The organism is Providencia heimbachae ATCC 35613 (assembly GCF_001655055.1).
In the GTDB taxonomy this organism is placed as follows: Bacteria; Pseudomonadota; Gammaproteobacteria; order Enterobacterales; family Enterobacteriaceae; genus Providencia; species Providencia heimbachae.
Map to the genome: position 1 here is coordinate 1 of NZ_LXEW01000003.1, position 57,671 is coordinate 57,671.

At 41.5% G+C, this 57,671-nt stretch carries 52 protein-coding genes (1 of these 52 running past the window's edge); 18 read left to right on the plus strand and 34 right to left on the minus strand.

Going from position 1 to position 57,671, the window contains the following annotated elements; translation table 11 throughout:
• On the plus strand, positions 1 to 480 hold a 480-nt coding region (locus M998_RS00105), incomplete at its 5' end, for an EamA family transporter (protein ID WP_156510932.1).
• Positions 481 to 541: 61 nt separating this feature from the next.
• Here M998_RS00105 and yidA read toward each other — a convergent pair.
• Both yidA and M998_RS00115 read right to left on the minus strand, forming a co-directional pair.
• A complete protein-coding gene (gene yidA / locus M998_RS00110) occupies positions 542 to 1,378 on the minus strand; it encodes a sugar-phosphatase (RefSeq protein WP_068444526.1) in 837 nt (278 codons plus the stop codon).
• 222 nt (positions 1,379 to 1,600) lie between these two features.
• The gene (locus tag M998_RS00115) at positions 1,601 to 1,984 is read right to left on the minus strand and encodes a helix-turn-helix domain-containing protein (protein ID WP_068444523.1); all 384 of its coding nucleotides are present in this window, start codon (positions 1,982 to 1,984) and stop codon (positions 1,601 to 1,603) included.
• 334 nt (positions 1,985 to 2,318) lie between these two features.
• Between M998_RS00115 and mgrB the strand changes: the two genes are divergently transcribed.
• Both mgrB and M998_RS00120 read left to right on the plus strand, forming a co-directional pair.
• Positions 2,319 to 2,465, plus strand: a complete 147-nt coding sequence (gene mgrB / locus M998_RS19480; RefSeq protein ID WP_111750941.1) for a PhoP/PhoQ regulatory lipoprotein MgrB — start codon at positions 2,319 to 2,321, stop codon at positions 2,463 to 2,465.
• A 198-nt stretch (positions 2,466 to 2,663) separates the two neighbouring features.
• Positions 2,664 to 4,037: an amino acid permease gene (locus M998_RS00120; protein WP_068907074.1), complete on the plus strand. Its 1,374-nt coding sequence runs from the start codon at positions 2,664 to 2,666 to the stop codon at positions 4,035 to 4,037.
• A 77-nt stretch (positions 4,038 to 4,114) separates the two neighbouring features.
• Here M998_RS00120 and pagP read toward each other — a convergent pair whose 3' ends face one another.
• On the minus strand, positions 4,115 to 4,690 hold the full coding sequence (gene pagP / locus M998_RS00125) for a lipid IV(A) palmitoyltransferase PagP (RefSeq protein WP_068907075.1): 576 nt from the start codon (positions 4,688 to 4,690) through the stop codon (positions 4,115 to 4,117).
• Positions 4,691 to 5,076: 386 nt separating this feature from the next.
• On the opposite strand from pagP, the gene thiD reads away from it, so the two are divergent.
• Positions 5,077 to 5,874, plus strand: coding sequence for a bifunctional hydroxymethylpyrimidine kinase/phosphomethylpyrimidine kinase (gene thiD / locus M998_RS00130; RefSeq protein WP_068444513.1), 798 nt, complete (start codon positions 5,077 to 5,079; stop codon positions 5,872 to 5,874).
• Between the two features lie 38 nt (positions 5,875 to 5,912).
• Here the strand turns inward: thiD and yegS are convergent, their stop codons facing one another.
• From yegS to M998_RS00170, 8 genes are all read right to left on the minus strand, one after another.
• Positions 5,913 to 6,812, minus strand: a complete 900-nt coding sequence (gene yegS, locus M998_RS00135) for a lipid kinase YegS (protein WP_068444510.1) — start codon at positions 6,810 to 6,812, stop codon at positions 5,913 to 5,915.
• Between the two features lie 460 nt (positions 6,813 to 7,272).
• Entirely contained in the window at positions 7,273 to 8,652 is a 1,380-nt protein-coding gene (gene trhP / locus M998_RS00140) for a prephenate-dependent tRNA uridine(34) hydroxylase TrhP (protein ID WP_068907076.1), read from the minus strand.
• A gap of 153 nt (positions 8,653 to 8,805) precedes the next feature.
• Positions 8,806 to 9,495 carry an envelope stress response regulator BaeR gene (gene baeR, locus M998_RS00145; RefSeq protein ID WP_068907077.1) on the minus strand — a complete coding sequence of 230 codons (690 nt, stop codon included), beginning with the start codon at positions 9,493 to 9,495 and terminating at the stop codon, positions 8,806 to 8,808.
• Between the two features lie 5 nt (positions 9,496 to 9,500).
• Complete coding sequence (gene baeS / locus M998_RS00150; protein WP_068444501.1) at positions 9,501 to 10,892, minus strand: envelope stress sensor histidine kinase BaeS; 1,392 nt, start codon at positions 10,890 to 10,892, stop codon at positions 9,501 to 9,503.
• The gene (gene mdtC, locus M998_RS00155; protein ID WP_068444498.1) at positions 10,882 to 13,983 is read right to left on the minus strand and encodes a multidrug efflux RND transporter permease subunit MdtC; all 3,102 of its coding nucleotides are present in this window, start codon (positions 13,981 to 13,983) and stop codon (positions 10,882 to 10,884) included. Before mdtC ends, baeS begins: the two co-directional genes overlap by 11 nt.
• Positions 13,983 to 17,105, minus strand: coding sequence for an MdtB/MuxB family multidrug efflux RND transporter permease subunit (locus M998_RS00160; protein ID WP_068907078.1), 3,123 nt, complete (start codon positions 17,103 to 17,105; stop codon positions 13,983 to 13,985). Before M998_RS00160 ends, mdtC begins: the two co-directional genes overlap by 1 nt.
• Positions 17,105 to 18,364, minus strand: a complete 1,260-nt coding sequence (locus M998_RS00165; protein WP_068907079.1) for an MdtA/MuxA family multidrug efflux RND transporter periplasmic adaptor subunit — start codon at positions 18,362 to 18,364, stop codon at positions 17,105 to 17,107. The genes M998_RS00160 and M998_RS00165 overlap by 1 nt, the downstream gene beginning before the upstream one ends.
• A 194-nt stretch (positions 18,365 to 18,558) precedes the next feature.
• On the minus strand, positions 18,559 to 19,914 hold the full coding sequence (locus M998_RS00170) for an MFS transporter (RefSeq protein ID WP_068907080.1): 1,356 nt from the start codon (positions 19,912 to 19,914) through the stop codon (positions 18,559 to 18,561).
• Positions 19,915 to 20,537: 623 nt separating this feature from the next.
• Between M998_RS00170 and M998_RS00175 the strand changes: the two genes are divergently transcribed.
• The 3 genes from M998_RS00175 (at position 20,538) to M998_RS00185 (ending at position 22,962) form a co-directional block, all read left to right on the plus strand.
• A complete protein-coding gene (locus tag M998_RS00175; RefSeq protein WP_068907081.1) occupies positions 20,538 to 22,358 on the plus strand; it encodes a pyocin-S2/colicin E7-DNase domain-containing protein in 1,821 nt (606 codons plus the stop codon).
• A 2-nt stretch (positions 22,359 to 22,360) separates the two neighbouring features.
• Positions 22,361 to 22,618: a bacteriocin immunity protein gene (locus M998_RS00180; protein ID WP_068444478.1), complete on the plus strand. Its 258-nt coding sequence runs from the start codon at positions 22,361 to 22,363 to the stop codon at positions 22,616 to 22,618.
• Between the two features lie 80 nt (positions 22,619 to 22,698).
• Positions 22,699 to 22,962, plus strand: coding sequence for a bacteriocin immunity protein (locus tag M998_RS00185; RefSeq protein WP_068907082.1), 264 nt, complete (start codon positions 22,699 to 22,701; stop codon positions 22,960 to 22,962).
• 53 nt (positions 22,963 to 23,015) lie between these two features.
• On the opposite strand, the gene mgtE is transcribed toward M998_RS00185, so the two are convergent.
• From mgtE to purM, 6 genes are all read right to left on the minus strand, one after another.
• Positions 23,016 to 24,476, minus strand: coding sequence for a magnesium transporter (gene mgtE / locus M998_RS00190; RefSeq protein ID WP_068444472.1), 1,461 nt, complete (start codon positions 24,474 to 24,476; stop codon positions 23,016 to 23,018).
• Positions 24,477 to 24,621: 145 nt separating this feature from the next.
• A complete protein-coding gene (gene ppx, locus M998_RS00195) occupies positions 24,622 to 26,151 on the minus strand; it encodes an exopolyphosphatase (RefSeq protein WP_068444469.1) in 1,530 nt (509 codons plus the stop codon).
• A 4-nt stretch (positions 26,152 to 26,155) separates the two neighbouring features.
• A complete protein-coding gene (gene ppk1, locus M998_RS00200) occupies positions 26,156 to 28,225 on the minus strand; it encodes a polyphosphate kinase 1 (protein ID WP_068444466.1) in 2,070 nt (689 codons plus the stop codon).
• 50 nt (positions 28,226 to 28,275) lie between these two features.
• Complete coding sequence (speG, locus tag M998_RS00205; RefSeq protein WP_068444464.1) at positions 28,276 to 28,863, minus strand: spermidine N1-acetyltransferase; 588 nt, start codon at positions 28,861 to 28,863, stop codon at positions 28,276 to 28,278.
• A 244-nt stretch (positions 28,864 to 29,107) separates the two neighbouring features.
• Positions 29,108 to 29,746 (minus strand): phosphoribosylglycinamide formyltransferase, encoded by a 639-nt coding sequence (gene purN / locus M998_RS00210; RefSeq protein ID WP_068444460.1) that lies wholly within the window; start codon positions 29,744 to 29,746, stop codon positions 29,108 to 29,110.
• Entirely contained in the window at positions 29,746 to 30,786 is a 1,041-nt protein-coding gene (gene purM / locus M998_RS00215) for a phosphoribosylformylglycinamidine cyclo-ligase (RefSeq protein ID WP_068907083.1), read from the minus strand. The genes purN and purM overlap by 1 nt, the downstream gene beginning before the upstream one ends.
• Before the next feature lie 316 nt (positions 30,787 to 31,102).
• Here purM and upp point away from each other — a divergent pair, with 316 nt between their 5' ends.
• The 3 genes from upp to hda all read left to right on the plus strand — a co-directional run bounded on the left by upp (position 31,103) and on the right by hda (position 34,001).
• Positions 31,103 to 31,729, plus strand: coding sequence for a uracil phosphoribosyltransferase (gene upp, locus M998_RS00220; protein WP_068444455.1), 627 nt, complete (start codon positions 31,103 to 31,105; stop codon positions 31,727 to 31,729).
• Positions 31,730 to 31,873: 144 nt separating this feature from the next.
• Positions 31,874 to 33,169 carry a uracil permease gene (uraA, locus tag M998_RS00225; protein WP_068444453.1) on the plus strand — a complete coding sequence of 432 codons (1,296 nt, stop codon included), beginning with the start codon at positions 31,874 to 31,876 and terminating at the stop codon, positions 33,167 to 33,169.
• Positions 33,170 to 33,293: 124 nt separating this feature from the next.
• Positions 33,294 to 34,001 (plus strand): DnaA inactivator Hda, encoded by a 708-nt coding sequence (hda, locus tag M998_RS00230; RefSeq protein WP_068444451.1) that lies wholly within the window; start codon positions 33,294 to 33,296, stop codon positions 33,999 to 34,001.
• Between the two features lie 36 nt (positions 34,002 to 34,037).
• Here hda and arsC read toward each other — a convergent pair whose 3' ends face one another.
• Both arsC and bepA read right to left on the minus strand, forming a co-directional pair.
• Positions 34,038 to 34,394 (minus strand): arsenate reductase (glutaredoxin), encoded by a 357-nt coding sequence (arsC, locus tag M998_RS00235; RefSeq protein WP_068907084.1) that lies wholly within the window; start codon positions 34,392 to 34,394, stop codon positions 34,038 to 34,040.
• A gap of 9 nt (positions 34,395 to 34,403) precedes the next feature.
• A complete protein-coding gene (gene bepA / locus M998_RS00240) occupies positions 34,404 to 35,867 on the minus strand; it encodes a beta-barrel assembly-enhancing protease (protein WP_068444445.1) in 1,464 nt (487 codons plus the stop codon).
• A gap of 144 nt (positions 35,868 to 36,011) precedes the next feature.
• Here bepA and M998_RS00245 point away from each other — a divergent pair, with 144 nt between their 5' ends.
• On the plus strand, positions 36,012 to 37,109 hold the full coding sequence (locus M998_RS00245; protein ID WP_068444443.1) for an AI-2E family transporter: 1,098 nt from the start codon (positions 36,012 to 36,014) through the stop codon (positions 37,107 to 37,109).
• A gap of 58 nt (positions 37,110 to 37,167) precedes the next feature.
• Here the strand turns inward: M998_RS00245 and bcp are convergent, their stop codons facing one another.
• Positions 37,168 to 37,638, minus strand: a complete 471-nt coding sequence (gene bcp / locus M998_RS00250; protein ID WP_068907085.1) for a thioredoxin-dependent thiol peroxidase — start codon at positions 37,636 to 37,638, stop codon at positions 37,168 to 37,170.
• A 14-nt stretch (positions 37,639 to 37,652) separates the two neighbouring features.
• Entirely contained in the window at positions 37,653 to 38,210 is a 558-nt protein-coding gene (locus tag M998_RS00255; protein ID WP_068444436.1) for a glycine cleavage system transcriptional repressor, read from the minus strand.
• Positions 38,211 to 38,483: 273 nt separating this feature from the next.
• Here M998_RS00255 and dapA point away from each other — a divergent pair, with 273 nt between their 5' ends.
• Both dapA and bamC read left to right on the plus strand, forming a co-directional pair.
• Positions 38,484 to 39,392, plus strand: coding sequence for a 4-hydroxy-tetrahydrodipicolinate synthase (dapA, locus tag M998_RS00260; RefSeq protein WP_068444434.1), 909 nt, complete (start codon positions 38,484 to 38,486; stop codon positions 39,390 to 39,392).
• Between the two features lie 16 nt (positions 39,393 to 39,408).
• Positions 39,409 to 40,461, plus strand: a complete 1,053-nt coding sequence (gene bamC, locus M998_RS00265; protein WP_068444431.1) for an outer membrane protein assembly factor BamC — start codon at positions 39,409 to 39,411, stop codon at positions 40,459 to 40,461.
• Between the two features lie 105 nt (positions 40,462 to 40,566).
• Here the strand turns inward: bamC and M998_RS00270 are convergent, their stop codons facing one another.
• Genes M998_RS00270 through M998_RS00280 form a run of 3 tightly spaced genes read right to left on the minus strand, consistent with a single transcriptional unit; the run spans position 40,567 to position 44,269 of the window.
• Positions 40,567 to 41,433, minus strand: a complete 867-nt coding sequence (locus M998_RS00270; RefSeq protein ID WP_068907086.1) for a YjjW family glycine radical enzyme activase — start codon at positions 41,431 to 41,433, stop codon at positions 40,567 to 40,569.
• Positions 41,405 to 42,958, minus strand: coding sequence for a YjjI family glycine radical enzyme (locus tag M998_RS00275; protein ID WP_068444425.1), 1,554 nt, complete (start codon positions 42,956 to 42,958; stop codon positions 41,405 to 41,407). Before M998_RS00275 ends, M998_RS00270 begins: the two co-directional genes overlap by 29 nt.
• Before the next feature lie 33 nt (positions 42,959 to 42,991).
• On the minus strand, positions 42,992 to 44,269 hold the full coding sequence (locus M998_RS00280) for a NupC/NupG family nucleoside CNT transporter (RefSeq protein WP_068907087.1): 1,278 nt from the start codon (positions 44,267 to 44,269) through the stop codon (positions 42,992 to 42,994).
• Between the two features lie 597 nt (positions 44,270 to 44,866).
• On the opposite strand from M998_RS00280, the gene purC reads away from it, so the two are divergent.
• On the plus strand, positions 44,867 to 45,580 hold the full coding sequence (gene purC, locus M998_RS00285) for a phosphoribosylaminoimidazolesuccinocarboxamide synthase (RefSeq protein ID WP_068444419.1): 714 nt from the start codon (positions 44,867 to 44,869) through the stop codon (positions 45,578 to 45,580).
• A gap of 68 nt (positions 45,581 to 45,648) precedes the next feature.
• Here the strand turns inward: purC and M998_RS00290 are convergent, their stop codons facing one another.
• From M998_RS00290 to M998_RS00310, 5 genes are read right to left on the minus strand one after another with little or no spacing between them, the layout of a single operon-like run.
• Positions 45,649 to 46,464 (minus strand): energy-coupling factor ABC transporter ATP-binding protein, encoded by an 816-nt coding sequence (locus tag M998_RS00290; protein ID WP_068444415.1) that lies wholly within the window; start codon positions 46,462 to 46,464, stop codon positions 45,649 to 45,651.
• Positions 46,451 to 47,293, minus strand: coding sequence for an energy-coupling factor ABC transporter ATP-binding protein (locus tag M998_RS00295; protein ID WP_068444412.1), 843 nt, complete (start codon positions 47,291 to 47,293; stop codon positions 46,451 to 46,453). Before M998_RS00295 ends, M998_RS00290 begins: the two co-directional genes overlap by 14 nt.
• Positions 47,284 to 47,988 carry an energy-coupling factor transporter transmembrane component T gene (locus tag M998_RS00300; protein ID WP_068907088.1) on the minus strand — a complete coding sequence of 235 codons (705 nt, stop codon included), beginning with the start codon at positions 47,986 to 47,988 and terminating at the stop codon, positions 47,284 to 47,286. Before M998_RS00300 ends, M998_RS00295 begins: the two co-directional genes overlap by 10 nt.
• A 2-nt stretch (positions 47,989 to 47,990) precedes the next feature.
• Complete coding sequence (locus tag M998_RS00305) at positions 47,991 to 48,572, minus strand: hypothetical protein (protein WP_068444407.1); 582 nt, start codon at positions 48,570 to 48,572, stop codon at positions 47,991 to 47,993.
• A gap of 38 nt (positions 48,573 to 48,610) precedes the next feature.
• Entirely contained in the window at positions 48,611 to 49,036 is a 426-nt protein-coding gene (locus M998_RS00310; RefSeq protein WP_068444405.1) for a PPC domain-containing DNA-binding protein, read from the minus strand.
• A gap of 397 nt (positions 49,037 to 49,433) precedes the next feature.
• Between M998_RS00310 and M998_RS00315 the strand changes: the two genes are divergently transcribed.
• Both M998_RS00315 and M998_RS00320 read left to right on the plus strand, forming a co-directional pair.
• Positions 49,434 to 49,886, plus strand: a complete 453-nt coding sequence (locus tag M998_RS00315) for a DUF441 domain-containing protein (RefSeq protein ID WP_068444402.1) — start codon at positions 49,434 to 49,436, stop codon at positions 49,884 to 49,886.
• Positions 49,887 to 49,893: 7 nt separating this feature from the next.
• Positions 49,894 to 51,924 (plus strand): tRNA(Met) cytidine acetyltransferase TmcA, encoded by a 2,031-nt coding sequence (locus M998_RS00320; RefSeq protein ID WP_068907089.1) that lies wholly within the window; start codon positions 49,894 to 49,896, stop codon positions 51,922 to 51,924.
• Here the strand turns inward: M998_RS00320 and M998_RS00325 are convergent.
• Positions 51,905 to 52,096 carry a YpfN family protein gene (locus M998_RS00325; protein WP_068444395.1) on the minus strand — a complete coding sequence of 64 codons (192 nt, stop codon included), beginning with the start codon at positions 52,094 to 52,096 and terminating at the stop codon, positions 51,905 to 51,907. The genes M998_RS00320 and M998_RS00325 overlap by 20 nt on opposite strands.
• Positions 52,097 to 52,276: 180 nt before the next feature.
• On the opposite strand from M998_RS00325, the gene M998_RS00330 reads away from it, so the two are divergent.
• Entirely contained in the window at positions 52,277 to 52,672 is a 396-nt protein-coding gene (locus M998_RS00330) for a DUF454 family protein (RefSeq protein ID WP_068446507.1), read from the plus strand.
• Between the two features lie 55 nt (positions 52,673 to 52,727).
• Here M998_RS00330 and M998_RS00335 read toward each other — a convergent pair whose 3' ends face one another.
• The 4 genes from M998_RS00335 to M998_RS00350 all read right to left on the minus strand — a co-directional run bounded on the left by M998_RS00335 (position 52,728) and on the right by M998_RS00350 (position 55,723).
• Positions 52,728 to 53,396 carry a M15 family metallopeptidase gene (locus M998_RS00335; protein ID WP_068907090.1) on the minus strand — a complete coding sequence of 223 codons (669 nt, stop codon included), beginning with the start codon at positions 53,394 to 53,396 and terminating at the stop codon, positions 52,728 to 52,730.
• Positions 53,393 to 54,523, minus strand: coding sequence for a succinyl-diaminopimelate desuccinylase (gene dapE / locus M998_RS00340; protein WP_068907091.1), 1,131 nt, complete (start codon positions 54,521 to 54,523; stop codon positions 53,393 to 53,395). Before dapE ends, M998_RS00335 begins: the two co-directional genes overlap by 4 nt.
• Positions 54,524 to 54,536: 13 nt before the next feature.
• Complete coding sequence (locus M998_RS00345) at positions 54,537 to 54,908, minus strand: ArsC family reductase (protein ID WP_068444386.1); 372 nt, start codon at positions 54,906 to 54,908, stop codon at positions 54,537 to 54,539.
• 194 nt (positions 54,909 to 55,102) lie between these two features.
• Positions 55,103 to 55,723, minus strand: a complete 621-nt coding sequence (locus M998_RS00350; RefSeq protein WP_068907092.1) for a LuxR C-terminal-related transcriptional regulator — start codon at positions 55,721 to 55,723, stop codon at positions 55,103 to 55,105.
• Positions 55,724 to 56,150: 427 nt separating this feature from the next.
• On the opposite strand from M998_RS00350, the gene maeB reads away from it, so the two are divergent.
• Positions 56,151 to 57,671, plus strand: the 5' portion of a protein-coding gene (gene maeB, locus M998_RS00355; protein WP_068444382.1) for an NADP-dependent oxaloacetate-decarboxylating malate dehydrogenase. Its footprint extends 759 nt past the window's final position; only the first 1,521 of its 2,280 coding nucleotides appear in the window; the start codon lies at positions 56,151 to 56,153; its stop codon lies beyond the right edge, outside the window.

Genomic DNA, 57,671 nt, shown 5'->3' on the forward strand with positions numbered 1-57,671 from the left:
ATATCGGTTGATGCGATTATTTTGAATATTAAAAGTAACCCTCTGTGTTATTTTTTAGCATTTATCGGTGCTATTCTTTGGTCATTTTACAGCAATGTGACGAAGCGAATTTCAGGGGGAAATAATGGGATGGTTCTCTTTTTTATACTGACATCTCTCGGACTTTGGGGGCTTTATTTATTTGAAGCGCCAAGTACATCCAACATTAACTTTAATAGCGTTGCTTTATTGCTATTAGCCTCTGTTGCCACAGGTGGCGCAAATGCACTTTGGACATATGCGGTCATCAAAGGAAATATCGCTTTTTTAGGCACGTTATCCTATTTTACACCGGTTATTTCAACTGCATTTTCATCTGCATTACTCAGCACCGCTTTGACTTTAGGTTTCTGGCAAGGTGTCGTGATGGTAACTATTGGGTCTATAACCTGTTATTTGGCGACCCGAACATATTCAGCACGTGAAAAAGCCAATAACTAATTTGATAATAAAGCGCCAATATATGATCTGATGAATAAAATATAGGCGCTATCGAGCGGCATTAAATGGTTTTGATATGGGGTAATTCGGTATTAATAAACTTATTTATGGCGACAGCGACCCCCTCATTTTCATTTGTTTCTGTGACAAATTTAACCATTTTGCGAATATGCTCATCGGCATTTCCCATCGCAACAGAAACGCTGGCATATTGTAACATTTGAATGTCATTATTCTGATCGCCAATGCTCATCACTTTATCGGGTGTGATACCTAATTTTTCACAGATTATCTGTAGGGCAGCCCCTTTACTTGATGTTTTATTAGCAATTTCTAAATAGTAAGGGCTTGTCTTAACCAATGAATAATTTTCGAATGCATTTTCTGGAATATAACTGATACCAATATCGAGTTTTTCAGGGTGATCGATCATCATTATTTTGGTAAAGCCAAGCGTCGGCTCCATTTCACTTGCAGGACAGTAAACTAACGGTGTATTTGTTAAGTATGCATCTTGAACCGTGTAGTGGCTAATATGCCGATTGGCAGTAAACATCGTGTTATCTGCAAGAGCGTGTAAATGAACGCCAATATTGCGCGATAATTCCTCAAAGTACTGGTAGTCAGCAAAATCTAACAAATTTTCGGCAAGATGACTGCCATCATAAGCTTGGTGGATTACGCTGCCATTATTACTGATGCAATAATTATTAACCGTATTGAGTCCTAATTCCTCTAAATATGGTTTGATACCTAAATAGGGTCTGCCAGAGGCTAAAATAATATGGACCCCTTTCTGGTTAGCCAGAGAGACCGCTTCTTTTACCGCTGGGGATATTTGATGCTGAGAATTGAGTAACGTACCATCCAAATCAATTGCGACTAGTTTGATTGACATCCACGCCTCCAAAAAATGAGAATTTAATTTAAATACCTTACTCTAATTATTAAGAATGTAAATTAACTAGATAGGGTTGTTTGATTGGTTGAAAATTGAACAGTAACGTTAAAGTCGCTGTTCAATTTGCCACGATTATGTGAGTCGTTAAGGGGATTGAAATGAAAATGGCTTATAGCATTAACATATTGGAATGTGGAAATTAATGCGATTAAAACATATTCACTCATAATCACGGGTCAGATGTATCGGTTGTTTAACTTCTAGGTCAATTTGGTCATTTTGCCTAAAGTCAAAGGGCGTTATGCCATATTCTTTACGGAACATATAGGTAAAGTGGGATTGCGAACCAAACCCAAAATCGAGAGCAATATCGAAAATTGATTGGCTACTATTTCTAAGAAGATTGACAGCGCCAGCTAAACGACGTTGACGAATGTATTTACCCAGCGAAATCCCAGTCACTTCTTTAAATATTTTTTGCATATGCCAAAGTGAGTAGCCAGAGTAGGCGGCAAGTTCTTCCAAATGAATAACTCGGCCTAAGTGCTCCTCAATCCATTTACTCAAAGCATAAACAAGTGCTACATGGTTATCTTGTGCCATCTCAAATTATTTCTAGTTTTACGGTAGCCGAAGTATACACAACTTCATTTCCCCATGACAAAGGCTGCTTGTGCGGTATTACCGATTTTTTGGATAAAAAAAGCACAATCAGAATAAGTTATTACACAATAGTGTTTAAAATGAGCAAAATTCACATGAATGACGGTGAATTGCTCATTTTCCTCAAATTTCGTCGCGAAGCTTAAGGTAACATTCATTTCTTGAATATATTACATGTCGCATAAAAGTTATAGAGCGCCACAAAGTGATAGAGCCTGTCATTGTAATCATTTGAAAAATAAAAACCATCTGTGAAAGTATCAAGGAATGTGACGTGTTTGGACGAAAAATAATACTCATTGGATGCATCATTGTTATTTGCCTATTTTTATACCTATTAGCAATGGATAACCTTTGTGATCAAGGGGGCGAAAACTTTATCTTTGGAATATGCCGCATTACGGACTTGTTACCGTTTTGAATTTGCTTTCTAATACACGCTGCTGATATTCAGTCGTCATAATCATCAAATAAGTACTAATCTGTAATATTATGAAAAATAAAGACAAGAACTGAGTCAGCTTTTCAGTAGTGTTAAAAACAAAATTCAAATAAACTTGTGTGATTATCACTAGTTTGGATGATAACGAGCAAGTAACAGGACGAAAAGGGTAAAGTTATGGCGCAACAGCAACAAACGCTAAAGCGTGGATTGAAAAATAGGCATATCCAATTGATTGCATTGGGAGGCGCTGTTGGTACAGGGTTGTTCCTCGGCATTGCAACAACAATACAAATGGCAGGGCCATCTGTTCTATTAGGGTATGCCCTTTGTGGTTTTATTGCCTTCCTGATCATGCGTCAGTTGGGGGAAATGATTGTACAAGAGCCTGTCGCAGGTTCATTTAGCCATTTTGCATTTAAATATTGGGGCGGTTTTGCTGGGTTTTTATCTGGTTGGAATTACTGGGTAATGTTTATTCTGGTTGGTATGACAGAGTTAACCGCCGCTGGAAAGTATATGCAGCATTGGTGGCCAGAGCTTCCGATATGGGTATCTGCCGCCGTCTTTTTTATTGCGGTCAATGCCATCAATTTAGTGAATGTTCGTTCTTATGGAGAGACCGAATTCTGGTTTGCACTGATTAAGGTCGTCGCTGTTGTTGCGATGATTATTTTTGGTTGTTATTTATTGTTAAGCGGTCATGGTGGGCCTCAAGCAAAAGTCAGCAACTTATGGGAGTATGGCGGGTTCTTTGCCAAAGATTTTAGTGGGCTATTAATGGCGCTCGCTATTATTATGTTCTCATTTGGTGGCTTGGAATTGGTGGGTATAACTGCCGCGGAAGCTGAAGATCCAGAAAAAAGCATACCAAAAGCGATCAACCAAGTTGTTTACCGTATTCTTATTTTTTATATCGGCTCATTAGCGGTATTGCTTGCTCTTTATCCGTGGGTTGATTTAGATGGCAAAACAAGTCCATTCGTTTTAATTTTCCATGAATTGGGTGATTTATTTGTCGCTAACGCATTAAACGTGGTGATTTTAATTGCGGCGCTATCTGTTTATAACAGTGGAGCCTATTGTACTAGTCGTATGCTTTATGGCCTTGCGCAGCAGGGTAATGCCCCTAGATTTATGGCAAAGGTTAATAAAGGCGGTGTTCCTGTTATGGCATTAGTCGTTTCAGGGATTGCGACATCAGGCGGAATTTTAATAAATTTCGTGATGGAAGGCCGTGCGTTTGAATTATTGATGTCTCTTGTGGTAACAACCTTAGTTTTAAACTGGATTATGATTTGTATTTCAAACTTAAAATTCAGAGCCGCAATGAACAAACAAGGCGTTGCAACTAAGTTTAAAAGTATTTGGTATCCATTCGGAAATTACCTCTGCTTAGCGTTTCTTTCGCTGATCCTTGTTATTATTTTAACGATGGATGGATTGCGAATTTCCGTACTAATCATGCCGCTATGGATAGCAGTTCTGTGGGTTGGTTATCAATTCTCAGGCACTAAAAAGCAAGGCGTTTCTGAAAATAGTGTGGAATAGACATTATTGATGTGATTGCGCTAAAAAAATGGCTGATGGATAAAACTCATCGGCCATTTTTTCACATTAAATTTGAGTTACCACTGCCAGCGTAGCCACGCAAATAAAACGTTCCCATTGTTGTATGTGCCTGGAATATAGGTGGCTTGAAGTGAAAGCCTATCATATTCAATAGAAACTAGAGGTAGGGGAACCGGAATTGGTATGTAGTTGTAATCGTCACGGGCTGTAATGCTTAGCGTAAAACCTGCACCCATACGAAAGCCATCTAAGTCACCTGGGACCCACATTTTTTGGAAGCCGTATCCGACGATAGGCTCAAATTTATTGTGTGAATCTTTAAAAACCATTGCATACAGAGAGTGCCAGTCATTGTCTTCATCAAAGCGATATTTACCGAATCCAATGCCCCATGGCTGCTCATTATAAGAGTCCGTTTTCTCTTTATCATAGGTAAAACGGTTATGCCAAGTAAAGGTCGGGATATAAAGTTCATACTTGTCCGAATCCCAAGTCGTGCTAACGTTATTGGTAAATTTATCCCATAAACCAACTGATTTTTCTTCAGCTAAGGCTGGCGATGATAAGCCAATTGAAGCAGCGATGAGAAGCGTTGAGCTTGCAATTAACTGTCTGTTTTTCTTAACTCTCATTGTAAATCCAATTTAAATTTTTACTTTTATATAAACGATGATTGGCTCGCTAATAGTTAATATATTAGCATTTTTATAATAATTATGGACTGGAATTATTTTAATTAAGATAAGCGGAAGAAGACAGTATTATTTTTTTAGATGTTAGCTGCGGTTTAATTTCATTTTAATTATTCACTCAAAAATAGAAAAATTAGCTTAAGTTTTAGTGGTGAATACCAATAAATTCGGGGGATAAATACTGGTATTTGTTAATACATATGAGACAATCAAATCAAATTATTGCTTGATTTAGCAGTATTTTTTTTTAATTTAAAATAGCTGAAGTTATAGTCGCCGTTATATTTGGCTTAAGAAACATTCGTGACATACAGGAGTGGTAATTAATGAGAATCAATGCGTTAACCATAGCCGGTACTGACCCTTCGGGGGGAGCCGGTATTCAGGCAGATTTAAAAACCTTTTCTGCATTAGGCGCCTATGGAACAAGCGTTATGACGGCTCTGGTCGCGCAAAATACTCGTGGTGTACAGTCTGTGCATAATTTACCTGAAGATTTTGTTGCAGCGCAGCTTGAATCCGTTCTCAGTGATGTACGTATTGATAGTGCGAAGATTGGCATGCTATCTAATCAGCAAAATATATTTGTTGTTGCGGATGCATTGAGAAAGTACCCCATTCCTTATGTTGTACTTGATACAGTTATGGTGGCAAAAAGTGGTGACCCACTGCTGCTACCCGATGCCGTTGATACACTACGTCAAGAATTACTGCCGATTGTTTCTTTGATTACCCCCAATTTGCCAGAGGCGGCTGTGCTATTAAATGAAAAAATGGCAGAAACAGAAAGCCAAATGCTGACCCAAGGTTATAAATTATTAGGAATGGGTTGTCAGGCCGTATTGATGAAAGGGGGGCATTTAAGCGATCCAGAGAGCCCTGATTGGCTGATCACCCCTCAAGGTGAATGGCGGTTTACTTCCCCCCGAATTGCGACTAAAAATACTCATGGCACAGGTTGTACCCTTTCTGCTGCGATTGCGGCATTAAGACCTCGTCAAGTAGATTGGCAATCTACGGTTATTGAAGCAAAGAATTATCTGCAAGCGGCGTTAGAAAAAGCAGATAGCTTAGAAGTTGGCAGCGGGATCGGTCCAGTACATCACTTTCATGCTTGGTGGTAATAATTGATAGCCCTCATTCGAGGGCTAAATGAAATAGATTAAAGTAGTAGGCTACATTGCGGGGGTAAACGGCATTGCAATGCATTTGGAACGACTTTAAAGGTAAATGTATCCCCAGAAAGTGGTTCACCGTCTAAATTTAATACCATATCGTGAGGCGATGAAATTTTTATCCATGAGCTGGTTTTTTGGATCAAATGCTCATTTTTATCAGATGAAAATAAATTGCTAAGAAAAGCTGGGATAACATCCCTTGAAGGGACAATAAGCAAATTTAAAATACCATCATTAATTAATGCATCTGGAGTTAATTGTTGGCCACCACCCGCTTGACGTCCATTTCCGATAGCTACCACCAGTGTTTCACCTTCCCAATTGAAGTTTTCAGCCTCAATTTTGCATATATCTGTTTTTAATGTATCAGGGCGCAACAACCCGTTGATAACATAGGCTGCGCCACCTAACGCAGATTTAAGTGCTTCAGGCGTTTCTGTGGTGATCCGTGTACCAAAACCGCCCGTTGCCATATTCATAAAATAATAGTGGTCATTGACTTGCGCTAAGTCGATTTTGGTTGATTTGCCTTTAACCGCTAGGGCTAAAGCTTGTTCAATATCTAATGGAATGTTTGCACTGTTGGCAAAATCATTGGCAGTTCCCATGGGAAGGATGCCCATCGCAGGGCGAGTATCAGTAGGGAACTTCATCAAGGCGGTTGATACTGCGTTAATCGTACCGTCTCCTCCTGCTGCAATAATAGTTCCAATACGTTGTGCTATTGCGTCTTTAATAAATTCATAGGTATCTTGGGGTTCCCAAGGAATACGTACCAAAATGGTATGGCCGTCTTTACGAATATGATTAATGGCTTTGCGTAACTCAGGGTTAGCCGATTGTTTACCATTAAGAATTATCATAGCGGACTGAATATCATGCATAAATAAATCATCCGATTTAAATTAATAATGTCAAAAGTATAAGCGGATTAATGGGAAAGGTGGGTGATTTTTTACGATATTTACCAAAAACAGAGATATCCTGTAATTTAAAATAGTTGGGGTATGAATTATCAGTGAGGAAGGATAACGAGAAAAAAGAAATGGCTAGCTCAAGGGAGATTGAGCTAGCCAAGGAGGTGGTTCCTAGTCTTATTTTATGACTTTCTAGTTCTTCATTTTCAGTAGTGACTATACGATATTGAATAACCAATTGATGTGATCTGTTGCATAAAATTGGATATTGAGTGCACTTTTAAACGGGGTTGTCAATAACGAGAATGATTCTCATATAATAAAGTGCATAAAATGACTATTTTAATTAAAAAACAATAACAAAAAAGCCAAAAATTTGGTTATGATTATTTGGCTTTTTTTGTATATTCGCAGATTATTATGCCATTTAAGCTTTTATTGGCTCAAGTTGCAGATGGGGATCACGGGTTGTCGTACCCGCAAGATTACGGATCAATAAACCGAAGTTAATATCAACATCTTCTGGGATTGGTAAATAAACAATGTGACCATTACCGGGAGCGACATCAATAGTTTCACCTTTACGGTTAGTGAGAGAATCGAGTGTAAACACGATATTGCCCGCAGGGGTCATCATTTCTAGGCTATCACCCACGCTAAATTTATTTTTAACGTCGACCTCAGCAAGGCCATTAACACGCTTACCGGTAAATTCACCCACAAATTGTTGAGTATCAGAAACGGAATAACCGTATTCATAGGTTTGATAAGCATCGTGGGTATGACGACGTAAAAAACCTTCGGTATAACCGCGATGTGCCAGCCCTTCAAGTGTTGACAATAGGGAAGGGTCGAAAGGTTTACCCGCAACGGCATCATCTATCGCACGACGATATACTTGGGCAGTACGTGCACAATAGTAAAAAGATTTAGTACGGCCTTCAATTTTAAGCGAATGAACTCCCATTTTTGTTAGATTTTCAACATGCTCAATCGCTCTTAAATCTTTAGAGTTCATAATATAAGTGCCGTGCTCGTCTTCAAAGGCAGTCATATACTCACCTGGACGCATGGCTTCTTCTAACATGAACACTTTGTCTGTTGGCGCGCCTTCTCCAAGGGTCGGTGCGACATTTTTCACGGCAATAGGCTCATGAACATGGACTATATTGCCGACATCATCTTCTTTACCTTCCTGAACTTTATATTCCCAACGACAGGCATTAGTACAAGTCCCTTGGTTCGGGTCACGTTTATTGATATAACCAGAAAGCAAGCAGCGCCCTGAATAAGCCATGCATAATGCGCCATGAACAAATACCTCTAATTCCATATCAGGGACTTGCTGGCGAATTTCTGCTATCTCATCCAATGAAAGTTCACGTGATAAAATAACGCGAGTGAGGCCCATCTGTTTCCAGAATTTAACCGAAGCCCAGTTAACCGCATTGGCTTGAACTGATAAATGAATATCCATCTCAGGAAACGCTTCACGTACCATCATGATTAAGCCAGGATCGGACATGATCAGCGCATCAGGCCCCATTTCGATAACAGGGGTTAGGTCGCGGATAAAGGTTTTTAGCTTGGCATTGTGCGGTGCAATATTGACGACCACATAGAATTTTTTGCCAAGCTCATGGGCTTCTTGGATGCCTTTAGCGAGATTTTCGTGGTTAAATTCGTTATTACGCACACGTAAGCTGTAACGCGGCTGTCCAGCGTAGACGGCATCTGCGCCATAAGCAAAGGCGTAACGCATGTTCTTCAGTGAACCTGCTGGAGATAATAATTCGGGTGTAAACATGATGTTCTCAGTCTGATGTCAAGTCAGGACTAGCCCAATAGGACTAGTTTTAAAAATAAGGGGAAGGGATTTTAACGCTAAAATAGGAAAATACCAAATTTCCCTTGCAAAAAATAAGGTTATAATTTTGTTATAAAATATCGGGATGCATAATTAGCATTCATCCCATCGATATCCTAGTCCATAGATCGAGCGAATGAATGTTTTCTCTTCATCGAGAGACTCTAATTTACGGCGTAAGTTTTTGACATGACTATCAATAGTTCTGTCGGTGACAACGCGATGATCATCATACAAAATATCGAGTAATTGGTCCCGTGAAAACACAGTTCCCGCATTGTCAGACATAAATTTTAATAACCGAAATTCAGCCGGCGTCAGTTCTAATAATTTATCGCCATAGCGTACTTGAAAGGCATTTTCATCAATAACCAGTTGTGTACTATTTTTTTCTGGCATCGCGGTGCGTTGGCAACGGCGTAAAATTGTTTTAACGCGAGCGACAACTTCCCGTGGGCTGAACGGTTTGCAAATATAGTCGTCTGCACCAATTTCTAAGCCAAGTAGACGATCAATTTCTTCTGTTTTTGCGGTGACCATGACTACAGGAATTTCACTGAACTTGCGTAATTCACGGCAAACCGCCAGACCATCCATGCCGGGTAGCATTAAGTCCAGTAGAATAAGGTCGGGTTGATTTTTTTTTACATAATGAATGACTTCATCACCGCGAGCCAACAAGGCAGGAAAATAGCCTGCGGCTTGCAAATAATCAAATAGGAGCTGTCCAAGTTTGGGTTCATCTTCGACGATGAGAACATGTGCATTGGTTGAGTCTGCCATTATCACTATTCTTTTTCCTTCGATTGGATAGGGAGTTGAATGGTAATTCGCACCCCGCCTAAATCCGATGGGGTTGCCGTTAGGGTTCCATTATGCGCCTCAATGATATTATAGCAAATAGCTAGCCCCAAGCCCGAACCACCACTGGCGCGGTTTCGTGACTCTTCTGCGCGGTAGAAACGCTCAAATAAATGACTGCATTGTTCTGCCGATAAACCCGGTGCGCTATCTTCCCAATGGATAGAGACTAATTGATGCTCTTGTTTCACATGGATGACGATTTTGCCTTGAGTGTCAGTATAGCGCAGGCTGTTTTCCATTAAATTATAGAACAATTGTGACAAACGGTCTGGGTCTGCAAAAATAATACAATGGTCGATAAAATTACGTTCAACGGTTAATTTCGAATCTTCTAAACGCCAACGTGATTGCCCGATCACCATGTCAATAATAGGAATAATATCAATAGGTTGTTTTCGATAAACGAGCGACCCTCTATCTGAAAGAGATAGTTGATGGAGATCATTGACTAATTTAATCAGCGTTTGGGTTTCCGTCAGTAATGAATTGATGGTCTCTGGGGTGGCTTTTCTAACACCATCTTGTACCGCTTCTAATTCCCCTTGTAATACGGATAACGGGGTACGCAGCTCATGGGAAATATCTGCCATATAATCACGGCGCATTTGTTCATTTTTTTCGAGGGTAGAAGCGAGGTGGTTAAAGTCTTTTGCTAATTCCCCTAATTCATCACGACCCACTTCAGGAACTCGAGCGGTAAAATCGCCCCTCGCTAATTGATTGGTTCCTTCGAGTAGTCGTTTAATGGGCTTTAGAAAGCCACGAGCAAGAAACAAGGTCGCCACAAGTGCAACAAAGAGCGACAATCCAGCAATAATCCAGCTGGTATACATTTGTTGTTCATCGAAACGTTGGTCGAGTTCGTTACTAATGCCATCCTCATAACTGGCGGCTAACCAACCGATAGTCGTCCCTTTGCTTGTCACTATCGGCTCGCGAATAATGTTTTTGGGTAAAGTCACATTGCGGCCAAAAATGAGTCTATCTTGCGCATCATAGACCCAAAAGATAGTACGCCAACGCTTATGACTACCGGGTTGGCGATTACGATGTTGATGTTCAACAGCGCGTAAAATATTAAAAAATGCGCGATCATCTCGAATTAAGAAGAACCAGTTTCCCGTTTCGTCATATTGTTCGGCTAAAGCGGATGAGATAAGTTCAGCACGTTGTTGATCATTTTCTTTGATGTAATCAATAAAGCCATGCTGGAAACTCATTCGTACACCTTGGTGCATGGTGACAACAAGCAGTAAGCAGGTGGCAAAGATAGCCAGAAACAGGCGGGTACTCACACTGTTTAATCTAAACTTCATGGTTGGCCTCCTGAGCATTGCTTGCTTGCGCTTTCTTGCGAGCAAAGCGTTCTCTTAGGCTATCAAAACTGAGGTAGACGACCGGTGTTGTAAAGAGAGTGAGTAACTGGCTCATGATTAATCCCCCCACAATGGTTATCCCTAATGGCTGGCGTAATTCTGCGCCATCACCACTGCCTAATACGAGCGGTAGTGCACCAAAAATAGCCGCAAGAGTGGTCATAACGATGGGACGAAAACGCAATAAGCTAGCACGGAAGATAGCTTCACGTGCCGTTAAACCTGCATTTCTTTGCGCTTGGATAGCAAAGTCGACCATGATGATGGCATTCTTTTTAACGATACCGATTAATAGCATAATACCAATTAGGGCTATTAAGCTAAATGGGGTATCGAATAATTCAAGGGCTAATAATGCACCCACCCCCGCAGACGGTAAGGTAGAGAGGATGGTCAGTGGATGAATATAGCTTTCATATAGGATCCCTAGCACCAAATAAACCGTAATAATGGCGGCTAAGATCAAAAAGAGCTGTGATTTCAAGGTGTCTTGGAAAATCTGTGCCGTACCAGCAAAGGTACCACGTACCGTTGATGGCACACCGAGTGCTGTCATGGTTTTTTCGATTTCCACAATGGCTTCGTCAAGGGTATAGCCTTCTGCGACATTAAACGCAATTGTTGAAGCAGCAGATAACCCTTGGTGATTGACACTCAGGGGGGCATTGGAGGGTTCCCAGCGAGCAAAATAGGAAAGAGGAATGGGTTGGCCATCTTTATTGATGACAAACATTTTTTCCAATGAACTCACATCTTGCGTGTATTCAGGGGCGACTTCCATGACCACTTTATATTGATTCATGGCTTCATATATGGTCGAAATTTGGCGTTGCCCGAAAGCATTGTTGAGTAAATTATTGGCTTCTCGAACATCAATACCCAATTGCGCCATTAAATCTCGGTCATAAGTCAGTGCCATTTCAGCACCTTTATCTTCTTTATCCGAGTTTACATCGGTGAGTTGGGGTAATTCACCGAGGGCTTTACGTATAGCAGGTTCCCAATCACGCAATGCGGCGAGTTCATCAGCAAGCAGCGTAAATTGATAACTGGCATTAGCTTGCCGTCCACCAACTCGAATATCCTGAACAGGCATCATAAATAAGTTAGCCCCAGGTTCCTTGGCTAACTTAATGCGTAAGCGATTCATAATGCTAGTGGCGCTTTCTTTTCGTTCATCAAGGGGTTTTAAGGAGATAAACATAAAACCACTGTTGACTCGACTACCACCCGTAAAGCCCGTTACGCTATCTATCGCAGGGTCTTCATTGATTTGCTGCATAAAGCGCGTCATTTTTTCTTTCATCGACTGGAACGAAATACTTTGATCTGCTCGCACAAAGCCCATCAATCGACCGGTATCTTGTTCGGGAAAAAAGGCTTTTGGAATAGCGATGTATAGGTAAATGTTGAGCCCGATGGTCACAAATAAAATTGCCAGTACACTACGACGATGAGAGAGCACCCAATTTAAAGTGACGCCGTAACTTTCTTGTATGCGCATCAATACGCGACCAAAACCTCTATTTTTAGCTTTGGTTTTGGTGCCGCGCTTTTTCAGCAGGTAAGCACACATCATTGGCGTTAATGTTAACGAGACAACTAATGAAATACCGATTGCCGTCGCAAGTGTAATCGCAAATTCGCGGAATAATCGTCCAACTAATCCATCCATTAAGAGTAGTGGAATAAAGACAGCGACAAGGGAGATACTCATCGAAACAACGGTAAAACCAACTTCATGTACCCCACGGATTGCCGCAATAAAGGGCTTGCAGCCATTTTCGATATGCCGAGAGATGTTTTCAAGCACCACAATGGCATCATCCACCACAAAACCTGTTGCGACGGTTAATGCCATCAACGACAGGTTATTCAGGCTGAAACCACACAGATACATGGCGGTAAATGTGCCAATTAATGAAACGGGAACAGCGATCGCGGGGATGAGTGTTGCACGTCCGGAGCGTAAGAAAAGTAAAACAACCAGTATCACAAGTGCAACTGCGATCAATAAAGCACGTTCCACCTCAGCCAATGAAGCCCGAATAGTGGGCGTTCTATCTTGCGCAACTTTAAGATCAATTGCCGCAGGGATCATCTCTCTAAACTCAGGTAATTCGTCGCGAATACGGTTTACGGTTTCAATGATATTGGCACCGGCTTCACGGCGGATGACGATGAGGATTGAAGGTTCACCACCTGCCATTCCAGCAGCTCGCACATTTTCAATTGAATCTTTTACAACTGCGACATCACTCAGTTTAACCGCATTGCCAGAATTATAGTGCACGATAATGGGGCGGTAATCGGCGGCTTTTTTGAGTTCATCATTGGTCTGAACCTGATAGCGCTTTTCATCGTCATTAATGTAGCCTTGAGGCTGGCGAACGTTAGCACTGTTAATGGCAGTGCGTACCGCGTCTAAGGAAACGCCTTGGTTAAATAAGGCGGTAGGGTTGAGTTCAACACGTACGGCAGGCAGTGATCCGCCACCGACCGAAACTTCACTGACTCCTTCAATTTGGGCAATACGTTGTGCCAATCGAGTTGAAGCAACATCATAAATTTCACCGGTATTCATGGTTTTTGAGGTTAATGTCAAAATCATGATGGGAGCATCTGATGGGTTCGATTTGTAATAGCGTGGGCGACTTGGCATACCGCTAGGCAGTAATGTTTGCGCTGCATTGATCGCCGCTTGTACTTCTCTTGCTGCGTTGTTGATGTCTTTATCAAGGTTGAATTCAAGAGTGATGGTCGTTCGACCTTGCGCACTACTTGACGTCATTTCATTGATACCCGCGATGCTACCCAATGAGCGCTCAAGTGGCGTTGCGACTGAAGAAGCCATCGTTTCAGGAGAAGCGCCAGGAAGTGACGCTGTCACGTTAATCACCGGGTAATCAACCTGTGGTAAAGGCGCTACAGGTAAAAACATAAAGCTAAGCGCCCCACAGAGGGTTATCGCCACACTGATTAGGGTTGTGGCAACGGGTCGACTAACAAACAGAGCAAAGAAGCGCTTCATTATGACACCCGTACCTTATTTGTTTGACGGCGTGCTTTTAAGCGGTTTGATAAACGGTCAAAGAGTAGGTAAATCACCGGAGTGGTAAACAGTGTCAGAATTTGGCTCATAATCAAGCCGCCTACCATACAAATCCCTAATGGTTGACGTAGTTCCGCACCAACACCGGTACTTAACATCAATGGCAGTGCGCCCAGTAGTGCAGCCATAGTTGTCATCAATATCGGACGAAAACGCAATAAGCAAGCTTGGTAAATCGCATCATAAGGGGACATGCCTTGTTCACGTTCAGCCGCGAGCGCAAAGTCAATCATCATGATGGCATTCTTTTTCACAATACCAATCAACAAAATAATACCGATAACCGCAATCACATCCAGATCTTTCCCTGCCATCATTAAGGCCAGCAGTGCACCGACACCGGCAGTGGGTAAGGTGGATAAAATAGTGATTGGATGAATAAAGCTTTCGTACAAAATACCCAGAACGATATACATGGCAATAATTGCCGCTGCAATTAACCAAATAGTACTGCTCAGCGCCGCTTCAAATGCTAGTGTCGCGCCTTGGAATTGCGTGGTAATTGATTTTGGCATCGCAATTTGGGCTTCCGCATTTTTAACAGCAGTTACCGCAGATTCAAGGGAAGCATCATCATCGACATTGAATGAAAAAGTCACCGCAGGGAATTGGTCAAGATGATTAATCGACAACGGGCCATAGCCTTCTTTGATGTTCACCAGTGTGCTTAATGGCACAATAGCGCCGTCAGTACCTTTCAGGCGAACATCGTTTAGGGCATCCATCCCATCACGAGTTTGGGTATCATGCTCTAAAATAACGCGATATTGGTTCGATTGGGTGTAAATGGTCGAGATCATACGCTGACCAAAAGCATTATAAAGAGCATTATCTATCGCAGACATGGTAATACCAAAGCGACTCGCGGTATCCCTATCAACGTTGACATAAGCGACTAATCCCTTATTTTGCCAATCGCTACTCACCTCAGTCAATTCAGGTTGTTTTTCTAATTCGTTTAGCAGTTTTGGTACCCAAGTGGTTAGCTCTTCAAGAGAACCGGCTTGTAAGGTGAATTGATACTGGGTACGAGCGATTTGGGTATCAATGGTTAAATCTTGCATCGGTTGCAGATACAAATTGATCCCAGAAATACCGTCAACCGAACGCTGTAAACGGCTAATAATGGCGGCAACGCGGTCTTCACGATCGTCCAGCGGCTTTAGCGTAATTTGAATTCTGGCATTGTTTAGTGTGGCATTGTTGCCATCGATTCCGACATACGTTGTCACATTATCAACCGCAGGGTCAGCCAGTATTTTACCTGCAACCTCTTGCTGTTTTTGTGACATGGCTGAAAATGAAATCGATTGACGGCTTTCAATTGAACCTTGAATGATCCCACTATCTTGTAGCGGGAAAAAACCTTTCGGGATCCACATATACAGTAAAACAGTCAAAACCATGGTACCAAGGGCAACCGATAAGGTCAGCCATTGGTGATTGAGTATGCGTTTGAGCCAAATCGCATAACCTGCCACCATGCCATCAAAGAACCGCTCACAAGCAAGCTCAAAGCGGTTGTGCTTGTGCTGAGATTCAGGTTTCAACAAGCGTGCGCACATCATGGGGGTGAGCGTAAGGGAAACAACGGCGGAGATTAAAATCGCCACGGCGAGGGTAATCGCAAATTCGCGGAATAGGCGACCGACAATATCCCCCATAAATAATAATGGGATCAGTACGGCAACTAACGAAAATGTCAGTGAAATAATGGTGAAACCTATCTCACCAGCGCCCTTTAATGCGGCGACCAGCGGTTTATCACCTTGCTCAAGGTAACGGGAAATATTTTCAATCACCACGATGGCATCATCGACCACAAACCCCGTGGCAATCGTCAATGCCATCAATGTCAGGTTGTTTACCGAGAAACCACAGAAATACATTACTGCGAATGTCCCCACTAAGGATAGTGGTACAGCAATACCGGGGATCAGGGTGGCAATCCCATTTCGCAGAAACAGATAAATTACCATCACAACCAATGCAACGGCTAACATCAATTCAAATTGAACATCACTAACCGAGGCACGGATGGTGCTAGTTCGGTCGGTTAAAATTTCGACATTGACAGATTTAGGTAAGCTTTCAATTAACTCGGGCAATAAAGTCCGGATGGTATCGGTGGTTTCAATCACGTTAGCACCCGGCTGACGCTGCACATTAATCACGATGGCTTGTTCTTTATTTGCCCAAGCGCCTAAATAGGCATTTTCAGCCCCTTGCTCGACAGTGGCGATATCCCCAAGACGAACCGGAGCGCCATTTTGGAAGGCCACAATCAGTTTGCGGTAATCCTCAAGGGATTTCATTTGGTCATTCGCTGAGAGCGTTACAGAGCGTGTTGGGCCATCAAAACTCCCTTTGGCGGAGTTGACGTTGGCATTATTAATCGCACTGCGAATAGTTTCGCTGTCTAATCCTTTTGCTGCCATCGCTTGTGGATTTAGGTTCACGCGAACCGCAGGGCGTTGACCACCCGCAAGTGTGACTAGCCCCACACCATTGACTTGCGAGATCTTCTGGGCAACTCGTGTTTCGATAATATCCTGAACTTGCGTTAACGGCATGGCATCAGAGGTAACGGCTAAGGTTAATACAGGGGGATCTGCGGGGTTAACTTTATTATAAATAGGTGGATAAGGTAAATCAGATGGTAATAAACTCGTTGCTGAGTTGATCGCGGCTTGCACCTCTTGTTCTGCGACTTCCAGCGGCAAGGTCAATTGAAACATCAAGGTGATAACCGATGCGCCACCGGAACTCCGAGATGACATTTGTTTAAGGCCAGACATTTGACCAAACTGGGTTTCAAGAGGCGCAGTGACTGCTGAGGTCATTACATCTGGGCTAGCGCCGGGATAGAGTGTCACAACTTGAATCGTTGGGTAATCAACTTCAGGTAGCGCTGATACAGGTAAAAAACGGTAACCGATAATACCCGCGAGTAAGATAGCCACCATAAACAATGTGGTTGCAACAGGGCGTAAAATAAATAGGCGAGAAGGGCCGCCGCCTTTGATTGTTTCAGGCTGCATTACGCTTTCTCCGCGCTATTTCGGTTATTTTTTCCCTTCTCTTTGTTTGGTTCTTTTGGTTTCTGTGCGATTTGCTCTGGGCTGACGACTTCAACGGTAGTGCCATCGGTTAATCGGTCAACGCCATCAGTAATCACTTTGGCATTCGCCGCAAGGCCACTTTCAATAACCACTTGCTGGCTATCTTGCATACCCACGGCGACCGAATGCTTACTGACAGTATTGTCATCATTGAGGATCCAAACATAGTGCCCCTCGTTACCCATTTGTAATGCGGCAGTCGGAATAACCACCGCATTTTGCAGTATTTCCACTTGCATCTTCACATTGACGAATTGGTTCGGGAACAGTTTTTGTGATTCATTGGTAAAGCGAGCTTTGATCTTCAATGTGCCTGTCGCAGGGTCAATTTGGTTATCGGTGCTGAGTAATTCGCCCCCTGCAATCATGGCAATATTATTTCTGTCCCATGCTTCGACAATCACTTTTTTCCCTGATGACTGGGCTTGCTGAATAGCCGGAATATCCCCTTCAGGCAGGGCAAATAGTACATCGGCAGGCTGGGTTTGAGTGATAACCACAATCGGTGTTGAAGTGCCTGCTGAAATAAAGTTACCAACATCCACTTGTTTTAAGCCAACACGGCCTGAAATCGGGGCAGTAATTTTACTGTAAGTTAATTGTAATTTAGCGCTATCAACGGCAGCTTGGTCGACTTTAATGCTACCTTCAGCTTGTAAAACGACGGCTTTTTGGTTATCGAGTTCTTGTTGGGAAATAACCTTAGTGCCCGCCAGCTTTTGAAAACGACTTAAATCTAATCGTGCATTGGCTAAAATGGCTTTATCTTTTGCTAATTGGCCTTCGGCTTGGGCTAATTGAACTTCAAAAGGGCGAGAGTCAATTTGCGCTAATAAATCACCCGCTTTGACAGATTGTCCTTCGGTAAAATAAAGCGCCATTAGCTGGCCTTCAACACGGCTGGTGACCGTCACAACATTCGCCGCTTGTACGGTACCAAGACCAGATAAATACCGTGGAACCACTTTTTCTTCTGCCGTGGCAAATTGAACAGGGGCTAAAACGCGTGGGGGTCTTCCACCCATTCCCTGTCGCTGCTGACTGGGATTAGCGGCAGAATTAGGAATATCAGTTTGGCTATTTTTTTGATAGAAGTACCAACCCGCTCCGGCTGCAGCAATAATGGCAACAAAAATAGCAGAACGAGTCAAAGTAGTGCGGCGATTGGGTTTATTCATTTTTGGGAATTCGCTTAACTTAGTGTCGAGTAAAATCAGTTACGTATATTAATAGTTTAGCCTGATAGGCACAAAACAAAATGGAGGAAATATGAATAAGTGTCAACTTATGTGCGGATTTCACGTAGAAACAATGAAAAAACCTGTAGTGCTGCCACTACAGGTTATAAATATTTAATTATCAAATGGTTAAATCAGGGTGTTGTACTGGTGTTTAAAACGGGTGTGCGGTCATCTGATTGCGGTGATGTTGCTGTCCATCCTTGCCAAGAAAGCGGGATAAAGGCAACGGCAACCGCTAATAACGCGACGCCTGCAACATAGTAAGCAGGACCCATATGTGATTGCTGTAACCATGCACCAGTTAAGATTGGTGTTAATCCACCGAAAATGGCATAGGCCACGTTATAAGCAAATGACAATCCGGAATAACGAATCTCAGGTGGGAATGCACGGGTACTGACAATCGGCGTTGTGGCAATCGCACCAACGAAAAAGCCCATTAAACCATAGTTGAAAATTAACGTATTTGCGGCAATATCTGTCGATAAAGACGAGTAAAAATAGATAGCAGTAACGGCTAACCCACCCCATGACAAGGTCATTGATGTGCGAGTTCCTGTTTTATCGCCTAACCAACCCCAGAAAATACAGCCGATAGTCAACATCAAGGTCGCGGCACAGTTGGCTTGTAGCGCAATATTACGGTCAATATTATAGACACCTTTTAAAACCACATCAGGGGTCATCAAAATCGTCACCACAATCGCGGTGGATAACGACCACGTTAACGCTGCGGTGATCAAACACGCTTGTTTATGCGATCTAATCACTGTTTTTACTGGTAATTCTTGTGAAAGTGCTTTTTTTGCAGCTAATTCTTTGAATATTGGGGTCTCTTGTAAGAAGCGGCGTAAATAAACCGAGATAAAACCGAAGATGCCGCCCATGATAAAGGGAATACGCCAAGCAAAATCATGCACTTCTTGAGTTGTATAAGAACGCTCAATAATAATCGCGACAATAGAGCCCAGCAAAATCCCCCCAGTGATACCTGAGGTTAATGTGCCAACGCCTAGGCCATAGCGCTGTTTAGGTGTGTGCTCAGCAATAAATACCCAAGCCCCCGGCATTTCACCGCCAATGGCCGCGCCTTGCATAATGCGCATTAACAATAACAATAATGGTGCCGCCGCACCGATAGTGGCATAAGTGGGTAAGAAACCAATAACAAACGTTGGAAATGCCATCAAGAAAATACTTAAGGTAAACATTTTCTTACGGCCAATTTTATCACCGAAATGCGCCATGATAATACCGCCGAGTGGGCGAGCGAGATAACCCGCAGCAAACAAACCGAGTGTCGCCATTAGCGCGAGAAACTCATTATCTCCGGGGAAAAATAGTTGGGAAATAATTTTTGCGTAAAAGACGAAAATAACAAAATCATAAAATTCGAGAGTGCCACCTAAAGAGGATAACCCTAATGTTTTATAATCTTCTTTGCCCAATGGTCTTGCCGAGGGCTGGCCGGTTGTTTGCGATGTCATAATGCTATCCTTATGAAATACTCGATAATATCGACATGATATAAATCGAGATGACAAGCTGCTTTTACTTTAAATAAGTAATTAATAATATTTGTGTGCAGATAAGGGGTATAAAACGTCGAATGGATTTACTTAATGAATACTAAGTTTAATACACTGTATCTTTTTGCATACCCTCATTTATAGCAGAAAGTTCTATATTCTGTAAACCTCAAGTCTTAAAACAAGAATAACATTCCTTTTAGTTTTCATTGGTAGGATATAACATCTAATGTAAAGATGAATAACATGATATGATGTTAATAATATGGGTTTTGCAGAACATCGTATTTTAGGATTGGATATTTAAAGCCATTATTTATTTAATTAGGTGTATGCAGGCAGAGTAAAAAGGGTGATCTTTTTTTAATATAAGTGACTTTTGTCATGCAATAGGGTGACCACTTAATCTTTCTTTTTTCATGGTTAATCAGTTGATTTGTTGCTTATCTTTTGATTTTAAAAGGTAATAAAAGTTTAAAAATTACCTTTTTGACTTATTTTTAAGTTAAGTTTACATTTTGTTAACTGTGTTCTTATACAGTGTTTTAAAACGGAAATTTAATCAGGAAAAAGGATTTTTTATGGTCAACGGTGATTCAAATGACAGTATGACTGTCTCTGGTAGCAGTGATAATGGTGGGAGAGGAACGGGTCCAGAAGGAAATGGGGATTCAGGTGGTAGTTATGGTGGTAGAGCTCGTGCGGTTAATTTTAGTAAAACACCTGAAAAACAAACGTTTGTAAATCCTTATTTATTAACCATTCCCGCTAATCTCGCGATTATTGAAGGAACTTGGGGGGTAACCATTAATACGACGACGCTAACATCACCGTTAGGTCGTTTAGCCAGTTTACTGGAAAGTAGTTTGCCTATGGCTGGGCGTTTAGTTGGTATCGCTGGGGCGTTATTACCTACACGTATCGAACCTGACACCATTGATCCCGCTTTTCGGGAACACCAGCGGCAATTAGCTAATTTAGTCACTAATCAAAAATTACACAGCCAAACATATGCATTAACGGCACTTCCGGTTAGCATCGTGACCGATATTCCAGCTAAAGATATTTCGCGCCAAAAAACGGTGTCTGTGAAAATTGCAGTAGAGCAAGTTGTTTCACCCGAAAAAAATAAAGTTACTCAGGCAATTATTAAAAGCCCTCAAACCATCAACGTAGTAAAAGCGAAGAAAACAGAGCGAACAGGGGTATATTCTGTCGATATTGCGCCAGGAAAGCCAGCGCTACAAATTGGATTGAGCGATAAAAAACCGAGTAAATCGTTTAAAACCCCTTCTTATGACAATGTTAAGCCTGAATCGGTCATTTCGAGTACAACTTCTGAAACATACCAAGGTATTGTTGATTTTGGTGATGATCATGCACCTATTTATATTTCCATTTCCAAAAGCCTGACTGTGGAAGAGGAAAAAAAAGCGATTGAGGATGCGAAACAAAAAGAGCAGGAATATTTAGATACTCACCCCATTGCAGCCGCTGAGCGTGAACTTAGTGATGCAAAAAAAGCGCTAGATGATGCAAATAAGAATGTACAAAGTGAACAATTAGCACTAGATAATTTAAGAAATAGTGCGGAAGGACTCGCATTAAAAAATCCAGTAGCACATCCTATTACTTCGTCCTCTGCTGGTTTTGTTCATATACCCATTTATAGCGGTGGAGGCGCTAATTTTACTGCCACTGCAACGATTGATACGGTAGATAATCTTAATCAATTACTGCGAAATGGTGGAAATACCTATGTTAATAGCGTATTGCAATGGGTTGAAATAACAGATCCGATCGAGGGCATAGAGCCTGATGGCATTAAGGTTGGCAATAGTATTAGAGAGGCAACTGTAGAGGAATATGACAAATTACGCCAACGTTTATTAAGCACAAAAAATAAAATTAAAGAAGCAGAGAAAAAGTTAGAAATAGCGTTAGAAACAAAGAAAAAAGCAGAAGCGAAAGAAAAGAAAGCGAAGGATAAAAAAGAGAAGGAAGAAAAGCGAAATAAACCCGGTACGGCGACGGGTAATGGTAAAAAGGTTGGTGATAAGTGGCTTAATGATGCAGGAAAGGAAAATGGAGTTCCAATTCCAGAACAAGTTGCTAACAAATTACGAGGTAAGAAATTCAAAACCTGTGATGATTTTCGAAAGAAATTTTGGGAAGCGGTATCTAAAGATCCGGTATTACGAAAACAATTTATTAAAGGTAACCAGAATCGCATGAGTAAAGGATTAGCTCCGCGAGCTAGAAATAAAGGTACGGTTGGAGGGCGTCGTTCATTTGAAATACATCATGATACCCCAATTAGTGAAGGTGGTGAGGTTTATAATATTGATAATCTGAGAATAGTTACGCCTAAACGGCATATTGATATTCATAGAGGTAAATAAGCATGAAACTGAAAAATAGTATAAGTGATTATACAGAAGCTGAATTTAAACAACTCATTGAAGCTATTATTAATTGTGAGGGTAACGAAAAAACACAAGATAATAATTTAGAACACTTTATTCGTATTACAGAGCATCCTGATGGTTCAGACTTGATTTATTATCCTAATGATGGAGATGATGACTCACCTGCTGGGATTTTAAAAACGGTCAAAGAATGGCGCGCTAAAAATGGCAAACCAGGCTTTAAAAAGGGCTAAATGTTTTTAATGGATTAGTATAGTAGAAGAACATCAATAACTTATTGCAGAGTTATTGATGTTCACAAAGGTAAATAATTATGGAACTGAAAAATAACATTAATGATTATGCAGAAATTGAATTTATTGAGTTCCTGAATGAAATTTATAAAGAAAATATCGCTGAGACAGATGATAAGTTGGATATTTTATTAAACCACTTTGAGAAGATAACAGAGCATCCAGAGGGTACTGATTTGATTTATTATGCTAAATCAGATGCTGAAAGCACTCCAACAGCAATTACTAAAATAGTCAAAGAATGGCGCGCTAAAAATGGCAAACCAGGCTTTAAAAAGGGCTAAATGTTTTATTAAATGGTGTGCTCAACCCAATTGCTGAGCACACCGAGAAAAGATTAAACCAAGAAGATAGTGGCGAGACCGAGGAAAATAAAGAAACCGCCGGTATCGGTAATGGCGGTGATCATCACACTTGAACCAATAGCGGGGTCTTTGCCCATTTTTATCATAATAAATGGAATAATGACGCCCATAATGGCGGCCATTAATAGGTTAAGAACCATCGCCAGCGTCATCACACCGCCCATGGCAAGGTCACCATAGAGGAAGTAAGTCACAACTCCCATTATTCCCCCCCAGACGACACCATTAATTAAGGCGACACCCAGCTCCCTTAGAAGTAAGAAAGAAAAACTGCCGTTCTGAATTTGGTGTAGGGCAATCGCTCGGACAATCATGGTGATGGTTTGGTTACCGGTGTTACCCCCAATTCCTGCCACAATAGGCATTAAAGCGGCTAACGCGACAAGTTGGGAAATGGTGTCTTCAAAAACACCGATAACACGAGAGGCTACAAATGCGGTACATAGATTGATAGCAAGCCAAGTCCAACGTGTTTTAACGGCTTTCCCTACAGGAGAAAATATATCCTCATCAGGGCTTACCCCCCCCATACGACGAATACTGTTATCATTTTCCTCGTTCATGTTATCAACGATATCTTCAACCGTGAGTCGTCCCATCAAAAGACCATTGCTGTCGACGACAGCGGCGGAGATTAAGTCATAACGTTCGAACGCACTTGCTGCATCTTCCCCTTTTTCGTCGGGTAGGAAGGTCACGGTATCTGCTTTCATGACATCTTTGACAATTTTTTCAGGGGACTGCGTTAAAATTGTAGTAAGAGGAAGTTCCCCTTGAATATAGTTATTGTTATCGACAACGAAAATTTTATCCGTTGCTTCGGGGATTTTTCCACGTTGGCGTAGGTAGCGCTGAACAGTTTTTAACGTAACATTGGGGCGAACGGTGACAAACTCAAAATCCATCATTTGGCCGACGCTGTCTTTGGCATACTGCAAGACTTCACGAATGCGGCTTCTAAGGCTTGGGTCTAAATACGTCAGCAATCGGCGCATGGTATCGCGAGGTAAATGCTCTGCGATATAAGCTTGCTCATCCACATGTAAGTTTGCAACAGCGCGCAAAAGCTCTCGGTCGGACATATCTTTGATTAAGCTATCCCAAACAGAGACAGAGGCTTCGACGAGAACTTCACCGCGATCGTTGTTGTCCACGAGACGCCACAAGGCGAGACGTTCATCATAAGGCAACATTTCAAGAATATCGGCGATATCCGCAGTATGTAGGTCTAGAAGTAATTCTTTTACAGTATTGATTTTTTCACTAAATGCTTTGTCATCAATACCGATGTGTTGATCTTGTTCTACAAGAGCATGGACGAACTCTTCGTCATCCAAAAATATCGACAGGATCTGCTGGCGGATATGCGCCAACTTTTGAGAATGCGGATTAACTGTTGAAGCCGCATCGGTAGAAAAAGCATGTTGTGACATTTTAATCCTTAAAACAAATAAGAGCGCTTAACGCGCTTTTAAATTAATTCGCCTGCGAGCGACGAAACATCCTGCCGCTATTGTCCCTTATCTCAGATATTTATCAAATCGAATGGCGAAATAATAAAGGTCATAGCAGCCGCATTTATTCATTTTCAGCACATATTTTTAATTCCCAGCCTGGGACATCCTCCCAGTAGCCACTCTCTTTTTCAAGGTCAAGTAGCATAAGGGCGTTTCGTGTCAGATATTCTGCAGGCAAAAAGAGTGTCCAGTTACCTTCATCAGTTTCTATTCTTAAAGATGAGGGGGTGGTGGTTGATTGTCTTTGGTTATTTAATAGTACTGACAGCCGTAAAATTTGAATTAACGGCATAAACTGTTTTTTCTTAAATAGATTAAACTTTGGAATATCATCATATTTAATGGCGCGACGATGATTACGAACCAACGTCGCTAAGAGTAATTGTTGCTCTTGATTAAATCCCGGTAAATTGGTGTGTTGCAAAATATAAGCAGAATGACGATGCATACCACTAAGATTAATACTTAAACCCACCTCATGGAGCATGACTGCCCAGATTAAAATAGATTCAAGTTGTGGATTCAGTTGTTTAGGGTTTTGCTTTCCCCATTGATAATAGAGCTCTTCCATGGTTTTCAGTACACGTTTTGCTTGCTCTCTATCAATATTATAGTGTTCTGCAAGACTAAGGGCGGTGCGTTGTCGAATATCTTGATGGCGAAAACGACCTTCCATTTCATACAAAACACCTTCGCGTAATGCACCATCAGACAAGCGTAATTCTTTGATATCTAATGAATCAAATACCGCAATTAAAATGGCTAAACCCGGCACAAAAACTTGCTTCCGTTCATTGGATAGCCCTGGAATACTTAAGGCTGCAAATGATTTATATTTCAATACCATTTGCTTGATTTTTTCGAGTCGTTCCCGAGTGATAACGCCATCTCTTTCGTCCATTTCAAGTAAAACAGCATGAGCCGCTTTAATGGTGCCTGATGCGCCCATGGCGACATCCCAGCGTTGTTTTTTAAATGAAATAGCGGCATTTTCCAGCTTTAAGCAAGCGGCAAGATAGGCACGATTGAAATTTTCTGGTGAGATACTTTCATTGGGGAAATAGGTACGAGCAAAACTCACGCAACCCATTCGACGACTTTCAATTAATAAAGGTTCAAACTTTTCACCGATCACTAACTCAGTTGAACCACCGCCAATATCGATGACTAATTTGCGGCCTTTTTCTGGTTGGGTATGTTCAACGCCCATAAAAATTAAACGCGCTTCTTCTTGGCCTGAAATAATTTCAATTGGGTAGGGGATGATGGCTTTAGCGCGCTGCAAAAAATCTTTTACATTGGTTGCCACTCGCAATGAGTGCGTGCCGACGATACAGACATTTTCAGGTGAGAAACCTTGTAAGCGCTCAGCGAAAAGCGCTAAACAGGCAAGGCCTCTTTCCATGGCTTCTTCACTTAATTCATTGGTTTCACTCAGACCATCGGCAAGATGGACACGCTTTTTTAAACGCGTGAGGACTTGTAATGCACCGTTAACGATACGTGCAATGACCATATGAAAGCTGTTAGATCCCAAGTCAATAGCCGCAATTTCTTGAGGTCTTGGGGTAGAGGTAGTGGTTATTGGCATAGTATCAAGCTCTGGTATCCGGCGTTTCGAGTGACTTCAAATAATCATATACAGCAAGTTGGGCGCGAATTTTGCGCTTATTACCGCGGGGAACATAATGATTACTTAAATCTTTGTCAACATAACGCGCTTTTACAGTATCGTTAAATTGCAGTTCAAGGATATCTAAAACAACTTGTTTGAGGCGAGGATCAACGAGACGAACAGCGACTTCAATACGATAGTCAATGTTACGAGTCATCCAATCAGCAGAAGAAATAAAGACTTGTTCATCACCAGCATTCGAGAAGACATAGACACGATCATGCTCTAAGAAACGGTCAACAATACTGGTGACTTGAATATTTTCGCTATACCCTTGTTGTCCAGTGACTAAAGAACACATTCCACGCACTAATAAGCGGATTTTAACCCCTGCATTTGATGCATCATAAAGTTTGTCTGTTAATTCCTTATCAACCAAATTATTTATTTTTAATGTAATGCCGCTAGGCAAACCCGCGAGGGCATTTTCGATCTCTTGGTCGATAAGTTGATTTAATTTGGTGCGTGTATTTTGTGGTGAAACCATCAAATTATTAAAGCTCACCGGGCGATATGGATTTTCAATAAAATTAAATACGCGTCGAACCTCATTGGTGATTTCTTCATTTGCGGTAAGTAATGAATAGTCAGTGTAAAGGCGGGCAGTTTTTTCGTTAAAATTACCGGTTCCAATGTGGGCATAGCGGATGATTTCGCCATTTTCCATGCGTGAAATAATAAATAATTTGGCGTGAATTTTAAGTCCCGGCGCAGAGAAAATAACATGTACGCCCGCTTCCGTGAGTCTTTTTGCCCAATGAATATTCGCGGCTTCATCGAAGCGTGCTTGTAATTCCACGACAACAGTGACTTTTTTACCGTTATGCGCAGCATGGATCACGGAATCAATGATGCGAGAATCTTTGGCAACGCGATAAATATTAATTTTTATTGACAACACATTCGGGTCAAAAGAAGCTTGCCTGAGTAATTCTAATGTATGTTCAAAGGTGTAATAAGGGTAATAAAGTAGAACATCACGTTCACGAATTGCATCAAAACCATTACGGAAATTATCAAACCAGCGGTGACGTAATCGTGGTAATGGCTTATTTAATAAGTATTTACTTCCTTCATTTGGGAAATTAATAAAATCTTTAAAGTTATGATAACGGCCACCGGCAATCACCGAGTCATCGTTGGATAACCCCAATTTTTCACGTAGCAATGCAACCATTTCATCAGGCATATCACGTTGATAAACAAAACGCACAGGCTCTGCGGTTAGGCGCTGTTTCAAGGTTGATGACATGATTTCAAGTAAACTGGATTCCATTTCTGTTGCAATATCATATTCTGCATCACGGGTCATTTTCATTGAGTAGGCGTTTAATTCGTCGTAGTCGAAAAAGCCTTTGAAAATTTCATCAAGGGTATAACGCAAAATGTTATCAATTAGCACCATTGATTTGCGACGTTTTGGCATTTCCGGGGGAAGATTCACAAAACGTGGCACTTTATCTGAAGGGATCTCGAGTAACGCATACTGAACCTTGCTGCTATTGATAATTTCAACAGCGAGATAGGTATAGTCATCTTTTAAAAATTCGACTAAATCCGTATCAGGATTAATTAATATCGGTGTGATGTGCTGGCGTAAATTCTGCCGAAAATATTGGCGTAGCCAAATTTGTTGACGCGGTGAAATTTGCCGTTCATTAATTAAAAAGATTTGATTACGAGCCATTTCAAGCAGGAGGTCATTGTATAAAACGTCAAACTCTTGTTCTTGTTTGGCAACTTTAGATTGAATGCGTTTGAGCAAGTGGCGTGAACTACTTGCCGAGCCACGTTCTTCATTAATTAGGATCCGACGTTTTACATCCGCAAAACGCACCTTATAAAATTCATCCAAATTATTGGAATAAATGCCCAAAAAACGCATTCGCTCAATAAGAGGGTTACGCTTATCCGCTGCTTCTTGTAAAACACGCTCGTTAAAAGCCAGCCAGCTTAACTCTTTTTCATGATAGAGACGTTCTTGGGACATTGTTGCTCCGTAATGGGATCATTTTATAACGATGGATTAATCTACCCTTACTAAATGCGCTGCTTAATTGCCGCATTCTTACTGACAACGCTTTCCGGGTTATCAGATTGTTTTTTCATCTCAAAATATTGCTTTTGAAAAACGCACATGCGAATTGCAGTATGATAGCGACCATTAACAAAAAATTCGTCAATGAGTTCGCCTTCAGTATGAAAGCCGAGTTTATTATAGATATGAATGGCTTTAATATTTTCTTTATCGACGATCAGATACAGCTTATATAAATTCAGTACTGAAAATGCATAATCCATCGCCAATTTTGCGGCTCGGGTAGCATAGCCATGACCTTGGTAATATGGCGCTATGATTATCTGAAACTCAGAGCGGCGGTGAATATAATCAATTTCAACTAACTCGACTAAACCGATTTTCTCGCTATTATTTTCAACAATAAAGCGTCGTTCGGATTGGTCATGAATATGTTTATCGTAAAGATCACTTAGCTCAACAAAGGCCTCATAGGGCTCTTCAAACCAGTAACGCATTACACTGGCATTATTATCGAGTTGATGAATAAACGCTAAATCTTCACGTTCAAGTGGGCGCAACCTAAACGGATGAACTTGCCCGGTAGTCATAAAACACCTCTGTGATTGTTTAAATACAAAATTATGTAGAGCTAATATTTGATTAAAAAACTAATAGTTTAGCTCTTGGTTAAGGATAACACTTATTTGCAATAAAATAATGACACAAAGCAGAGAGTTTATTTTCATGGCGAAGTTTTATTCATTTTCTGTATAAAATGCACTTGTTCTTATACAAAATAAAGACAATAAAGGGTGGAGATCGCGCTCCACCCTTTATTAAAATATTAAGCCATCATTCACTGTCATGGCCCTGTAGTGGCAGTATATTGCCATCTAAAATGGCTTTACCATTAATCATCGACAGGCGTCCACTGACAAACCATTGAACAACAATAGGGTAAATATTATGTTCCTGTACTTTTACGCGCTCAATGACATCATCTTCGGTATCTTCAGCGAAGAGGGGGACTTTAGCTTGTAAAATAACCGGGCCACCATCGAGTTCTTCAGTCACAAAGTGAACTGATGTGCCATGCTCGTTATCGCCATTTTCGATTGCTTTACGGTGGGTATGCAACCCGGGGTATTTGGGCAGTAAAGAAGGGTGAATATTGAGCATTTTCCCCGTGAAGTGTTTGACGAAGTTGGGGGTCAAAATACGCATAAAACCAGCCAGCACCACCAAATCAGGCTGATATTGCTCAATAATATCGAGCAAAGCGGCATCGTACTCTTCACGGCTTGTATACGTTTTAGCATTAAGGCAAACCGCAGGGATCTCTGCCGTTTGTGCACGAACAAGCCCGTAGGCATTGCTCTGGTTGCTCACTACCGCCACAATTTCAGCATTGATGGTGCCATTATGGCAGCCATCAATCATGGATTGTAAGTTACTACCACTTCCGGAAATGAGAACAACAATTTTTTTCATTAGCGGATCACAACCTGCTCTTCACCGACAGGTAGCTGGCCAATGGTGCCAATCTGCCAAGCCTTTTCACCTAATGCACTGAGCAGTTGAAGTGCTGATTCAACTTCAGTTTGTGGTAATGCAATAATGATCCCGACACCACAGTTAAAGGTACGATACATTTCATGAGTGGTGACATCACCTGCTTGTTGTAACCATTCAAATACTGCCGGCCATTGCCAGCTTTTTCCGTCAATAATGGCTTGAGTATTATCAGGTAGAACACGCGGAATATTCTCCCAAAAACCACCACCGGTAATGTGTGCAATTGCGTGGATATCATTCTTAGCAATCAGTTCAAGCACATTTTTCACATAAATACGTGTAGGTTCTAATAAGTGGTCTGCTAATGATTTCCCCACTAACTGGGTAATTTCAGGATCAGTTTTGCTCACTTCAAGAATTTTACGGACTAATGAATAGCCGTTCGAATGAGGGCCACTAGAAGCTAATGCGATTAATGCATCGCCTGCGCTAACTTTGGTACCATCAATAATTTCAGAGCGTTCAACGACACCCACGCAGAAGCCAGCAACATCATAGTCTTCACCATGATACATACCCGGCATTTCCGCGGTTTCACCACCGACTAAGGCACAACCCGATTGCTTACAACCTTCAGCGATCCCCGTAATTACACTCGCGGCGGTATCCACATCCAGCTTACCTGTTGCATAGTAATCGAGGAAAAACAGGGGCTCAGCACCTTGTACAATTAAGTCATTAACACACATGGCAACAAGGTCAATCCCGATGGAATCATGACGTTTTAAATCCATTGCGAGGCGGAGTTTTGTACCCACACCATCAGTGCCTGAAACTAAAATAGGTTCACGGTATTTTTGTGGTAGGGAACATAATGCGCCAAATCCACCCAACCCTCCCATCACTTCTGGGCGACGAGTTTCTTTTACCACACCTTTAATACGTTCAACCAGAGCATTACCTGCATCAATATCGACACCGGCATCTTTATAGCTGAGAGAGGTTTTATCAGTCACTACGGCCCCCAAGGCAATTACGTTTTTGGAAAAATGAACTATGTTTAACGATATTCTAACAGGCAAAGCAAACGTTTGCGATAGCTTTATGATTGAAAACTTATCTCTGATATTCTTCAGATTATCGCGGTGTTAGCGATATCGCATTGCTCACCTGCAAGATAAATTGTTTCAGCTATACTATTTTCAACTAAAGATAGTCTATTCGCTTATATTTTGACCTAAGTCAATCGCTAACTAGTGGCAATCCTTGTTAAAAGAGGTATAATCCGGCGATTTTTTTGTCCGCCGGCGTCTTAAAAAGTAGGAGAAACCCATGAAGATCGTTGAGGTAAAACACCCTCTCGTTAAACATAAACTCGGCCTGATGCGAGATCATGACATAAGCACTAAACGCTTTCGTGAGCTGGCCTCAGAGGTTGGTAGCCTACTAACTTATGAAGCAACCGCTGACCTAGAAACTGAAAAAGTAACTATTGCTGGTTGGTGTGGTCCTGTAGAAATAGAACAAATCAAAGGTAAGAAAATAACAGTTGTGCCAATTCTCCGTGCAGGTATTGGTATGATGAATGGTGTTTTAGATAGTATCCCAAGTGCACGTATCAGTGTGGTAGGTGTTTATCGTGATGAAGAAACACTGCAACCTGTCCCATATTTCCAGAAATTAGTTTCAAATATCAATGAGCGTATGGCGCTAGTTGTTGACCCAATGTTGGCAACAGGTGGTTCTATGATTGCAACTATTGATCTGCTGAAAAACTCAGGCTGTACGTCAATCAAAGTATTAGTGCTTGTCGCAGCACCGGAAGGTATTGCGGCGTTAGAAGCTGCTCACCCTGATGTTGAATTGTATACTGCTTCAATTGATGAATATTTAAATGAAGAAGGGTATATCGTTCCGGGTCTTGGAGACGCAGGCGATAAAATATTTGGTACTAAATAATAATTAGCCGACTTTGTAGTCGGCTTTTTTTTAATAAAAAATTAGTATAAATGTGATTTATTTATAAATTTAATTTACTTTGTGATGCACTCAATAAACGGGGTGTGAATTGAGGTGGGTTAAGCTGAAAGGGGATAAAATAAAATGACACGTCGCACGATCGGTGTTGAAGAAAGACCACCACTACTACAAACCATACCGCTGAGTTTTCAACATTTGTTTGCCATGTTTGGCGCAACCGTTATCGTACCGATTTTGTTTGGTGTTAACCCTGCAACCATATTGTTGTTCAATGGTATCGGGACATTGTTATATTTATTTATCTGTAAAGGCCAAATTCCTGCCTATTTAGGGTCAAGCTTTGCCTTTATTTCCCCAGTATTAATTTTACTGCCGTTAGGTTATGAACTTGCCCTTGGCGGGTTTATTATTTGCGGGGTATTATTTTGTGTTGTTGCCTTGATCGTTAAAGTCGCCGGCAGAGGCTGGATTAATGTGATGTTTCCACCGGCAGCGATGGGCGCAATTGTGGCAGTTATCGGTCTGGAATTAGCGCAAACCGCCGCGAGTATGGCAGGGTTATTACCTAAAGAAGGGGTACCTGTCGAATCTTCAACATTGATTATCTCCATCACCACCTTATCGGTCACTATTTTATGTGCGGTCGTTTTTCGTGGGTTTTTATCGATCATTCCAATTTTGATTGGTTTCTTATCAGGCTACGCACTGTCTTATTTTATGGGCATTGTTGATTTTACGCCGGTAATTGAAGCCCCTTGGTTTGCTATTCCCACTTTCTATACGCCACGTTTTGAATGGTTTGCGATATTAACGATTTTACCTGCGGCGCTGGTGGTGATTGCCGAGCACGTTGGTCACTTAGTGGTAACCGCAAATATTGTTGAGCGTGATTTAATGAAAAGCCCAGGTTTGCATCGCTCGATGTTTGCTAATGGCTTCTCTACCGTGATTTCAGGTTTTTTTGGTTCAACACCCAATACCACTTACGGTGAAAATATTGGTGTTATGGCGATTACCAAAGTATATAGCACATGGGTTATCGGTGGTGCAGCCATCATTGCCATCTTATTATCTTGTGTCGGAAAACTTGCTGCGGCGATTCAACTTGTACCGGTACCTGTGATGGGCGGTGTATCATTATTACTTTACGGCGTAATTGGTGCATCAGGGATCCGAGTCTTAATTGATTCAAAAGTGGATTACAATAAACCTCAAAATCTTATTTTAACCTCTGTTATTTTGATTATTGGGGTGAGTGGTGCGGTAATCCATATTGGGCAAGCAGAATTAAAAGGAATGGCATTAGCGACAATTGTTGGTATTGCAATGGCGCTGCTTTTCCGGTTCATCACGTTTGTTCGACCAGAAAAACAATTTGTGACCGCAGAACTTGAAGAAGTCGATACCAATAAAAAATAATGCGGGCTTAACTTAAATTAATTGCCGGTTTGGCGAAAGCGCCGGCAATTGGAATTCTTACTGTTCATCTATCCCTGTAATTTATGGTAAACTTATTCGCGTTAATTGATTTGCACAGTCAGAGGTGCTTCTGAACACACCATCACAGCTTTCACTACCACTTTATCTACCCGATGATGAAACCTTCGCTAGTTTTTATGCGGGAGAAAACGATGCATTGCTGTCGGCAATTAAATCGGCTATTCATCAGCCTCATGGGAGTTATATCTATTATTGGTCTCGTGAAGGGGGTGGTAAGAGTCATTTATTGCATGCAGCTTGTGGTGAATTGTCAGAGCAGGGCATTGCAGTTGGCTATGTGCCATTAGATAAACGGGCATATTTTGTGCCTGAAGTGCTTGATGGTATGGAAAATTTATCACTGGTATGTATTGATAATATTCAATGCATTGCGGGTGATGAAGAGTGGGAAATGGCTATCTTTAATTTGTATAACCGTATTTTAGAAATAGGGCGCACATGCTTATTAATTACGGGGGATAGGCCACCAAGACAAATTGATTTAGCACTGCCTGATTTAGCGTCTCGTCTGGATTGGGGGCAAATTTATAAACTGCACCCACTGAGCGATGAAGATAAAATTTGTGCGCTACAGTTACGTGCCAGAATGCGTGGATTTGAGCTTCCAGAAGATGTTTGTCGTTTTGTATTAAAGCGATTGGATAGAAAAATGGGGACGCTGTTTGATATCTTGAATAAACTGGATCACGCGTCCATTGTTGCTCAGCGAAAACTCACCATTCCGTTTGTTAAAGATACCCTTAAACTGTAATGAAATTGGCAGTAAATAGACTGCCAATTATGGTCATTAAAGAATTTCCGTCACCTGTTCCGGTGGGCGTCCCAGCTTTGCTTTCTCCCCATTGACCACGATAGGGCGCTCAATTAATTTTGGGTTTTCATGCATTGCTTTGATCAACTGTTCTTGCGTTAATGAGTCATCATTAAGACTTAATTCTTTATATAATGTTTCTTTCGTTCGCATTAATTGACGCGCATCTTTAAAGCCGAGCATTTTCAGTAATTTTTTAATTTCAGAGACTGAAGGCGGCGTTTTTAAATATTCAATCACCGTTGGTGTAATACCTTTGTCTTCTAATAGACTCAAGGTTTCTCGGCTTTTTGAGCAACGGGGATTATGGTAAATCTTAATAGTATCCGTCATTTTTTTTCCTTACGGTTTGGCATTACTGTCGCGTAATTGCAGTCTTCTCAATTCATCAATACGTGCATCGTAGCGTTGTTGTTCATAACTGCCCAATTTGCTTTTTCGGCTAGCATCGCTTAAGTAATTGATTGCATTATCATAGTTACCTCTAAGTGCCATCCCCTCGGCGTAGGCAGCGAGTTCTTCATTACGATTTCCTTGCTTAGCGGAAGCCTCTGCTAACAGATCCCAGCCAATAGGATCATCAGGGTAATCAAAGGTATATTTGTTCAAAAGTTTGCTGGCATCTTTATACTGATGATTATTAATCATGGCATTAGCTAGGTTAACCATAAACACCGTATTTTTAGGCGATTTCGTCAATGCATTTTGTAATCGTGTCACGGCTTGGCCTACGCGATGTTGTTCAATATCGATATCCGTCATGCTATCGATAAACCATGGGTTATCAGGCTGTTTGGCTAATAGCTCACTGATGATTTTACCCGCTTCGGCGTATTTTTTATCTTGAGAAAGCTGAAGGGCTTGGCCATATTGTGCCGCCATTTGTTCTTGTGCAGTGCCTTTACTGTAGTTATCAATGATCTGATCCAATGCATTTTTTTGGTCGACACTATACATGGACAGTATACGTACCCGGGCTAACATAAAATCAAATGAAGATGGCGCACTCACTTTAGGGTACTGATTCGAACGGTTACGGGCATCCGCTAAACGGCTATCAGGTAATGGGTGAGTTAATAAAATTTCAGGAGGCTTAGACATATAACGCGTTTGGTCTGACATGGTTTGCATGAAATCAGCCATCGCGTGAGGGTCAAAGCCTGAGCGTCTAAGTGTTTGTAAGCCAATTCGGTCAGCTTCTTGCTCATTAGCTTGAGTAAAGCTAATCATACCTTGTTGTACACCCGCCATGGTTCCGGTGAGTGCCGCAAATCCGGCTTGAGGATTTGCCATAATTAACAGCAATGAACCAATGGTGCCAGCAATCGCAAGGGGCGTTGTACTTTTCTGGTCTTCCATCATTCGTGCGAGATGGCGTTGAGTTACGTGAGAAATTTCGTGAGCCATTACCGATGCAAGTTGGCTTTCATTTTGACTATAACGAAATAGCGCCGAGTGGAGTACCACATTGCCGCCAAAATAGGCATAAGCATTAATATTGGGATTATTAACCAGATAAAACTTAAACGGTGTTTTAACTGAGTCTGCATTTTTCACCAAACGCATGCCCAGTTTGTTAATGTATTGAGTCAATAACGGGTCATAAATCAGTGGTGTACTCGCACGGATTTGACGGGTAATCGCATCGCCCATGATGATTTCTTGGTTAATGCTAAGAGTACCACCGGCGGTAGTGCCTATATCCGGCAGGGTATCTTCAACATTACTGTATGCAGGCAATACGGCGCCATTGAGTAGCGCTGTCATCATCAAAGCCAAGAGTGGATATTTCAATTTTTTAGTCATGGAGCAATTGTATCCCGTACAGCAATATGAAAATCGAATTAATTAGGAGATATGATAGCAAAAGCTATCGTAAAATCTGTTATTAGGTATAATTTTCGATAATTTAGGAACTGTCCTTTGCATTGATGCCCCAGGAGCCAACGAATGCTGGAATTGTTTTTACAGTGGTATCGCCGACGTTTTGCCGATCCACAAGCTGTTGCACTTTTTACTTTGCTTGTTATTGGCTTTCTTATCCTCTTCTTTTTCAGCAGTATACTGGCTCCATTGCTGGTGGCAATTGCGTTAGCTTATTTACTTGAATGGCCGACACATTTGCTTGAACGAATAGGGTTATCCCGTGTTGTTGCTGTGAGTATTATTTTGACCTTATTTGCGGGAATTAGTGCCATGGTTATTTTATTCATTGCACCGACAGCATGGCAACAAGGAATTAATTTAGTCGTTGATTTACCAACGATGGTGAATCATTTCAATGAATTTGCCAAAAAACTTCCCGAACAGTACCCTGCATTAGTTGATGTTGGCATTGTTGACATGATGGCCGATAATTTACGTAATCGATTATCAGGTGTTGCGGATTCGGTCGTTAAGGCCTCTGTCGCCTCATTAATCGGTATGTTTACTTTAGCTATTTATCTGGTTTTAGTGCCATTGATGATGTTTTTCTTGCTAAAAGATAAAGAAAAAATTGGCAAAAGTTTTTTGAAATTATTACCGAAAAATCGGTTGTTAGTTAGCAAGGTTTGGTTGGAAATGAATCAGCAAATTACCAATTATTTACGCGGTAAAGTGACTGAAATGGTGATTGTAGGCGTTTGTACTTACTTGTGTTTTGCTTATTTTGACTTGCGTTATGCGGTGCTTTTATCTGTGCTGGTCGGTATTTCTGTTCTTATTCCCTATATTGGTGCAGTGGCTGCGACAATCCCTGTTGTACTGGTGGCACTATTTCAATGGGGTATTGGCAGTGACTTCTGGACATTAATTATTGTTTATTTAGTTATTCAAGGGCTTGATAGCAATATTGTTGTTCCACTTTTATTTTCAGAGGCGGTAAATTTACACCCGTTAGTGATTATCTTGTCAGTTGTGATTTTTGGCGGGCTATGGGGTTTTTGGGGCGTGTTTTTTGCGATTCCATTGGCGACGCTGATTAAAGCTGTGATTAATGCATGGCCACAGGACGTAACCGATACTGAAAGTATAGAGAGCCTAGAGAAATCAGGTAAATCTGAATAGAATAGTGGCTTAAAAAAGAAGGGTTGTGTGCGATAACCACAACCCGATAAATATTAAATTATGGGTGGGCGTTTAAATAAGCCATGACGATTTCATGGTGATTACTGGTTTTGAAATCATCAAATACATGCTCTATATTGCCGGTGGCATCAACGAGGAAACTGATACGGTGAATACCGTCGTAGGTTTTCCCCATAAATTGTTTTTCTCCCCAGACGCCAAATTGCTCACAAACCTGATGGTCTTCATCCGAGAGTAAAGTGAAGTTTAACATCTCTTTTTCAGCGAAACGCGCCAATTTTTCTGGTTTATCGGTGCTGATACCTAAAACTTCAACATCTTTAGCTTTTAGTGTATCCATATCATCACGTAGGCCACACGCCTGAACGGTGCAACCTGGCGTCATCGCTTTAGGGTAAAAATAAACTAAGACACGCTGACCTTGATAATCAGAAAGATTGACTTGCTCACCATCTTGGTCAGGAAGGCTAAATTGGGGGGCCTTATCACCGGCTTTCAATGGGTTCATTACATGTATCTCCGTTAACTCTGCATGTTGGGGTTATTAACAATGCTGATATTGCCTTTAGCACTTAGCATTGCACATAGTTGTTGAAAATTGTTCTTTATAATAATGCCATTATCGTCCAACGGATCATGCGCAGTAATCTGAATTTCCAGTTGAGCAGGCAAATCATTATTAGCTGGTTGAGTTTTAGAAACAAGCTCTGCGATATTACATTGTTGGGTTGTGAATAAATTTGTGAATTGCTCAACAATTCGAGGAGCATCATCGACAACAACATTAACAGTGACTGTTGATGGGTAATAAGTCGTTTGCACGCTTTGGGTTCTTTTCATCACAATGAGTAGTTCAAGCTCTGCGCCTTTCAGTGGCAACGTTGCTTCTAATTGCGCGATAGCGTTCCAACCTCCAGATAGCATCATAATGAAAGTAAACTCTTCACCAAACATGGCGAGGCGACTATCTTCAATATTGCAATCACATTCGCTAACAAGGCGAGTGATAGTATTTACAATGCCTGGACGATCTGTTCCCAGCGCAGTAATAACAAGAAATTGCTGTTCAGTCTTAGGCAAAGTCTATTCCTTATTCATATATGGCATCAGGTCTTATTCAGAAGAACAAATTCTAATGAAAAGCTGATTTTAGATATTGGTAAGGAAACCATAAAAAGTTGAATCTGCCAAGGGGAGTGACTCACTCTTGCGAGAAATATCAGCGAATTATTACTTCTATTTAAGTTTATGATGCTAGCATTAACAAAATTCATTAAAATCTTGCGTTTGAGTGGTTTTCTTCTGTGAAATGAAAAAGTAACATGGGGGTTCAACTATTTAAGGGGTATCGACATGGCTAATGGAAACGCAAACTACAAAGATTTTTTAACGGGAAGCATTGTTGCAGTTATTACACCAATGGATTCGGCGGGTCGTTTAGACAAACAAAGCTTGAAAAAGTTGGTTGATTATCATGTCGAAAGCGGAACATCTGCCATTGTTTCTGTGGGCACAACCGGTGAGTCAGCAACATTAACCCATAAAGAGCATGTTGAGGTTGTGAAAGCGACCCTCGAGCTTGCTGATGGCCGTATCCCAATTATTGCAGGCGCAGGTGCCAATGCGACTGCAGAAGCCATTTCATTGACTAAAGACTTTGAAAACAGTGGTGTAGTTGCTTGTCTGACGGTGACGCCTTATTATAATAAACCATCACAAGAAGGGCTGTATCAGCATTTTAAAGCAATATCAGAAAACACCAGCTTGCCTCAAATTCTTTATAATGTACCATCACGTACTGGTTGTGATTTATTACCAGAAACCGTGGGGCGTTTAGCTAAATTAGCAAATATTGTTGCAATTAAAGAAGCAACAGGGAACTTAGCAAGGGTTCACCAAATCAAAGAACTGGTTGATGATAATTTTGTGCTGCTAACTGGCGATGATGCAACGGCGCTTGATTTCATGCAACTCGGCGGAAAAGGCGTTATTTCAGTCACCTCTAACGTTGCCGCTGCACAAATGGTAAAAATGTGTGACTTAGCGCTTGCGGGCAAATATACTGAGGCTCGTGAATTAAATAAACGACTGATGGGGCTGCATCTTCAGTTATTTGTTGAACCAAATCCAATTCCAGCGAAATGGGGTTGCCACCGTCTTGGCCTGATTTCAGATGATACTTTACGGTTACCAATGACACCGTTAACCGCATCAGGTCAGCAGAAGGTAGAGGAAGCTTTGAAGCTCGCTGGATTACTGTAAAACTTAGGGAATTTTAATGGCAACATTATTGCAAAAATCGAAGGTTATGAAGGTTGCTGGCCTGTCACTTGTTGTGTTACTGGCAGCCTGCTCCAGCGATCAGCGCTATAAACGTCAGGTCAGTGGTGATGAAGAATATCTCAATGCTGCGCCATTGAAAGTGTTGAATGCGCCTCAGGGAATCACATTGCCAGCTCAAAATGGTGAATATGATATCCCTAAAGCAACATCAACAGGGGCGGTAGGGAAAGCACTTGATATTCGTCCACCAATTCTGACGATTTCGCAATTATCTGGCTCACGGACAGAAGATAGCGCGGATGCAAGTCGTTTGTTGCTAGAAAATACACCTGAAAACAGCGCGTTGTGGTCTCAAGTGGCGATGATTTTGGAACAAAGAAATATTCCAGTTTCATCGAAAGATGATGGTTCTCGCTCAATTGATACCGACTGGGTGAAATGGGAACGCGCCGATGAAAATGTGCCAATTGAAACTCGCCATAAAGTGAGCGTTCAGCCCGAAAATGGCATGATTGCACTGACCGTTACAAGCTTAGGTATGCGTCAAGGCACTGAAACGATTACAGATGTTGTTGAAATTCAACGTTATAACAAATTATTGTTAAATGAGCTAACTGACAACCTGTACGCTTTACGTGATACCGCAAATAAAGGTAGCATTCAAAATGCCTATGGCATTATTGATGTTCAAACTGGCAGTGATGATACCGGTTTACCGCTGATTGTTGTCCGCGCACCGTTTGATGCTGTGTGGGAACGTTTGCCGCATACATTGGAAAGTGTGGGCATGAAAGTCGGTGATCGCACCCGTTCAACAGGTTCGGTCATGGTAACGTATAAAGGCTTGAGCAGCTCTGAATGGCAAGCGCTGGGTATTGATGACCCATCGGTGCCTGAAGCTGACTATAAAGTGCAAGTGGGTGATTTGAATAACCGTAGTAGTCTACAGTTTATCAATACCAAAGGCGTGCCTTTAACTCAGAAACAAAATGATGAAATGGTCGCAGCGTTGAAAGCGGCTTTCAGTAAAGCGCCTGCGAAAAAATAATCATTTGATTGTTTATTAGCTTATTTGCGAAAACCGTAATTCAGATAAACTGAATTACGGTTTTTTTGTATTTAGAAATTAAAAAGGTGTGTCTATCGAGTCTAATTAGAGATAGACAGAGGGTAAATGGATGTTCTTTACTCCCCGTTCCGATAATTGCTTCGCAAAGAATTCAATTTCTTGCTGCTGGGCGCTTTGCCAATCTTTCGCGATACCTTTAACCCCATGCGTTTGAAATGCATTAATTTTGATACGTACACTTTCTGGGAAAGCTGCCAATAAGACCGATAGCGCATCAATATTTTCAAGGTAATCAGTTATATTAGGAATAAAAAGCAGTCGAAGCTCATAAAGCTTGTTATGTTTCGCTAATAACGCAATGGTTTCTAGAACCTGTTGATTATTTTTTCCCGTTAATGATAGTGCGGTTTCAGCTGACCATGCCTTGAGATCGATCATCGCGCCATCCATGTAGTCCATGACTTTAAGCCAACCGGTTTGGCTTAAATACCCATTGCTATCAATAAAGCAGGTCAAGTGCTTCAATTGTGGTTGCTGTTTAATGGCTTTAAACAGCGCAATAATAAAGGGTAATTGTTGTGTTGCCTCTCCGCCACTTACGGTAACTCCGGTTAAAAATGCACTGTGCTTAGTCATCACCGCCAATATTTGTTCGACACTATAATGTAATGTCATTGGGCTGGCATTGAGTGTACAGGTCTGCAAGCAGGTATCACATTGTTGGCAAATATCAGCTTGCCAATTAATCTTACTATCATTAATAGAAAGTGCACCGTGAGGGCATGTCACGGCGCAATCCCCACAATGGTTACATAGTGCCATTGTGTAGGGATTGTGACAGTTAAGGCACCGAAGATTGCAGCCTTGTAAAAATAAGACTAAGCGGTTACCGGGGCCATCAACACAAGAAAATGGCAGTATTTTATTTATCGTAGCGCATCGATTGTTCACGGCTAATAACTCGTGGTTGGCGATTTAAAATATGACAATTCTCTGCGGCTTCATCCCCAAGCCAAGTGGTATTGATCCGTGAGCCTTGCTCTTTAAATTTCTTGATATCAGAGAGTCTCACCATATAACCGGTGACTCGCACAAGGTCATTACTGGCGACGTTAGCGGTAAATTCACGCATTCCATGGGCAAAAGCACCTTTACATAGCTGCATTAAGGCTTGTGGATTTTGTTTAATGGTTTCATCGACGGTTAAAATATCACTGACACCCGAAACATAGTATTGGTGGTGAGGTGCGACAGCCATGATATGGTCAACAGGGTTTGGCTCCTCCCCATAAGGGATCCTCACACCCGGTGTTGTGTCTTTATCTGAGCTTATGCCTGATTGAGCGTGTAGCATTGCTCTTTGGTTAACGCCGTAAGTAACAGGCGTAGCATCGACATAATCACTTAATTGGTGGCTAATCTGGTAGGCAAGGGATAAGGCTTGCGAATCGGGGGCATATGTTGCGTTGATGCCATCTTTCTCCATCAAAATATTGACCGCTTCTGCCATACCGAAGATCCCAAACATAGGGGCAAAGCGCTCAGGCTGAATAAGTCCTTCATGAACAAGAAAGCTGGATTGAAAAAAGTTTGATTCTTCATATAAAAAAGCAGTACGACGTTCGATTAGTTCATGTTGATACTGGCAGTATTTAGGGAGTTGCTGAGTCAGAAAATCATCGCTATTCGCGCTGCGCAGAGCCACTTCACGTAAATTAATACGAGACAGAGTACTTCCACCGCCACAAAGGGGTAGGGAGTTATAACAGCTGACAATGCCATAACCTTGGTTATCAAATGCGGCGGTATGAATAACATCATTTGCAATATGGGGTTTACTGCATTTACAAATATTATCAATAGCTTGTAAGAATAGTGATTCAGGGGTACGTTCAGCGTTGTACATAAAGGTTAAGTTAGGTGCAACCTGCTGTAATTGTGCATCAATCTTTAAAATGAGACGGCAAATCACGGAGTCTTCAGGGCCAATATTGGCATGCATAAAGGCATCTGGCAGGGTTCTATCAAGCATAATCCAAAAATGTTTAAGTTTTTTATACAGCTGTTCTTCTGTTTGATCAAAAACATAGGGCATCAACAATCTATCTAAATAACCGAGGAAGACAGGAAGTCCGGTGACTGAAGGGACGTGATGATAGAGGATCATCAGCATATTAAGTGCATCATCGAAATCTTGTGCAGGTTCAAGCTCAAGGTACTCAGAACCCTGTTTTAAAAAACGTTCATAGTCAGGCAGGACATAGCGAGGTTTGTAAGGGGCATGACCCTCATACATATCACAGATAACACGCTCGCTTAATGCTTGTTCAGTTTGCTCACTTAACGATAAGTAAGGGATATTATTTTCCGCTTCTAATGACAAAAAATGGGCTTTTTGTTTTGGTGATAAATTTTTGTCAGTTGCAATTTGAAGGCAATGAGCTTGGTAATCAGTCAATGGGGTATTACGTTTCATTATCGAATTCCTATTTTATAAGTGGCACTGAAACTAAAGAGCCAAGAAAAAACTGGCGAGTGCGGCACTCATTAAGTTTGATAGGGTTCCTGCACAAACGGCTTTAAAGCCAAGTTGAGCAACGTCTTTTCGGCGACTTGGTGCAAGGCTACCAATACCACCAAGTAAAATAGCGACTGCGGATATATTGGCAAATCCACATAAAGCAAAAGAGATGACAGCCTTAGTATGTTCAGATAACACGACTAATCCAGCGGCAGCGACATCGGCATCAGGGTGTAAATAGGGGCTAAGATTCGAGTAAGCGACAAACTCATTAAGAATAAATTTTTGGCCGATTAATGAGCCAGCAAAGTTGGCTTCAGACCAAGGGATCCCAAGTAGATAAGCCACCGGAGAGAAAACCCAGCCGAGTATTAGTTCTAAGGATAATTGCGGGTAATCAAACAAAGAGCCCGCGTAGCCAAGTAAACCGTTTAGCATGGCAATCAATGCAATAAAAGCCAGCAACATTGCACCGACATTCATGGCAAGTTGCATACCAGAAGCAGCGCCTCCTGCGGCAGCATCTATCAGGTTGGCGGGTTTTTCATAGCCAGCATCATGCTCTGCTATCTCTTCACTTGACATGACTTTTTCAGTTTCAGGGAGTAATAGTTTGGCAAAAAGTAACCCTCCCGGTGCCGCCATAAAGGATGCCGCGAGAAGGTATTCAAGTTTTACGCCAAGTAATGCGTAGCCTGCGAGGATTGACCCCGCAATTGATGCTGCCCCTCCACACATTACAGCAAATAATTCAGAACGAGTCATGGTTGGAAGATAAGGGCGTATTACGAGAGGTGCTTCAGTTAAACCGACAAAAATATTCGCTGTTGCCGAAAGGGATTCGGTTCGCGATGTGCCAAGCAATTTGTGTAAGCCACCACCAATGATATTAATGATGACCGTCATGATCCCGAGATAATATAGCACAGCAATTAATGAAGAAAAAAACACGATAGCCGGTAAAACACGTAGCGCAAATACAAAACCAGCGCCGCCAAAAAGATCAAACATCTTATCGGAGACCAGCCCACCAAAGATAAAATCAGTGCCAACTTGTCCGTAAGAAATAATACTCGATACCCCGTCAGATAACGCGGCTAGAGCTCTACGACCCGCAGGAATGTACAGTACAAAAGCACCGAGAGTGGCCTGCAAAATAAATGCGCCAATCACGGTTCGTAAATTAATTTGTCTGCGGTTTGATGAAAATAAAACCGCAACACTGATTAAAACCATCATTCCGATAATACTGGTTAAAATTGGCATAAAGTCCCTTAAGTACCCAGCTTGTTTCAAGTCATTTGCTTGGCGTTGATTGTGCTTAAAATATTGATTATCGTCCGCCTGTAGCTCGAATTATTGGGGAATAGATCCGTTGTCTATCAAAGATGTAATCGTAATTTGACGTGGAGTAACTTGATTAGAATCAAATAAAGGTAATAGGCCACAAATTGATGTGAAAATTTGCAACACCAAGCTAAATATTGACGAATAGTCACGCAAATAACCATTTTTGCTATTGACAATAATTTCGTTATTTAAAACGGCAATAACCCTATTCACGAAAGATTAATTAACGTAAACAATAAGGATTAAAATAATGGACAAAAAATCAGTGTTTATCGCTAAGTAATCGTTTGCGTCTATGCGCTATTTTTATTATCATAATTAGCAGTTAACGATAAAATATTGAATATCAGGTAGTTAGATAATTATTCCGAAATATACTGTAAGCGACTGATACAGAGCAGAAAATTAACAATGAACCTTGCCCACGTTATCACTGTTCTCTTGTTACTTATCTGAATCTGCTAAGCAGGTTGATATCCTTTTTAGTTTAATCACATCTCTGGAGTGCATAAGATGCAAAAGAAAGCTGAGTTGTATCGTGGAAAGGCAAAAACTGTCTATACCACCGAGGATCCTGAACTGTTGATTCTGGAGTTCCGTAATGATACATCAGCACTTGATGGTGAGCGTATCGAGCAATTTGATCGTAAAGGCATGGTGAATAATAAGTTTAACCATTTCATTATGACTAAATTAGAACAAGCGGGTATTCCAACACAAATGGAAGCGCTGTTGTCTGATACTGAAGCATTAGTTAAAAAATTGGATATGGTGCCCGTTGAGTGTGTCATTCGTAACCGCGCGGCAGGTTCATTAGTTAAGCGCCTTGGGGTCGAAGAGGGCATGGAACTAAATCCACCTCTGTTTGATCTGTTTTTAAAAGACGATGCAAAACATGATCCAATGGTTAACGAATCTTATTGCGAAACATTTGGTTGGGTGAGCCAAGCCAATTTAGCAGAAATGAAACGCTTAAGTTATAAAGCCAATGAAGTGTTAAGCCAGATTTTTGCTGATGCAGGACTGATCTTGGTAGACTTCAAATTGGAGTTTGGTTTGTACAAAGGTCAAGTGGTGCTAGGCGATGAATTTTCGCCAGACGGTAGCCGTTTATGGGATAAAGCCACACTCAATAAAATGGATAAAGACCGTTTCCGTCAAAGTCTAGGTGGTTTGATTGAAGCCTATGAAGAAGTTGCACGACGTATTGGTGTTGAACTGGACTAAATTAATAAATTTCATTTCCTTAAAATGATGATGTTTCAGCCTGCCATTGAAAAGCAGGCTGTTTTTTATCATTCATTCGATTGTTTTTTAGCGTCAAGAAATTGGCTAACCCATTGTTGAGGGTTGTTGTGTATGGGTAGTTTAAATGCATGACTCAAGGCGCTGAGAGTGGGAGCTGGAAGGTCGGTTTCAGGCTGTAGCTCAGGGTGGTGTAAAAGGGTATTTAAATTTCCATCCCCAATTAATTTACCTGCGGATAAATGCAATGCACGGGGAAAATGGCGGGCAACAAAATCGAAGTCATGGCTAATGGTTATAACGGTAGTCCCTTGTTCTCGCTGAAAATTTAGCCAATTTTCAAAACATTTCATCCAGTGGGCATCAAAGTCACGGCTTGGCTCATCGAGCAATAAAAGCTTTGGTGCAACAGCGCTTAAGCAAGCGACTGCGACCATTCGTCTTTGACCCGAATGAAGGTCAAGAGGATGTTTTTGTGCAACATCAGCTAATCCGCAGAGCGCTAATGCTTCGATAGTACGCTGCTGAATTTCGTCTTTAGGCCGTTTTTGGCGATGTAAGCCAAAAGCAACTTCATCTTTTACTGTGCTATGGAAGATTTGTTTTTCTGCTTCTTGAAATAGAATGCCGATTTTATTAGCGCGCTCTGGTGCAGAATAATTTGCAAGTGAATAACCGTTAAATAAAACTTGGCCGGTATTTGGTTTTAACAAACCCGCAGCAAGGCGTAATAGTGTCGATTTTCCCGCGCCATTATCACCCACCAGTGCGACCCATTCTCCCGTATTGATCATGGCTGACAGCGTCGAAATATTATTATCCGTTGAGCCAGGCCAACGATAAGTTAAATTATCAAGCTGAAGCATAGAATTCCTTTAGCGCTAGAAGTAGTTGAGATTCATTACGTGGGATAGGGGCTTTCCAATATCCCGCCTCAATTAAGTGTGCGATAGCTCGCCATGCATCAGGCATGTTAATCGAGTTTTGAGCTAGCATAAATATTTGCTCAGCAGAACCCGAGGCAAGCGGCTTTCCTGCATTAAGTAATAAAAATTTTTCGCAGAAATCAAGGGCCGGTAAAAGGTTACGCTCGAATAGAATCACACTACAACCATTTTGTTGGCAGTCGTGTTTTAGCTGAATTAATATGCGGTGTGTTGCGCTAGGGGTCAAGCGAGTGAATGCTTCATCTAAAAGTAACAATTGCGGCCGCATCGCTAGCGCACTCGCTAATACAACCCGTTGAGCTTCACCACCTGAAAGGGTGGCTGGATGGCGGGTTCTTAATGGTTCACAGAATGTAAGTGCAAGTGCTTCGTCGACACGTGTGTGTATTTCCTCTATGGATAAGCCTAAATTTTCAGGGCCAAATGCCACTTCTTGCTCTACGGTAAAGGTGCAACCCGATAACTGTAATTGCGGTGATTGTTGAATAAGCTGTCGGGATGCAGAAACTGCGACCAGTGAATTTTTGTCTAAGCTTTGGTTTAAGACTTGTGCCGTACCCTGTAAATGCCCACTGAGTAAATCAGGGTGCCATCCTGCGAGTAATTGTGCCAGTGTACTTTTACCACTGCCGTTACCACCAAGCACACAGAGCCACTCATTGGGTTGCAATTGCAAATCAATCGAACTCAAAATGGGGTGATCTGCCCCTTGTGGTACAAAATTCATTTGTTGTAAATTCACCACCACAGCGCTAACCCTCCTTCTAGAAGAATAAGCAATAAAAGACCATAACGCAGTCGTTGTTGGTATTGGCTATCCGCAGGAGGATTCAATGTTGTGCGTGTAGGACTATAGCGAAAACCACGCATATCTAGAGCCGCACCGCGAATGCTGAGATCGCTTAAGGCATTACTTGCTAGCGGTAGTAGTAGCGTGGGCAATGAAATTAACCGCTGCCAGAGATTACCATCAAGGGGAACCCCCCGAGCCAGTTGGGCTTCTTTTATACTGCTCAATTGCTGACGTAATTGTTCAGTAAGTAATAATGGGCCCGCTAATAAATAGGAAAAGCTAGCCGGCAATCGGCTAGCAAATAATGCCCGAATAAAGCGCTCAGTCGGTACGTATTGTAGCCATATCTGCGAGGCGCTAATGATGGTTAATAAGCGAAACCATAAAGCCATCGCTTTATCTTGATGGTGATTTTGCAACGTTTCACCCGTTAACCATTGTGCCAGCCATCCGCTATGGATCAACCAAAGGCCAGCTGCCATTGGAAGCATTATCCAAACGACAAAACGCCATCGATATCGTGCACTTTTCCACGATAGCAAAACCACAAAGGTGGCGCAGCTCAATAGAATTAATGGCCATCCCAAAGGCAAAAATAGCACACTCGCACTTAGCCAAAACCAGAGGGTTAACGAGGTGAACGGGTGCATTATTAGCGTACCTTCGCCATATTAGGGAAAGTTCGCTGGACGCGTTCAGGTAACCGTCGAACCAATAACCAGGCGATGAGTGCTGAAATAATTTTATCGGCAATATTGGCACCTAAAACAGTGATAGCGACAGATTCGAGTAAATTATCACCTACAGCATGGAAGTAAGCGACAAAGAAATCCGCGCCACTGCCTGTCGTTCCGGCAAATAAATAAGTTCTAATCGGTACGGCTACAATCATTAACGCAAAAGTGATCACGACACCCGATAGAATTACGCGAGGTAAAGTACGGAACCCTCCCGCACGGGCTAAAAGCCCGGCACTGAGCCCTATCATCATAGCAACAGGTGCGAAAGCCGCCGCGATAGGGCCGCTTAATAACCCCCACAATAAGTTAGTCAATAACCCGCTGGTTAACGCCACCCAAGGACCAGCAAGCAGCGCACAAATTAGCGTACCAATTGAATCGAGAAAAATGGGGAGCTTCAGCATGGAGCTTAATTGCCCTGCGATCATATTGATTGCAACGGAAAAAACAATTAAAGCCAAGGTACGGCTTGAGATAATAGGTGCTTTTGTCATGACAATGTCATTCCTTGCAAATAGAAAATTAAAATAAATTAACGGGAAGTAATAATGAGTTCTTCATAACCTGAAAGGGGGCAGTGCTCTCGGCTGAAGGTATTATTTTCTAATTCGCCAATTACCAGTTCTAAGGTGGTTCTGACGGTACAACCTGGCATCATATGACCACCACTCATGTGACCATTTTCATCTGATACAGCAAGGTGCAGGTGTTCTCCTTTAGCATCTAACGTGCCAATTAAAGAAACAATTTCAAATTTACCTGTGGTTGAGTGGGTGTTCTCTTGGCCCGCGAAACGTAAAGCAACATCGGTTAAACTGCCTACACAGCCTGCAATAAAGGCGGCTTGTAGGTTATTTTGTTTAATCTGTTGTCGTAAAGTCAGAATAACATCTTCCCCAGGGCTCAAACGGACGGCAATAAAGCGAGCGCTTGAATAGGGCGATAAAGATTTAGTCATATCATCAATCCAAATAAGAGTTATAAGCAAAGCCAGAGCAACGTGTTGAATGCATTAGTTACTTAGCGTCATTATACGCGATAATAAAAGCTTGTCTGAGGCTAAAGACTTTTGGCGGTATATTCAGTAAAACTCGCTACTAGTTGATGTTTATGGCTGATTAATATGGCAGAAGCAGTAATTAAAAATTTAAACAGTGGTGAATATTCCGATAATTTAAGTTAAGTCTCATTGGTCGAGTCTTGTTACTTAATGTCGATGGGCTCTCGATACTGGAAGAATGATGGGTATATTGCGTAAATGTTTGCTTCTTTAATCGTGAGTCAATAACATGTTTTAATCTATGTTTATTGTATTGGTTTACCTATAAACCGGTTTGTTTCACAGGGAATAATTTATGAGCAATGTCGACTCGACGTTGATAATTTTATTGGTATTAGCGGGTCTTGGTATCATCAGTCATAACATGACTGTCACTCTCGCGATGCTATTTTTGTTAGTGGTGCGAATTACCCCACTAAATGATTTTTTTCCATGGGTAGAAAAATATGGTCTCACCATTGGTATTCTTATTCTTACCATTGGGGTAATGGCACCAATAGCCAGTGGTAAAATATCCGCTAATGATGTGCTGAGTTCATTTTTAAACTGGAAATCGATACTGGCGATTATCATCGGTATCGCCGTTTCTTGGTTAGGCAGCCGTGGTGTGAATTTGATGTCTCATCAGCCATCTACAGTGGCAGGGCTTTTGGTGGGAACCGTTATTGGTGTTGCGCTATTTCGAGGGGTACCGGTTGGGCCGCTTATTGCCGCAGGGATATTATCCTTATTAATTGGTAAATCTTAAATTCCCCATGCTAAATAGAACATTATCCGACATTTGTAGACAACTTCGTCAAAGTGGTTATCGACGATTATTCGTTTTGTCGGGTGAAAATGGGTGGGTTGAAGCACAACTTGCCAACATAACAGCGCAGTTGAGCGGGGATTGGCTGACCGTTTCACCTACGATGCCAGATAGTATAATGCCTGAAAAAGCACATTTATTACTGGGAAGGGAATTCACCCACGCTATTTTCGATGCAAGACAAGGGTTTCACAGTGAGTCATTGGCGATATTAGCGGGGACATTGAAAGCGGGAAGTTTGCTTGTGCTGTGTACGCCTCCCCAAAAACAGTGGCCTGAAACACCTGATGCCGATAGTTTACGTTGGAATGAGCACCATGGTGTTGTTGCAACACCTAATTTTGTTCACCATCTACAACGAGTGATTAATTCCTCTGTGTCAGTGCTGGTTCATCAGCAAGGCACGAACCCGCAATTGACATTATTAGCTGATTACCCTCCATGGTCGCCTCCAACGGGGCAGCCAACTCAACAGCAGAAACAGGCACTTGAACAACTGCTTCTGGCTCAGCAAGGTGTCTGGGGACTCATTGCACCTCGAGGGCGAGGGAAATCAACAGTCGCAGGAATGCTGATTCAGCGATGGCAAGGAGAATGTTGGGTTTGTGCACCGGCAAAAGTCGCGACTGAAGTTTTAGAGCAGCATGCTGAAAAAACATTTGTATTTTGGGCACCTGATGCATTGTTGAAATATTGCCAAAGTGGTGAAAAAATCAGTGCGGATTGGTTGGTGATTGATGAAGCTTCAGCCATTCCCACCTATATTCTTCGCCAGATTATCACTTATTTTCCGCGAGTATTGATGACGACGACAGTGGACGGTTATGAGGGAACAGGGCGAGGTTTTATCAGTAAATTTTGTAGTACATTAAATAATTTTACGGCTTTAGATTTAAATGAGCCTATTCGTTTCGCCAATCATGATCCCCTCGAAAAATGGTTAAATGAAGCATTATTACTGACGGAACCGGCTTTCAATGCAGTTGCTGACTGTACCATTCAATTCAAATCGGTGACTCAAGCACAATTATCCTATCAGCCTAAACAGCTTAATGCTTTTTATGGGTTGCTGACGAGCGCACATTATCGCACTTCACCATTAGATCTTCGTCGGTTACTTGATGGTCAAGGGCAGCATTTTTCGGTTGCAAGTATTTGCCCCAAGACGATTGACGAACAATATTTGGGGGCATTATGGATGGTAGACGAAGGGCAGTTAGCACCGTCGCTTATCTGGCAAATTTGGGCGGGTCTACGTCGACCGAGAGGTAATTTAGTGGCTCAGTCCCTCGCAGCACACAGTTATTTCCCATTAGCTGCTGAGTTATCATCACGCCGAGTGACACGCATTGCCGTTGAATCGAATTATCGCCGACAACAAATTGGGCTCAAGTTGATTGAGTTAGAAAGACACCAAGGTGAAAAAGATAACTTGGATTTTTTATCGGTCAGTTTTGGCTTAACCCCCGAGCTATTATCATTTTGGCAAAAAGCAGGGTTTAGCTTAATCCGTATTGGTAGCCATAAAGAGGCGAGTAGTGGTTGTTTCACAGGGATGGCAATTATGCCATTGTCTCAAGCTGCCCAACAATTATGTCAGAGAGCAGAGCATCTATTACAGCGTGATTTATTTTGGCGAGCGGATTTAACTGAATTTAATCTTAAATATAGCCAAGAACAGGCGCTTTGTGATGAAGACTGGCTTGAATTAGTCGGTTTCAGTGAGTTTAATCGACCCCTTGCGGCGAGTTATGCCGCAATACAGCGCTTATTACAATTGCATCCATTTTCCCAAAATGCGTTAGGCCTGTATTTTCAAGCACGATTGCCCATCGAAAAAATAAGCGAGCAGCTAAATTTAACAGGGAAAAAACAGTGGTTAAAACAAGCTCGAATCGAGGTTGGTGAGTTAATTAGTCAGCATCAATCAGAGCTTATTTTATTGGTTAGAAAAAAGGTTATGGCTTCTTATTCTTAGGCCAGTCATCGTCATCATCCCATAAGTGATTGTTATCTTTGTGCGGAGGAATTTCGGGTTTATCATCAAGAAACTTCTTAGGGTCGAGATCCATCATTGCTTTTACTGAATTCCAGATAACACCCACCAGTAGCAGTAAAATAATCCACCAATAATCAGCTAACCATTGCATAGTGACCTTCTATTTTGTCTGAAAATAAGATGTAGCAGGCACGAAAGTTGATGCGTTGTGCTTTTCTTCGAGTCCATTTAGCATTACATTACTTATATTGTTGATAACATTCAAGGTTACCACAAGTTTGATAGGGATATTCTACGCTATTTTATCTATTACGGGGGAGCCTAAGTGAATATAAAGAAAATCATATTCATTATTATTGGCTGGCTTGCCGTAGTATTAGCCTTTGCAGGTGTTGTACTCCCTGTTTTGCCGACAACCCCATTCTTATTATTGGCGGCTTGGTGTTTTTCTCGTTCATCTCCACGCTTTCATCACTGGCTACTTTATCGCTCGTGGTTTGGTGGTTATATTCGCCATTGGCAGACCCATAAAGGCTTACCTAAAGGTGCAAAGCCCAAAGCAATCACCTTGATATTAATTACTTTTTCATTTTCTATCTGGGTAGTCAGCTATTGGTGGCTAAAAATAGGGTTATTCGCGTTGTTGTGCTGGTTACTCTTTTTTATGTATCGCTTACCTGTCGTTGATGACCCAATACCCGCAAGAGAAAAGCGAGTAGGTAAATGATAAGCACCTTTTAATTTAATCATCAGTGAAAGGTGCGTATCAATTTTAATTAAGATCATTCAGGTAGTTTAATATAACGATTAAAAATAAAATCAAGATTATCCAATAGCCAAGCTTTACCTAAAATATCTTCTTGCAGTAAAACTGTTTTTATCACTTCTGGCGTTAAAAGTTGTTCTGCTTCATGGGATAGCGGCCAATAACTAATGTGCCATGGCTCATCGGCAACACCTGCATCTTTTGCCGTAAAAGGGCGGTAAAAATCAAATGTCGCCATATTATCGGTCATCCACGAATTTAACTCAGCAAAATACCCGCCAGTTTCATATTCCCATGGTTCTAATTGCAACGTTTGCCCTGCGGGGATACGTAGCGGGTCATAGATATCAATTTCCGTTCCCCAGTGATGACGACTGGCTCCTGGGAGTGCAGACCAATGTAAAATTGTTTCGCATAGTTCGCCTTCACTCAGTGAGCAGATATCTATTGGCTGGCTATGTTTATCAAGTACAGGGCGTTTACCGCTAAATTTTTCATTCCAGATCAATAATTGGCGTGAAAAATCGCGAAATGCACTGGCTGATTGCAGCTTAAATCCCGCTTTTGCTGCCGCTTGTTGCATGGCAAGAAAAGCCTTTGTGGCATTAAACTGTAAACGATGATTACCGCCTAATGTGACTAAATGGTCGGTTGAACGCCCTGTTAGCATCTCGATAGTTATCATAGTAAGAGCAACTCCATGATCCGCTCATAAATTAAGGCCAGCTGTTGTAAATCATCAACACTGACACATTCATCAACTTTATGGATGGTGGCGTTTAAGGGGCCTAACTCAATAACATGAGTTCCCATTTGGGCAATGAATCGCCCATCAGAGGTGCCACCGCTGGTGGACAATTCAGCCGTACGGCTAGTAAATTCATTAATGGCTTGTACCGTCGCTGTGACTAACTTACTATCACCGGTCAAAAAAGGCTGACCAGAAAGTGACCACTCAATTTTGTAATTTAAACCATGACGAGTGAGCATCTCAGCGACTTTTTCACGGATAATGGTATCAGTCAGTTCAGTACTGAAACGAAAATTAAATTGGACAAAAAACTCACCGGGGATCACATTGTTAGCCCCTGTACCCGCATGAATATTGGCAATCTGCATACTGGTCGCGGGGAAAAATTGATTACCTTGATCCCACTGAGTCGTGGTGAGTTCTTGTAAAAAAGCGGTTGCTCGATGGACTGGGTTATCCGCAAGATGAGGATAAGCCACATGCCCTTGAATACCGATAATGGTTAGGTTTGCTGTGATAGAACCGCGGCGGCCATTTTTTATTATGTCACCCAGTTTTGATTGGCTCGAGGGTTCCCCGACTAAGCAGTAATCAAGGCGCTCATTGCGGCTGATTAAGGCTTCAACCACTTTTACGGTGCCGTGAGTGGCTTTGGCTTCTTCATCTGAAGTAATTAAAAAAGCAAGACGACCACGATGGTGTGGATTTTTTTCCACAAAGCGTTCAGCGGCAACAACCATCGCAGCAATAGAGCCTTTCATATCCGCAGCGCCACGCCCATAAAGGTGTTGATTAATAATCGTTGGGGTAAAAGGTGGTGTTTGCCAGTGGGTTGCATCCCCTGCCGGAACAACATCAGTGTGCCCTGCAAATGCCAAGGTTTCACCTTCTTCACCAAGATATGCCCAGAAATTTAACGTATCACCAAAGGGCATTTGTTCAATAGTAAAGCCTATTTTATCCAGACGTTGTATTAATAATGCTTGGCAACCTTGGTCATCAGGGCTAATTGAGGGTCTTGAGATAAGTTCTTTCGCCAGTTGAATAACAGGACAATTCATTTTGGTCACCGCTTTATTTTATAAAATTTTGATATTCTTCGACAGAAAAACCCACTAAATAACGGTTATCGGGGGAGACAAGTACAGGGCGCTTAATCATTGCGGGTTCAGCTAGCAGAACTTTTTTAGCGCTTTGGGCATCAACGACTGAATTTTTCTGTTCATCGCTAAGTTTACGCCATGTGGTTCCTCTTTTATTAACAAGGATATCCCAACCTAAATGAGCGATAAATGTCGATAATAACTCATCATTGAGACCATCAGCACGATAATCATGAAACTGGTAGTTGATCCCATTATCTTCTAAGTAACGGCGGGCTTTTTTGATGGTGTCACAATTTTTAATACCATACATAATGTATGGGGAAGAAGGGGGGGTTGGCATGAGATTTTCCTCTAAAGGCTAACTATTACCTTATATAATGCGGGAAAATGCTTTTATGGTCTACCCCTGCGAATAGGAAATAATTATTAGAGCTATAATTTATATAATCCTAATAATATTTAAATATTATTTGTTGTGAAGTAATTAAATAAAATTTAATTACATTGAAATAATTACACTTAAATGAGGTTGTTTTATTTTGAGCGCATATAAATTAAACTTGCCTCAAGTCTAGAACGTACATGTAATTTTTTAAGTAAATTTCGAACATGCACTTTCACTGTTTCTTCAGATATAAATAATAAATTGGAAATTTCTTTATTTTTTAAACCCGTAGCCATTTCATGAAGTATTTCACATTCGCGGCGAGTTAATGTCGATAATGGGTCTTTAGATTGGTGACGAGTAATTATATGCTGATAAACTCTTTCACTAAAAACATGATGACCCACTGTCGCTTTCCTCATGCTATTCATCAGCATATCAAGATCGCAATTTTTTAATAAGTAACCTTGTGCGCCAGCGTCAATTGCACTGTAGATATCCATTTTCATTGTCGAGAATGACAGCACAAGTAAGTAACTATTAGTGCAATGTTTGCGTAATAGTCGCATCGTTTCGAAGGTTTTGTTACCATGCATATTAATATCAATCATAATTATATCTGGTTGTATGCGAGTGGCAATATTGAGTGCTTCAGCGCAATTGCAACTTTCAGCGGCAACAACAAAATGTTTGTCCAAATTCATTAATTGCCGTAACCCAAAACGGACAATAGGATGTTCATCGATAATCATAACCGTGTGACTAGACATAGTGGGTTCCTTTTCATATTTTAAGTGTTTTAATTTAAAACTATTTTTAATTAAAAGACCGGCTATTTAAAGTTGAGATATCATTACTCTTAGTGGATTTTTTAATTGTTATTTTAATAATGTAAATAACGGAATGTATTAATATTAACTGTTTGAAATGGAGCAGTGTTTTGATAATACATTAAATTTTAAAAAATAATAACTCGGATTGAAGGAAATTAAATTAATATTTAAAAATGATATTAATAAAATTAATATCAATATAGTTTAGATAAGGGCGCTCTGAATCTTTTAGTTACAAAATATTTGCTATTCTCTTTGTAACCAAAAGATTTTTCTGGAAATTGCCGCCATGATCATGATTTGCTAGCAAGATGTGTTTATACTGTTATCGCTCTTACCCTACCAATTTTGAAAGGACTTGATGATGGATGATAAATTAAAACAAAGTGCTCTTGATTTTCATGAGTTTCCTCATCCAGGGAAAATAACGGTCGTACCCACTAAGCCATTAACAACTCAACGGGATCTTGCATTAGCATATTCACCAGGTGTTGCAGTCCCTTGTCTTGAAATCGCCGAAGATCCATTAAAAGCTTATCGTTATACCGCTAAAGGAAATCTGGTTGGCGTTGTTTCTAACGGTACCGCAGTACTTGGATTAGGTAATATCGGTGCCTTGGCAGGAAAACCTGTCATGGAAGGAAAAGGCGTATTATTTAAAAAGTTTTCAGGTGTGGATGTTTTCGATATTGAAGTCGATGAAACGGATCCTGATAAACTGGTTGATATTATTGCATCACTTGAACCCACTTTTGGCGGCATTAACCTCGAAGATATTAAAGCGCCGGAGTGTTTCTATATTGAGCAAAAACTGCGTGAAAGAATGAAAATTCCAGTCTTCCACGATGACCAACACGGCACTGCGATCATTTGTACTGCAGCTGTAATTAACGGTTTGAGGATCGTTAAAAAAGACATTGGCGATGTAAGACTCGTTGTATCAGGTGCTGGCGCAGCATCAATTGCCTGTATGAACTTGCTAGTGGCTTTAGGATTAAAGCGCGAAAATATCACTGTTTGTGATTCTAAAGGTGTTATCTATAAAGGTCGTGACGACAAAATGGATGTCACCAAAGCCGCTTATGCGATTGACGATAATGGTCAACGCACACTCGCTGATGCTATTCCAAATGCAGATATCTTCCTTGGTTGCTCTGGCCCGCGTCTTTTAACGCCAGAAATGGTTAAAACGATGGCGCAAGATCCACTTATTTTAGCCCTTGCAAACCCAGAGCCTGAAATACTTCCGCCTTTGGCAAAAGAAGTTCGCCCTGATGCGATTATTTGTACTGGCCGCTCTGATTATCCTAATCAGGTCAATAATGTGCTGTGTTTCCCCTTCATTTTCCGTGGTGCGCTTGATGTGGGTGCAACAACAATTAATGAAGAGATGAAATTAGCCTGTGTTTACGCTATCGCGGATTTAGCACTTGCTGAGCAGAGTGAAGAAGTGGCATCTGCTTATGGTAACCAAGACTTGTTCTTTGGCCCTGAATACATCATTCCTAAGCCGTTTGACCCACGCCTAATTGTCAAAATTGCCCCTGCGGTAGCTAAAGCGGCGATGGACTCCGGCGTAGCAACGCGCCCAATTCAAGATTTTGATGCTTATATCGAAAAATTAAATCAGTTTGTTTACAAAACAAATTTATTTATGAAACCTATTTTCTCCCAAGCAAAAACAGCGAAAAAGCGCATTGTCTTAGCGGAAGGTGAAGAAGAGCGTGTGTTGCATGCGACGCAAGAACTTGTTTCCCTTGGCCTTGCTTTCCCAATTTTAGTTGGACGCCCAAGTGTTATTGAAATGCGAATTCAAAAACTTGGCTTACATATTGAGCTGGGTAAAGACTTCGAAGTTGTTAACAACGAAAACGATCCACGTTAT

Excerpts from the sequence above, each read along its gene's own strand:
- yidA (WP_068444526.1), bottom strand. The coding sequence starts at position 1,378 with ATGTCAATCAAACTAGTCGCAATTGATTTGGATGGTACGTTACTCAAT.
- M998_RS00115 (WP_068444523.1), bottom strand. The coding sequence starts at position 1,984 with ATGGCACAAGATAACCATGTAGCACTTGTTTATGCTTTGAGTAAATGG.
- M998_RS00120 (WP_068907074.1), top strand. The coding sequence starts at position 2,664 with ATGGCGCAACAGCAACAAACGCTAAAGCGTGGATTGAAAAATAGGCAT.
- pagP (WP_068907075.1), bottom strand. The coding sequence starts at position 4,690 with ATGAGAGTTAAGAAAAACAGACAGTTAATTGCAAGCTCAACGCTTCTC.
- thiD (WP_068444513.1), top strand. The coding sequence starts at position 5,077 with ATGAGAATCAATGCGTTAACCATAGCCGGTACTGACCCTTCGGGGGGA.
- yegS (WP_068444510.1), bottom strand. The coding sequence starts at position 6,812 with ATGCATGATATTCAGTCCGCTATGATAATTCTTAATGGTAAACAATCG.
- trhP (WP_068907076.1), bottom strand. The coding sequence starts at position 8,652 with ATGTTTACACCCGAATTATTATCTCCAGCAGGTTCACTGAAGAACATG.
- baeR (WP_068907077.1), bottom strand. The coding sequence starts at position 9,495 with ATGGCAGACTCAACCAATGCACATGTTCTCATCGTCGAAGATGAACCC.
- baeS (WP_068444501.1), bottom strand. The coding sequence starts at position 10,892 with ATGAAGTTTAGATTAAACAGTGTGAGTACCCGCCTGTTTCTGGCTATC.
- mdtC (WP_068444498.1), bottom strand. The coding sequence starts at position 13,983 with ATGAAGCGCTTCTTTGCTCTGTTTGTTAGTCGACCCGTTGCCACAACC.
- M998_RS00160 (WP_068907078.1), bottom strand. The coding sequence starts at position 17,105 with ATGCAGCCTGAAACAATCAAAGGCGGCGGCCCTTCTCGCCTATTTATT.
- M998_RS00165 (WP_068907079.1), bottom strand. The coding sequence starts at position 18,364 with ATGAATAAACCCAATCGCCGCACTACTTTGACTCGTTCTGCTATTTTT.
- M998_RS00170 (WP_068907080.1), bottom strand. The coding sequence starts at position 19,914 with ATGACATCGCAAACAACCGGCCAGCCCTCGGCAAGACCATTGGGCAAA.
- M998_RS00175 (WP_068907081.1), top strand. The coding sequence starts at position 20,538 with ATGGTCAACGGTGATTCAAATGACAGTATGACTGTCTCTGGTAGCAGT.
- M998_RS00180 (WP_068444478.1), top strand. The coding sequence starts at position 22,361 with ATGAAACTGAAAAATAGTATAAGTGATTATACAGAAGCTGAATTTAAA.
- M998_RS00185 (WP_068907082.1), top strand. The coding sequence starts at position 22,699 with ATGGAACTGAAAAATAACATTAATGATTATGCAGAAATTGAATTTATT.
- mgtE (WP_068444472.1), bottom strand. The coding sequence starts at position 24,476 with ATGTCACAACATGCTTTTTCTACCGATGCGGCTTCAACAGTTAATCCG.
- ppx (WP_068444469.1), bottom strand. The coding sequence starts at position 26,151 with ATGCCAATAACCACTACCTCTACCCCAAGACCTCAAGAAATTGCGGCT.
- ppk1 (WP_068444466.1), bottom strand. The coding sequence starts at position 28,225 with ATGTCCCAAGAACGTCTCTATCATGAAAAAGAGTTAAGCTGGCTGGCT.
- speG (WP_068444464.1), bottom strand. The coding sequence starts at position 28,863 with ATGACTACCGGGCAAGTTCATCCGTTTAGGTTGCGCCCACTTGAACGT.
- purN (WP_068444460.1), bottom strand. The coding sequence starts at position 29,746 with ATGAAAAAAATTGTTGTTCTCATTTCCGGAAGTGGTAGTAACTTACAA.
- upp (WP_068444455.1), top strand. The coding sequence starts at position 31,103 with ATGAAGATCGTTGAGGTAAAACACCCTCTCGTTAAACATAAACTCGGC.
- uraA (WP_068444453.1), top strand. The coding sequence starts at position 31,874 with ATGACACGTCGCACGATCGGTGTTGAAGAAAGACCACCACTACTACAA.
- arsC (WP_068907084.1), bottom strand. The coding sequence starts at position 34,394 with ATGACGGATACTATTAAGATTTACCATAATCCCCGTTGCTCAAAAAGC.
- bepA (WP_068444445.1), bottom strand. The coding sequence starts at position 35,867 with ATGACTAAAAAATTGAAATATCCACTCTTGGCTTTGATGATGACAGCG.
- M998_RS00245 (WP_068444443.1), top strand. The coding sequence starts at position 36,012 with ATGCTGGAATTGTTTTTACAGTGGTATCGCCGACGTTTTGCCGATCCA.
- bcp (WP_068907085.1), bottom strand. The coding sequence starts at position 37,638 with ATGAACCCATTGAAAGCCGGTGATAAGGCCCCCCAATTTAGCCTTCCT.
- dapA (WP_068444434.1), top strand. The coding sequence starts at position 38,484 with ATGGCTAATGGAAACGCAAACTACAAAGATTTTTTAACGGGAAGCATT.
- bamC (WP_068444431.1), top strand. The coding sequence starts at position 39,409 with ATGGCAACATTATTGCAAAAATCGAAGGTTATGAAGGTTGCTGGCCTG.
- M998_RS00275 (WP_068444425.1), bottom strand. The coding sequence starts at position 42,958 with ATGAAACGTAATACCCCATTGACTGATTACCAAGCTCATTGCCTTCAA.
- M998_RS00280 (WP_068907087.1), bottom strand. The coding sequence starts at position 44,269 with ATGCCAATTTTAACCAGTATTATCGGAATGATGGTTTTAATCAGTGTT.
- purC (WP_068444419.1), top strand. The coding sequence starts at position 44,867 with ATGCAAAAGAAAGCTGAGTTGTATCGTGGAAAGGCAAAAACTGTCTAT.
- M998_RS00290 (WP_068444415.1), bottom strand. The coding sequence starts at position 46,464 with ATGCTTCAGCTTGATAATTTAACTTATCGTTGGCCTGGCTCAACGGAT.
- M998_RS00300 (WP_068907088.1), bottom strand. The coding sequence starts at position 47,988 with ATGCACCCGTTCACCTCGTTAACCCTCTGGTTTTGGCTAAGTGCGAGT.
- M998_RS00305 (WP_068444407.1), bottom strand. The coding sequence starts at position 48,572 with ATGACAAAAGCACCTATTATCTCAAGCCGTACCTTGGCTTTAATTGTT.
- M998_RS00310 (WP_068444405.1), bottom strand. The coding sequence starts at position 49,036 with ATGACTAAATCTTTATCGCCCTATTCAAGCGCTCGCTTTATTGCCGTC.
- M998_RS00315 (WP_068444402.1), top strand. The coding sequence starts at position 49,434 with ATGAGCAATGTCGACTCGACGTTGATAATTTTATTGGTATTAGCGGGT.
- M998_RS00320 (WP_068907089.1), top strand. The coding sequence starts at position 49,894 with ATGCTAAATAGAACATTATCCGACATTTGTAGACAACTTCGTCAAAGT.
- M998_RS00325 (WP_068444395.1), bottom strand. The coding sequence starts at position 52,096 with ATGCAATGGTTAGCTGATTATTGGTGGATTATTTTACTGCTACTGGTG.
- M998_RS00335 (WP_068907090.1), bottom strand. The coding sequence starts at position 53,396 with ATGATAACTATCGAGATGCTAACAGGGCGTTCAACCGACCATTTAGTC.
- dapE (WP_068907091.1), bottom strand. The coding sequence starts at position 54,523 with ATGAATTGTCCTGTTATTCAACTGGCGAAAGAACTTATCTCAAGACCC.
- M998_RS00345 (WP_068444386.1), bottom strand. The coding sequence starts at position 54,908 with ATGCCAACCCCCCCTTCTTCCCCATACATTATGTATGGTATTAAAAAT.
- M998_RS00350 (WP_068907092.1), bottom strand. The coding sequence starts at position 55,723 with ATGTCTAGTCACACGGTTATGATTATCGATGAACATCCTATTGTCCGT.